The sequence below is a fragment of the Achromobacter sp. EB05 genome, assembly GCF_044232075.1.
In the GTDB taxonomy this organism is placed as follows: domain Bacteria; phylum Pseudomonadota; class Gammaproteobacteria; order Burkholderiales; family Burkholderiaceae_B; genus Achromobacter; species Achromobacter dolens.
In genome coordinates this window covers 904,497-962,167 of the sequence record NZ_CP155917.1, presented here as the reverse complement: position 1 = coordinate 962,167, position 57,671 = coordinate 904,497, and the positions used below count along the sequence as shown (strand labels likewise).

Here is a 57,671-nt window from a genome sequence, read left to right as displayed (position 1 = left end):
ACCAACCAGTCCGGCCTGGCGCGCGGCCTGTTCGACATGGACACGCTGACCGCCATCCACACCAAGATGCGGCGCGAGCTGGCCGCCGTCGGCGGCAGCGTGGACGCCGTCTTCATGTGCCCGCACGGCCCGGACGATGACTGCACCTGCCGCAAGCCGCGTCCCGGCATGTTCGAGCAGATCGGCCACCGCTATGACGTCGACCTGGCCGGCGTGCCGGCCGTGGGCGACTCGCTGCGCGACCTGCAGGCCTCCACCGCTGCCGGCTGCGCGCCGTGGCTGGTGCTGACCGGCAACGGCAAGAAGACGCTGGCCAAGGGCGGCCTGCCCGAGAACACGCGGGTCTGCGACGACCTGTCGGCCGTGGTCGACGCCTTGCTCCAGGACAACTGATGGCCCGGCTGCGCTCGCTCCTTTATTTCCTGTTCCTGGCCATCACGGTCATCCCCTATGCCTTCGCCTGCGTGCTGTGGGCGCCGCTGCCGCTGCACCTGCGCTACAAGCTCACGGTGGGCTGGCCGCGCCTGGCGATCTGGGGCGCCAAGGTGTTCTGCGGCATCCGCTGGCAGGTCAAGGGCTGGGAAAACCTGCCTGACGGCCCGGCGGTGCTGCTGTCCAAGCACCAGTCGGCCTGGGAAACGCTGTTCTTCCCGGCCTACATGCCGCGCGAAGTCTGCTTCGTCTACAAGAAGGAACTGCACATGGTGCCGTTCTTCGGCTGGGGCCTGGCGTTGCTGCGCATGATCGCCATCGACCGCTCCAAGGGCCGCGACGCCTTCGAGCAGGTGGTCAAGCAGGGACAGGTCCGGCTGGACGAAGGCCGCTGGCCGCTGCTGTTCCCGGAAGGCACCCGCGTGCCGCCCGGCAAGACCGCGCGCTTCAAGATGGGCGGCGCGTTGCTGGCCTCGCGCACCGGCGCGGTGGTCATCCCGGTGGCGCACAATGCCGGCGAATGCTGGCGCCGCAATGCCTTCGTCAAATATCCGGGCATGGTTACGCTGTCCATCGGACCCGCGATAGAATCGAAGGGAATCTCCCCCGAGGAACTGAACCAGAAAGTGCAGGACTGGATCGAAGGGGAAATGCGGCGTCTCAATCCAGAAAGGTATGCCCAGCACTGACCAGCTCGAACTCCTGTTCGACGTGCAAGACTCCGACGCGTCTGCTGACGCGTCGCCCTTGAGCGCGTCTCCCGCGCCGCCCAAGGCGCCGGTGGCCACGCCGCCCGCGCCGCTGTTCCCTCCTCCTGCCTCTTCCGCGCCCAAGCCGGCCGGCGAACCGCTGCTGACGCTGTCGCCCAACGCCGCCGCGCGCGTGCCCACCCCCTGCCCCGATCCGCTGCCGCCCGGCGCGCGCTGGCGCGAGGTGGACACCGATCCGCAACCCATCGGCTTCGTGCTGCTGCGCTCGCGCCGCCGCAGCATCGGCTTCGTCATCACCGACGACGGCCTGCGCGTCACGGCGCCCAACTGGGTCACGCTGGCGCAGATCGACGACGCGGTGCGCGAGAAATCCCGCTGGATCGTCGCCAAGCTGCGCGAATGGCACACCCGCAAGCAGCAGCTCGCCATGGCCCACACGCGCTGGCAGGCGGGCGGCGAGCTGCCCTACCTGGGCAAGCGCATCGTGCTGGGCGTGGGCGGCGACAGCCGCCAGACCCGCCTGTCCGGCGATGCCGACGCCCCGGCCGACGGCGACACGCTGTGGCTGGCGCTGCCGGCCGACGCCGACCAGGGCCGCATCCGCGACGCCGCCCAGGCCTGGCTGCAGCAGCGCGCCGGCGCCTGGTTCGGCGCCCGGCTGGCGCACTTCCTGCAGATCAGCGGCCTGAAGATCCGCCGCTGGCGCCTGTCGTCGGCGGCCACGCGCTGGGGTTCGTGCACCAGCGACGGCAACATCATGCTGAACTGGCGCCTGATCCATTTCGCGCCGGCCATCATCGACTACGTCATCGCGCACGAACTGGCGCACCTGCGCGAAATGAACCACAGCCAGGATTTCTGGCGCGAGGTCGGCCAGATCCTGCCCGACTTCGAGGAAGCCAAGAACGTGCTGCGGCGCCACGACCCCGCCTCGCTGCCGCAATTCTAGGGTCGGTGCGAGAGACGCCCGCGCAACCGGCCCAGGGGCGTGTTCCCACTAAAAGAAGCCTCGCATGAGCACCCACGGAGACACACCATGCTTCTGCTGATTCCCGGCCCGGTCACGACCGATGCGCGGGTGAAGGCCGCCATGGCGCAGGACTATGCGCCCTGGGACAACGAATTCCGCGCGCTGTACCGCCAGGTCTGCGCCGACGTGCTGCGCGTGGCCGAGGCCGACGCGGACACGCACGTGGCGCTGGCGCTGCCGGGCTGCGGCCACTTCGCGGTGGAAGCCGCCATCCGCACCCTGGTGCCGTCCGGCGGCCGCCTGCTGGTGCCGTCCACCGGCGCCTACGCGGGCCGCCTGCAGAAGCTGGCCGCCGAGGCCGGCCGCGTCGCCGTGCCGCTGTACGTGGGCGCGCGTGACCGCGTCGACCCGCAGGCCGTGGCACAGGCGCTGGAGCAGGACCCGAGCCTGACGCACGTTGCGCTGGTCTACAGCGAGACCGGCAGCGGCATCTGCCACGACGTGCCGGAACTGGCCCGCATCGCCCACGCGCTGGGTCGCCGCGTCATCGTCGACGCGGTCTCGGCGTTCGGCGCATTGCCGCTCGACATGCGCGCCCTGCCCGCCGTGGACGCCGTGGTGCTGACGGCCAACAAATGCCTGGAAGGCCTGCCCGGCGCCGCCTTCGTGGTGGGCCGCCGCGACAGCCTGGAGGCCGCGCGCGGCAACGCCGGCAGTTGGTCTCTGGACCTGGCCGACATCTACCAGCACACCCTGGCGCCCAACGCCGGCCCGCGCTTCACCCCGCCAGCGCCGACGCTGGCGGCGCTGGCCGTGGCGCTGGAGCTGTATCATCATGAAGGCCGCGAAGCCCGGCTGGCGCGCTACACCGCCAACATGCGCACCCTCTACGACGGCGTGGCCGGCCTGGGGCTCCGCCCCTACCTGCCGCCCGCGCTGCAGGGCCCGATCGTCGTCAACGTGCATGCGCCCGACGCGCCGACCTGGAACCTGCAACTGTTCGTGGACGCGCTCAAGCAGCGCGGCTTCGTGCTCAGCAATTTCACCAACACCGAACTGCCCACTTTCCGGGTCGGTTGCATCGGCGCCTTCGGGCCCGACCAGATGCGGCTTGCGGTCGACGCCATGGGCGGCGCGCTGCAAGACCTCGGCATAACCGGGGAACCCCACGTCCAGGGTTTCCCGCCACCTCTCATCGCTTAAGGAATTCCACCATGCGTATGCTCCACACCATGCTGCGAGTCGGCAATCTCGACAAGTCCATCGACTTCTACACCAACGTGCTCGGCATGCGCGTCCTGCGCCGCAACGACTACCCGGACGGCAAGTTCACGCTGGCCTTCGTCGGCTACCAGGATGAATCGGAAGGCGCGGTGATCGAGCTGACCCACAATTGGGACACCGACAAGTACGACCTGGGCAACGGCTATGGCCACATCGCCCTGGAAGTCGACAACGCCTACGAAGCCTGTGACAAGGTCAAGGAACGCGGCGGCAAGGTCACCCGCGAGGCCGGCCCGATGAAGCACGGCACCACCGTGATCGCCTTCGTCGAGGACCCGGACGGCTACAAGATCGAGTTCATCCAGAAGAAAGGACGAGTGGACTGAACCCACCCGCCATCGCCATGATCCACTCCATCCTCAAAATGGGCGATCCCCGGCTGCTGCGCGTCGCGCCGCCGGTCGAGCGCTTCGATACCCCCGAGCTGCACGCCCTGATCGAAGACATGTTCGAGACCATGGCGGCGGCGCAAGGGGTGGGCCTGGCCGCGCCGCAGATCGGCGTCGACCTGCAACTGGTCATCTTCGGCTTCGACCGCAACGAGCGCTATCCCGACGCGCCGGCGGTGCCGCAGACGATCCTGTGCAATCCGGTCATCACGCCGCTGTCCGACGACATGGAAGACGGCTGGGAAGGCTGCCTGTCGGTGCCGGGGCTGCGCGGCCTGGTGCCGCGCTACCGCCACATCCGCTACCAGGGCAAGGATCCCTACGGCCGCGACATCGACCGCGAGGCCGAGGGCTTCCACGCCCGCGTGGTGCAGCACGAATGCGACCACCTGATCGGCCGGCTCTATCCTTCCCGGATCCAGGATTTCTCGAAATTCGGCTTCACCGAAATCCTGTTCCCGGGCATGGATCCGAATCAGGACGACTGATCGTCCCGCGGCGCGGTGCGCGGATCCGCGCCCGCGTCCGGCTTTGGATCGGTCTCGCCGCGCGCCTCGGACACCGCCGCTGGACGCGGCGCCACGGCTGACGCGGATGCCATCCGCGTGCCATGCCCAGCGGCCTCAGCCGCGCCCGCCTCACCCGGCGACAATTCTTCCGGCGCGAAATCATCCACCTGCAGCACCCGCGCGACGATCGCCTCGGCCTCTTCCAACTGCGCCGCCTGCGTCGCCGTGATGGCGCCGTGCCGGTGCGCCTCGCGCCAATCGCGCACGCCCGACTGGCGCAGCCGGTCACGGATCGGTTGCACCGCGTCGACCAGGGCGAAGGCGCGGGTCAGCAGCGCCAGCGGATCCTCATCGCCCTGGGCGCCCGCTGAACGTTGCAGGTCGGCCGCCAGCCGCGCATGGGTCGGCGACGGCTTGAGCAGCAGCTCCGCGCATTCGCGGCTGAGCGCGTCGTCCGGCCCCTTGGCCAGCCGCAACGGCAGGATGGCGGCGCGCAATGCCCAGGCCAACGGCCGGCCAGGCAGGTTCGACAACACCTGGTCCATGCGTTTTTCGATCTCGGCATAGCCCTGCGCCATGCACCAACGCACCAGCGGCAGGTCGTCGTGCTTGCGCCCCTCGTCTTCCCAGCGCTTGAGCACCGCCGACAACAGATAGAGTTCGGCCAGGATGTCGCCCAGCCGCGCCGAGATCATCTCGCGGCGCTTGAGGCCGCCGCCCAGGCGCGCCAGCGCGGCGTCGGCCAGCAGCGCGAAGCCGGCCGCATAGCGGCCCAGCCGACGGTAGTGGCCGGCGGTGGGGCCGGATACCGGCGACGGCGCCAGCAGGCCGCCGGTCCAGGCGCGGCCGATGGCGCGCAGCGTGTTCATGCCGGTATGGCGCAGGTGGCGCCAGAACACGTCGTGGAACACTTCCATGCCGCGTTCTTCGTCGGGATTGCCCAGCGCCAGGATCTCCGGCATCAGGTAGGGGTGGGCGCGGATCGCGCCCTGGCCGAAGATGATCAGGTTGCGCGTCAGGATGTTGGCGCCCTCGACCGTGATGGCGATGGGCACCGCCCGGTACAGCGCGCCCAGGTAGTTGCTGGGTCCGTCGATCACCGCGCGGCCGGCATGCACGTCCATGGCGTCGTTGACCGACACCCGCATGCGCTCGGTGGCGTGGTATTTCATGATGCCCGACACCACCGCCGGCTTCACGCCCTGGTTCAGCGCGGCGCAGGTCAGGCGCCGGGCCGCTTCCACCAGGTAGGCGTTGGCCGCCAGGCTGGCCAGCTTTTCCTGCACGCCCTCGAACTTGCCAACGGGGATGCCGAACTGCTCGCGCACCCGGGCGTACATGCCGGTGGCGTGCGCGCTCATCACGCACGCCGCCGCCGACAGCGACGGCAAGGAAATGCCGCGCCCCGCCGCCAACGCGCTCATCAGCATCTGCCAGCCGTGCCCGGCGCGCTCGACGCCGCCGATCAGTGCGTCCAGCGGCACGAACACGTCGCGGCCGCGATTGGGTCCGTTCTGGAACACCTGCATCGCCGGCAGGTGGCGGCGGCCGATCTCGACGCCGGGCGCGTCGGTCGGCACCAGCGCCACCGAGATGCCGATGTCGCGCGCGCCGCCCAGGATGCCGTCGGGATCCGACATCTTGAACGCCAGCCCCAGCACCGTGGCCACCGGCCCCAGCGTGATGTAGCGCTTGTGCCAGTTCAGGCGCACGCCGATCAGCTCGCGACCGTCCACCACCTGGCGACAGACCACGCCGGTATCCACCATGGACGCGGCATCCGAGCCGGCCTCGGGGCTGGTGAGGCCGAAGCACGGCACCTCGCGGCCGTCAGCCAGCCGCGGCAGCCAGTAATCGCGCTGGGCCTGGGTGCCGAACTGCATCAGCAGCTCGCCCGGCCCCAGCGAATTGGGCACCATGACCGTCACGCCGGCGGTGATGGAATAGGCGGAAATGCGCCGCACGATCTCGGAGTGGGCGTAGGGCGAGAAGCCCAGGCCGCCGTGACGCTTGGGGATGATCATGCCGAAGAAGCGCTGCGCCTTCAGGAAGGCCCAGACCTCGGGCGGCAGGTCGCGCCGATGCCAGGTGATGTCCCATTCGTCCAGCATGGCGCACAACTGCGCCACCGGGCCGTCGATGAAGCGTTGCTCATCCGGCGTCAGGGCGGCGGCGGGCACGTCCAGCAGCTTGCGCCAGTCGGGATTGCCGGTGAACAGGTCGGCTTCCCACCAGGTGTCGCCGGCCTCGATGGCCTCGCGTTCGGTGGCCGAGAGCGGCGGCATCGCGTTGCGGGCCCAACGGTATGCGGGTTCGGAGATGCGGCGCCGGCGCCAGGCGTTGAAATCCATGTGCTCTCTCTCGTTCGATGCCACTGGGCATATCAGGGCAAAGTACCAGAATTGGGCCATCGGGGACAAACCCCATGGGTCCGACTCTGCGACAATGGGCCTCCCCGCGCTGGTGCGCATTCCCTTCGCTATCCGGGCACACACCGCATGCTGAACAAACTCTGGCTGGGCTTCTTCCTGACTGCCGCCGCGGCCGCGCTGTACCGCTGGCTGGCCATCGGCGACCCGGACGTGTTCCGCGCCATGGTCGCCAGCCTGTTCGACATGGCGCGGGTGTCGGTCGAGGTGATGGTGCTGCTGTTCGGCACGCTGACGCTGTGGCTGGGATTTCTGCGCATCGCCGAAAGCGCCGGTCTGGTGGAACGGCTGGCGCGGCTGCTGGGGCCGCTGTTCGCGCGCCTGATGCCCGAGGTGCCGCGCAACCACCCCGCGATCGGCTTGATCACGCTCAACTTCGCCGCCAACGGCTTGGGCCTGGACAATGCCGCCACGCCCATCGGCTTGCGCGCGATGCGCGAACTGCAAGCGCTCAATCCCAAGCCCGACACCGCCAGCAACGCCCAGATCCTGTTCCTGGTGCTCAACGCCTCGTCGCTGACGCTGCTGCCGGTGACGCTGTTCATGTTCCGCGCGCAACAGGGCGCGGCCGACCCGACCCTGGTGTTCCTGCCCATCCTGCTGGCCACCAGCGCCTCGACGCTGGCCGGCTTCCTGGCGGTGGCGGCGTGCCAGCGCCTGCGGCTGCTCGATCCGGTCGTGATGCTGTGGCTGGGCGGCGCGGCGCTGCTGCTGGGCGGCTTCATGGCGCTGCTGGCCAGCATGTCGGCCAGCGCCATCGCCGCGCTGTCGTCGCTGATGGGCAACCTGGCGCTGTTCGGCATCCTGCTGGCCTTTCTCATCGTCGGCGCCTGCAAGAAGGTGCCGGTCTACGAGGCCTTCATCGAAGGCGCCAAGGAAGGCTTCGACATCGCCAAGAGCCTGCTGCCCTACCTGGTGGCGATGCTGTGCGCGGTCGGCGTGTTGCGGGCCTCGGGCGCGCTCGACTTCCTGCTCGACGGCATCCGCTGGCTGGCCGCCAATGCCGGCTGGGACACGCGCTTCGTCGACGCGCTGCCGACCGCGCTGGTCAAGCCGTTCTCGGGCAGCGCGGCGCGCGCCATGATGCTCGAAACCATGACGCACTTCGGCGTGGACAGCTTCCCCGCGCTGCTGGCGGCGGTGGTGCAAGGCAGCACCGAAACCACCTTCTACGTGCTGGCGGTGTATTTCGGTTCGGTCGGCATCCTGCGCGCGCGCCATGCGGTGGGTTGCGCGCTGGTCGCCGATCTGGCCGGCGTGCTGGCGGCCATCGGCGTGTGCTACTGGTTCTTCGGCTGAACGGCGCCGGCCGCCAGCCACGCTGCCGCGACGGCGCGCCGGGCCTGCCTACAGGCGCCGCGCGCCGCGAGACCGCTCAATCCACCAGCAGGATCTTCATGCCGTTGGTGCCGCCGCTGTCGCGGTAGAAGTCGCCCTTGGTCAGGATCACCCAGTCACCCGCTTTCACCAGATTGCGCTTCTTCAGCTCGTCGATGGCGGCGTTGCTCAGATCCGCCGGCTCGTAGTCCGACGGCGCGAACGGGATGGTGTAGACGCCGCGGAACATGGTCACGCGGTTCTGCGTGATGCTGTGCGGGCTGTAGCAGTAGATCGGCACGCCCGAGCGGATGCGCGACATGATCAGCGGCGTGTGGCCGCTTTCGGTCAGCGCGATGATGGCCTTGACGCCCGGGAAATGGTTGGCCGCGTACATGGCCGCCAGCGCGATGGTTTCGTCGCAGCGCGTGAAGGTCTCGCCCAGGCGATGGTGCGACTGCGTGCTGGTGGGATGCTTTTCCGCGCCCAGGCAGACGCGCGCCATGGCCTGCACCGTCTCGACCGGATACGAACCCGAGGCGCTTTCGGCCGACAGCATCACCGCGTCGGTGTAGTCCAGCACCGCGTTGGCCACGTCCGAGACTTCGGCGCGCGTGGGCATCGGGCTGGAGATCATCGACTCCATCATCTGGGTCGCGGTGATCACCACCTTGTTCAGGGTGCGGGCATGCTGGATGATGCGCTTCTGGATGCCGACCAGTTCGGCGTCGCCCACTTCCACGCCCAGGTCGCCGCGCGCCACCATCACGCCGTCGCTGGCGCGGATCAGCGCGTCCAGCGCCTCGTCGTCGGCCACCGCTTCGGCGCGCTCGATCTTCGCGATGATCCAGGCTTCGCTGCCGGCGGCGCGCAGCAGTTCGCGCGCCTCGTCAATGTCGCTGCCATAGCGCGGGAACGACACCGCCACGTAGTCGAGCTGCATCTCGGCCGCCAGCTTGATATCGACGCGGTCCTTGTCGGTCAGGCTCGGCGCCGACAGGCCGCCGCCGCGCCGGTTGATGCCCTTGTTGTTGGACAGCGGGCCGCCCACCGTGACGGTGGTGTGGACTTCGTCGCCCTCGACGCGGTCGACCACCAGCACCACGCGGCCGTCATCGAGCAGCAGCTCGTCGCCGACGCGGCAGTCCGTCACCAGCTCGGGATAGTCGATGCCGACGATGCTGGCCGTGCCGGCGTCCTTCGGATGCACCCGCGACAGCGTGAACGGCTGGCCCACCTGCAACTGCACCAGCTTGTCGGTGAAACGCGCGATGCGGATCTTGGGGCCCTGCAGGTCGCCCATGATGGCGACGAAGCGGCCTTGCCGCGCGGCGCTCTCGCGCACCAGGCGGGCGCGCTCGCGGTGGTCGTCGGCGCTGCCGTGCGAGAAGTTCAGCCGCGCCACGTCCAGGCCGGCCTTGATCATGGCGTCGATGCGTTCCGGCGTCGACGTCGAGGGGCCCAGGGTGGCGACAATTTTGGTGCGGCGCAATACAGGCATGGCGATCCACTCTCACATGAACAACGAAAGCGCTATGGTACGACGGCGGCGGACACGCGGGTATCATGATCGACATCCCGCCCCTCAACGCACCGTGGCCGACCTCGTGAAAATCGTCATCGCACCCGACTCCTTCAAGGAAAGCGTCTCCGCCCCCGACGCGGCCGCGGCCATCGCGCGCGGCGTCAAGGCCGCCTGTCCCGGCGCGCAGACGGTCTGCATTCCGATGGCGGACGGCGGCGAGGGCACGGTCGAGGCGGTGCTGGCGGCGGCAGGCGGCCAGGCGCGCGAGCGCACGGTCAACGATGCCCTGGGTCACAAGGTCGACGCCGTATGGGGCCTGCTCGAGGACGGCACCGCCATCATCGAGATGGCCGCGGCCGCCGGCCTCGAACTGATCGCGCCGTCCAAGCGCGATCCGATGCGCGCCAGCAGCCATGGCGTGGGCGAATTGATCCTGGCGGCGCTGGATGCCGGCGCCGAACGCATCATCCTGGGCCTGGGCGGCTCCGCCACCAACGACGGCGGCGCCGGCATGCTGACCGCGCTGGGCCTGCGCCTGCTCGATCAGGACGGCCGCAGCCTGCCGCCGGGCGGCGGCGCGCTGGGTCAACTGGCCAGCATCGACATGCGCGGCCTCGATCCGCGGCTGGCGAAGACAAGCATCGTCATCGCCTCCGACGTCGACAATCCCTTGTGCGGCCCGCAGGGCGCCTCGCACGTCTTCGGTCCGCAGAAAGGCGCCACGCCCGAACAGGTGCAGACGCTGGACGCCATGCTCGGCCACTTCGCCGACATCTGCGCGCGCCAGTTGGGCAGCGACCGCCGCCACGATGCCGGCGCGGGCGCCGCGGGCGGCCTCGGCTTCGCCGCCAAGACGTTCCTGAACGCGCACTTCCGGCCCGGCGTCGAGATCGTCGCCGAACTCGGCGGCCTGGCGCAGGCCATGGAAGGCGCTACGCTCGCCTTCACTGGCGAAGGCCGCATGGACGCGCAGACCCTGCGCGGCAAGACGCCGGCGGGCGTGGCCCGCATTGCACACCAGGCCGGCGTGCCGGTGGTGGCGCTGGCCGGCTCCCTCGGTGAAGGCTACGAAGCGCTGCACGCCGGCGGCATCAGCGCCGCCTTCAGCCTGGCGCCCGGCCCCATCACTTTGCAGCAAGCCCTGGCCGATGCCGAACGCCTGCTGCATGACCGCGCCCGTGACGTGATGCAATTGTGGATGGCCGCGCAGAAGCGCATGCTGTAGCCGCGCGCCCGGCTTGCTGCCTCCTCTCAAGGGAGCGCTTTCATCCTGAGGCGGCTCAAGACGAAAAAAAGCCCGCTGTACGCGGGCTTTTGCTTGCCTGGCGGCGGTACGGCATCAACCGCCCTGCAGCACGCCGGCCTCGACCAGCGCATCCGACAGGCGGATGTAGCGATCCACCGAGATATCCTCGGCGCGCGCGGTGGGCGCGATGTCCAGCGCTTCCCAAGGCACCTGCGGCGCCCAGTCGGCCAGCACCCGGCGCAACATCTTGCGGCGCTGCGAGAAGGCGCGGGCCACCACGGTCTCGAAGGCGCGCGCGCTGACCGGGCGCAGGCGCTCGGCCGGCAACGGCACCATGCGCACGATGGCCGACACCACCTTGGGCGGCGGATCGAAGGCCTCGGGCGGCACGTCGAACAGCTTGTGCATGCGATAGCGCGACTGCAGCATCACCGACAGGCGGCTGAAATCGCCGCTGCCGGGCTGCGCGACCATGCGGTCGATCACTTCCCGCTGCAGCATGAAATGCTGGTCGCGGACATGGTCGGCCCAGGTCATCAGATGAAACAGCAGCGGACTGGAGATGTTGTAGGGCAGGTTGCCTACCACCCGCAGCCCCGCGCCGAACTGCGAGAAATCCACCGTCAGCGCGTCGGCCTCGACCACGGTCAGGCGACCTTCCTCGAACTGCTTGCGCAGGCGCGCCGCCAGGTCACGGTCGATCTCGACCGCGGTCAGGTGATCGAGCCGCTCGAGCAGCGGCCGCGTCAGCGCCGACAGGCCCGGCCCGATCTCGACCACGGTGTCGGTGCGAGCGGGACTGACCGCCCGCACGATCGACTCGACCACGCTCTCGTCGGTCAGGAAGTTCTGGCCAAAGCGCTTGCGCGCCTGGTGTTGAGACATGAAAAACCCGGGCTGCGATCAGCGGTTGTTCTGGTTGATACGGTCCTGCTTTTCCAGCCGGTTGTCGATGTACGCCTGGGCGCGCAACTGATCCAGCCAATCTTCGAAAGCGGGTTGGGCACGGCGCTCGAACAGCGTCTGGCGGGCGCGCATGCGGGCCAGGTCGTCGGTGGCGTCGTGCTGGCGGCGCTCTTCGACCTGGATCAGGTGCCAGCCGAACGGCGTCTGGATCGGTTGGCTGATCTCGCCCGGCTTCAGCGCATTCATCGCTGCCTCGAAGGTCGGCACGGTCTCGCCCGGATTGAGCCAGCCGAGGTCGCCGCCCTGCGGCGCGGTCGCGTCCTGTGAGTATTGACGCGCCATGTCCGAGAACTTGGCATCGCCCGCCACCAGGCGCTGGCGCACCTGTTCAAGGCGCTGGCGGGCCTGCTCGTCGCTCATGACGGTCGAGGTCTTGATCAGGATGTGGCGCGCATGCGTCTGCATCACCTCGACCGGACCTTGCGGCGCCTGGGCCTGGGGTTGCGGACGCGGCTGCGGTGCCGGCGCGGGAGCGGGGGCGCGGGCGGTGCGGCTGGGCGCCGGTTGCGCGGTGCCGCGGTCCATCACCTTGAGGATGTGGAAGCCGTTGCCGCTCTGGAGCAGCGTCGACACCTGGCCCTTCTGCAGATTGCCGAGGGCCTTGGCGAACAGGTCGGGCCAGCCGTCCAGCGGACGCACGCCCATCACGCCGCCTTGCAGGGCTTCGGGGCCGTCCGAATTGGCGGCCGCCAGGCTGGCGAAGTCATCGCCGCGCTTGGCGCGGGCCAGCAGGTCCTCGGCCTTCTTGCGCAACGCGGCGACCTGATCGGGCGACGAGCCTTCCGGCACGCGCACCAGGATCTGCGCCACGGCGTAGAGCATCGGACCGGCCGGCGCGGCGGCCTGCTCGGGCGCGGCTTCCGGCGCCGGTTGCGGCTGGGCCTGCTGCGCCGACGGGGGCGCGGCGCCGAACGCCGGATTGCGGCGCTGGTCCCTCAGGAACGCATCGACCTCGGCATCGGAAATGACGATGGTGGAGTCGACCGCGCGCTGGCGCAGGCGATCGGAGCGGATCTCGTCCTTCAGGGACTTGCGATAACTGTCCCAGGAGGTGCCGGACTTCTCGATTTCCTGGCGCAACTGGGCCGGGCTGATCTTGTTGCGGTCGGCAATGGTCTTGATGGCCTGGTCGACCTGGGCATCATCGACGCGGATGCCGAGACGGTCGGCCTCGTGGCGCTGCACCCGTTCCATGATAAGGCGCTGCAATACCTGGTGCTGCAAGGTCTTGTCGTCGGGCACCTGGATGCCGCGGGCCTTCAGTTCGCCGGCAATGCGCAGCGACGCATCGCGCAATTCGCGCAGGGTGATCACGTCCTTGTCGACCACGGCGGCGATGCCGTCGACGAACTGCTCCCCGGCGGGCGGCGCGCTTTTCTGCGTGGTCGGCGCATTCTTGGCGCCCTTGGCGTTCGGCTCGGCCGCGTGCGCGGCGGAGAAAGCGGCGCAAACGGCCAGCAACAGCGCGTTGCCGGAGAAGCGACGCAAAGAGTGCAACCTACGCATCATTCATACCTTTCAAATGTGGTCCCGGTGGGCGCAGGCGGGGTGATGCGCGAGTAACCGGGGATACTTCTGTTCAGCAGGTTCATCGGATCGGTTCCCAGGGAACCCAGTCCGGTCAACTCCAACTGGAAAAACAGCGCCGTGTTGGCGTCGGTGGCGGACACGGCGTAGCGTTGGAACACCATCCGGCCAACCCAGCAGCAATCGCCCTTGTATTCGAGGCCGGCGATGGCCTGCGTGATACGCGGGGAGTCGTTGGTACCGCTGACCGTGCTGGACGGACCGTCGCGCAGCGAATAGTCCACGCGGCCCACGCCGTACCAGCGCTTGGTGAACGGCCATTGCACTGCCAGGCTGATCTGGTTCTGCCCTTGCGGCTGATAAGCCACGCCCGGCTGCGGATCACGCTGATAACGATAGGCCAAGGCCACCGTCGTCAGGCGCTGCGGCGACCAACGGCCGCTGAGCAATCCGCGCGACCAGCGGTTGTCGTAGGGGTTGTACTGCGCCGCCACGTCAGTCGAGAACGTGTCGGTCAAAGCGGCGCTGGCGCCCACCAGGAAGTCGGAGCGCACGTTCTCGCGCGGCGTCTCGCCGGGCAACGTCACTTGCTGGTCGGCGAAATACAGTCGCTGCGCCACGGCCAGCGACGCGCGTTCGAAACCGGTGGAGGCATCGAGCCAGCGCGTGGTCAGCGCGGCGGTCAACTGATTGGCGTTGGAAATGCGATCCCAGCCACCGGTGTAGATATTCTCCTCGAAGGCCTGCGAAAAGCTGAAGTCGGACAGCGATGTGTCGTAGACCGGAATCTTGGATTGGTCGCGGTACGGCACACGCAGGTAGTACAACCGCGGCTCCAGGGTCTGGATCGAATCCTTGCCGAACAACGTGGTGTCGCGCTCGAAGATCAGGCCGGCGTCCAGCGACATGATGGGCACCGTGCGCGACTGCGAGCGCGGGTAGCCGAACGAGGTGCCGGCATTGGCCGTGCCCGAGTTCAAACCGAGCCAGTCACCGTGATACCAATCCGTCTGGTACTGGGTGTAATTGACCCCGGCCTTGGGAATCACGAACCAGCCCGGACGGACGATCGGATATGACACAGTCGGGTAGGTCTGCAGGCGGTCGCCGTTGGGACCGTTGCGATTGCCCAGGAACAGCGGCTTGCTGAAACGCACCGCGGTCGAGGTCCAGTCCACGTCGAAGCCGCCCCAGTCGTAGCGGGCGCCGCGCAGGTACAGCTCGGGCTGCTTGTCATAGGGCGGCGTCAACAGCGCATCCGGATCCTGCAGGGTCTGGTACTTGTAGACCTGCGCATAGGCGCTCCAGTATGTCGAGGACCAGCCCACCCGCGCGCGCTGCGGCAGGTAGGTGGTGGACGCCTGGTTCAGGCCCAGTTGCGAAATATCGCGGAAGTAGTCGTTATCCGAGACCTTGGCCACGTCCCAGTCGGCGTAGAAACCGTTGCCCAGCAACTGCTGATGGCGCCACCAGTACATCCAGCGGTCTTCGCCACTGACGTTGTCGTTCGGCAAATAAGCGCCGTAGAAGCTGCCAGCGTAGCTCGCGCCGAGGTAGCGGAACTCGCCGCCCAACTGCAAACCGCGCTTGGAAAAGTAGCGCGGCTGGATCGTCGCGTCATAGTTCGGCGCGATGTTCAGGTAGTACGGCAGAGAAAAGTCGAAACCGCCCTTGCTGGTGGTGCCATAAGTCGGCATCAGGAAACCCGACTTGCGTTCCTTCTTGACCGGGAAGGTCATGTAGGGCGACGCCAGGATCGGCACGTCCTTGAAGTACAGCACGCCATTGCGGGCCACGCCTTCGTTTTCATCGAAGTCGATGTCGACCGTCTTGGCCTTGATGTACCACGACGGCGTCTCGCACGAGCAGCCGCTGTAGGTGACCGTATGCAGCCGCATCTGCGACTTGCTGAAGATGTCGGCGTGTTCCGCCACGGCGAAGCCGCCGGTGGCGCCCAGCCAGAAATTCGGTTTCTCGACTTCGCCGGAGTACTTGTCGACGTTGAACTTGGCGTTGGGCCCCGTCACCAGGGTGCCGTCGCGCATCATGCGCGCGTTGCCCTGCACGTCCACCTCACCGGTATCCTTGCGGTAGTTGATCCGATCGCCCTTGATGACGCCGTCGATGCGGCGGACCTGGGCCGCGCCGGTCAGGGTCAGGTCGGAATCCGGATCACCCTCGATGGTGTCCGCTTCCATATAGGCCGGGATGTTCCCGTCCGGCAGGCGGTGCACCCGCAGCCCGGGGGAAGTGCGCAGCTCAGGAGCCGCCGTGATCGACGTCGACGCGGGAGCCGAGCCTTGGCTGCCCTGGGCCTGAACGGCCCCGGCGACGCTGATAGCAGATAGGATCAACCACCGAACCTTGCGCACGAGTGAAAACAGCCCTTTTTGACGATGGGGGAACCAGGCGATGGCGCCCGGCAGGGGCCCATGCTAACGGAAACGAGCCGGTATTATAGAGAAGCCGCGCCAGACGCCCAGCCTTATGTGCGCGCAACCCAATTTTCCGCAATATTGCCCTTCTGACACGGATCTTCCTTGAAAAACGATCATGACCCCCGCCTGGAGCAGATCCGCGCCTGGCTGCAAGGCCTGCCCGCCGCCCTGGGACTGGCGGTGGACAGCCTGCGCCCCGCCTCCGCCGACGCCAGTTTCCGCCGCTATTTCCGCCTGGACGCCGCCGGCCGCACCCTGATCGTGATGGACGCGCCGCCCCAGCATGAGGACTGCCGCCCGTTCCTGCACGTGGACCAGTTGCTGCGCGACGCCGGCCTGAACGTGCCCGACGTGATCGCGCAGGACCTCGACCAGGGCCTGCTGCTGCTGTCCGACCTGGGCGAGCAGACCTATTACCAGCGCATCCAGGACGGCGTGGACGACGCCCGCCTGCAATCGATGTACCGCGACGCCCTGGCGGCGCTGGTGCGCCTGCAGCAGGCCCAAACCACCGGCCTGGCCCGTTACGATACCGGGCGGCTGGCCGACGAACTCAAGCTGTTCCCCGAGTGGTACGTGCAGAAGCACCACGGCGCCACGCTCGACGACAAGACCGCGCAGGCCCTGGAAAAAATCTTCGCCCTGCTCTCGGCCAGCAACGGCAACCAGCCCACCGTCCTGGTGCACCGCGATTACCACTCGCCCAACCTGATGCTCTGCGACCAGCCGCAATACGGCCCCAACCCGGGGGTCATCGACTTCCAGGACGCCCTGGCCGGCCCCATCACCTACGACCTGGCGTCGCTGGTGACCGACGCCCGCACCACCTGGGAAGAGCCGCAGCAGCTCGACTGGGCCATCCGCTACTGGGAAATGGCGCGCGCCGCCGGCCTGCCGGTCGACGCCGACTTCGCCGAATTCCACCGCGCCTATGAATGGATGGGCCTGCAGCGCAACCTGCGGATCCTGGGCGTCTTCGCCCGCCTGAACCACCGCGACGGCAAGGCCCACTACCTGGCCCACATGCCGCGGGTGAACGGCTACGTGCGCCAGGTGGCACAGCGCTACGGCGTCTTCACGCCCCTGCTGCGCCTGCTGGACAAGCTCGACGACCGCCAGGTCAGCGTCGGATACACCTTCTGATGCGCGCCATGATCCTTGCCGCCGGCCGCGGCGAACGCATGCGCCCGCTGACCGACCGCCTGCCCAAGCCGCTGCTGCCGGTCGGCGGCAAGCCCCTGATCGCCTGGCACCTCGAACGGCTGGCCGCGGCCGGCTTACAGGACGTGGTCATCAACCACGCCTGGCTCGGCCACGAGATCGAACGCGCGCTGGGCGACGGCGTAGCCTTCGGCCTGCGGATCCGCTACTCGCCCGAGGCCAGCGCCCTGGAAACCGCCGGCGGCATCGCCCAGGCCCTGCCGCTGCTGGGGCCGGACCCGTTCCTGGTGATCAACGGCGACATCTGGTGCGACTGGGACCCCGCCGCCGCGCCGGCCCTGGCGACCGCGCTCCCGCCCGCCGGCGCCTGGCTGCTGATGGCCGACAATCCGCCGCAACACCCGGCCGGCGATTTCACCCTCACGGCCGACGGCCGGGTCGAGGACGGCGGCGAGGCCCGTTTGACCTTTTCCGGCATCGGCGTCTACCATCCCATGCTATTCGCGGGGATTGCCCGCGGCACGGCCGCGCGGCTCGCGCCCCTGCTCCGGCAAGCCATGGAACAGGGCCGCGTCCGTGGCGCCCGCCACGCCGGCCGATGGGCCGACATCGGCACCCCCCAGCGGCTGGCCGACCTGGACGCCGAACTCCGCCGCGACGCGCCGTGAGTCCGGCCAATGCCCACATATTTCACAATATCAAGGTGCGCAACGAGGCTTGTCCGCGCGCCCATCGCCCCGGCTTAACCGGGTATTCTCTGACGCTTTGACTGGTGCGCGCGGCGCAGGGTCAGGCAACACACAGGACGTTTTCTAGGAATGGGGATGTTTGGAAGATCGCAACGGGCCGTATTCAAGCCCTCCGTTTACCAACCGGGCCAACGCACGCGCCGCATGCCGCGCTGGCTGGTCCTGCTGCTGGTGGGCATTGCCCTGGGCGCGGGCGGCGTGCTCTTCCTGCAGACCAACTACGGCCCGCAGCGGCTGACCGTCGAGCAATCCGAACAACTGCACAGCGAACTGAGCGCCTCCAAGCTCGAGAACCAGCGCCTGCAAAGCCAACTCGAAGAGGCCACGCAGCAACGCGACGCCAACAAGTCCGGCCATGACAAACTCACCGCCGACCTGGCCGACGCCCGCGCCAGGCTGGAAACGCTGAACAAGGAACTGGTGCTGTTCCAGGACGCCATGCCGCCCGACCCCCGCGGCGGCAACCTGGGCATCCGCTCGGCCACTTTCAAGCGCCAGCCCGGCCAGCTCGACTACCAGGTGCTGGTGATGCGCGAAGAGCGCAATGGCGCGCCATTCAAGGGGACGCTCACCTTCTCCATCGACGGCAGCTACCCCAACGGCCGCGCCGCCACCATCACGCCGGAAGGCCCCACGCTCAACGTTGACCGCTACGACTACGCGCTGGGCCAGTTGAAGCTGCCCGACGGCTTCACTCCCAAGGTCGTGGTGCTGCGCGTCATGGACGGCAGCCAGAAGCAACAGGCCATGCGCATCTACTACGTGCGCAACTGAGCGCTGTCGCGCGCCGACAAGACCCGCCCGCCCCGGCGGGTTTTTTTTGCCGCGGCCAAATGGTTGCGCACACAACCAATCCGACGATATAGTTGCGCAAACAACTAATATCCTGGAGACAGCATGGCACTCCCAGCCCGCGTCCCCGTCCTGATCGTCGGCGGCGGTCCGGTCGGGCTCACCCTGGCCGCGCTGCTGGCGCATTACGGCATCGCCTCGCTCACGCTCGAGGCCGACGACGGCTATTGCAGCGGCAGCCGCGCCATCTGCATCTCGCGGCGTTCGCAGGAAATCCTGGGCTGGGCTGGCGCCGACGCGGCGCTGACAGCCACCGGCCTGCCCTGGAGCGGCGGGCGCAGCTACTACCGCGACCGCGAAGTGCTGCACTTCGAAATGCCGCACGACCCGACACAGCGCTTCGCGCCGATGGTCAACATCCAGCAGTACTTCGTCGAGGAATACGCGCACCAGGCCATGCTGCGCCAGCCCGGCCAGGCCGTGCTGCAGTGGTCGGCCCGGGCCGTCACGGTGCGTCCGGGCCCGGACGGCGTCGACGTCGAGGCCGAGATCGACGGCCAGCATCACACCGTGCGCGCCAACTGGCTGGTGGCCTGCGACGGCGGCCGCAGCAGCGTGCGCGACGCGCTGGGCCTGAAGCTGAAGGGCATGCAGTACGACGGCCGCTACGTCATTGTCGATATCGAACAGGCGTCCGACCGCCCCGTCGAACGACTGGCCTGGTTCGATCCGCCGTCCAATCCCGGCGCCACCCTGTTGATGCACCGCCAGCCCGGCAACGTCTGGCGCGTCGACTATCAGATCCGCGACGACGAGGATGCCGCCGAGGCGGTCAAGCCGGAGAACGTGCTGCCGCGGGTGCAGAGCCATCTGGACATGATCGGCGAGACCGCGCCATGGAAGCCGCTCTGGATCTCGCTCTACAACGCCAAATGCCTGACGCTGGAACGCTACCGTCACGGCCGCGTGCTGTTCGCCGGCGACGCCGCCCACCTGGTGCCGATCTTCGGCGTGCGCGGCCTGAACTCCGGCCTGGACGATGCCGGCAATCTTGCCTGGAAGCTGGCCTGGGTGCTGCGCGGCCAGGCTTGCGAGGACCTGCTCGACAGCTACAGCGGCGAGCGCGTCCACGCCACCCGCCAGAATCTGGCCTACGGCGCCAAGAGCACCGAGTTCATGGCGCCGCCGGATTTCGGCTTCCGCCTGATGCGTGAGGCCGCTTTGCGGCTGGCCCTGACCGACGAACGCGCCCGGCCGCTGATCAATCCGCGTCAATCCGCCCCCATCTCGTATGACGGCTCGCCGCTGAACCTGCCTGACGGCGCGCAAGGCCAGCCACTCGCCGCAGCCCCCGGCCAGCCCGCGCCCGACCTGCTGCTGGCCGACGCCGACGCGTCGCCGCGCTACCTCAGCGCCTGTTTCGGCCAGGGTTTCGTGCTGCTGGCCTGCGCCGCGGACGCCCGCGCCGCCCAGACCCTGCGCACGCTCGCGGCCATCACCCGGCACAGCGCCAGTCCGTTGCAGGCCATCGTCGTCGACGGACCGGCGCCTGACGCCTGGCGCGACCCGCACCGCCACCTGCGCGAGCGCTTCGGCGCGCAGCCCGGCACGGTCTGGCTGCTGCGGCCGGACGGCTATGTGCTCGGCCGCTGGGCCATGGCGGACGAGCGCGTCCTGCGCGCCGCGCTGGCCCCCTACTATCCGATGATCGCCCCCTCGCCCCGGGAGCCACAAGCATGAGCAATGATGAACTGGACCGGGTGTACACCCTGATGGCGCAGGCCCTGACTCGCGTCGGCCCCACGCAGGCGCCGCTGTTCCTGTCGATCCTCGGCCTGTCGGCGCTGGCGCGCCTGCCGGATGCCGAGGCCGCAACCACCCTGCTGGCGCAGGCCGAGGCGGCCAGCGCCGCCCCTGTGGCACACTATCCCGCCGCCACCGCCGATCGCCCGACGTGACCACGCCCGCCCTCGAACGATTCCTGACCTACCGCCTGCACGTGATCAACAAGATCACCGACCGCGACACGAATCGTGCCTATCTGGAAGACTGCGGCATCCCGCTGGGCGAGGCGCGCTGCCTGGCCGCGATCGGCCGCTACGCGCCGCTCTCGGTCAACGACCTGGCGCTGGCCGCCAACCTGAACAAGGGCCAGGCGAGCCGTTCGGCGCAGGCCCTGGTCGAACGCGGACTGATCAGGAAAAAGGACTCGGCGGCCGACGGCCGCGGCGTGGTGCTGTCGCTGACGGCCGCGGGCGATACCCACTACCGGCGCATCATCGATCTGATCGCGCGCCGCAACCAGGAGATCTTCGGCTGCCTCAGCGCCGACGAACAGCGCCAGCTCGGCGACATGCTCGACCGCCTGATCGCGCATCAGCGCGACCCCTCCGGCACGCGCGAAGGCTGATCCGTCTAGGCGGCCGCTTTCGGCGCGGTCGCGCCCATCTGCGCGGCGGCCTCGTCCATGAACTGCGCCATGCGCACGTCCAGCTCGGTCACGCCGCCGGCATCGTGCGTGGTCAGCATCACGTCGACCCGGTTGTAGACGTTGGTCCATTCGGGGTGGTGGTTCAGCTTCTCGGCGAACATCGCCACTCGCGCCATGAAACCGAAGGCGGCGTTGAAATTGGCGAAACGGAAGCGCTTTTCGATCGCGTCGCGCATCGCGACGGCCTGCCAACCGGACAGGGCCGCGATCGCGATATCGGTGCCGATGCGGGCAGGGGGAAACATGCTCATGGCGAACTCCAGGAAAAGCCAGGGAAGAGCGCCGCGCCGTTCGCGTCGGCGACGGCCCGGCGCCATCACGGCCGTCGGCATGCCGTCGGCGCATGATGGGCGCGGCGCCCGCATGCTACTACTGCTTGACTGCGTACAGGTAGATCTCGACCCGGCGGTTCAGCGCCCGGCCGTCGGCGGTGGCGTTGTCGCCGATCGGGTCGTTGGGCCCGCGCCCTTCGATCGTCAGCCGCGTCGCCGCCACGCCCTGCCGCGACAGATACTCCGTGACGCTGCGCGCCCGGTTCACGGACAAGGTCTGGTTGTGCGCCAGCGCGCCCGTGCTATCCGTATGGCCCACCACCTTGGCGCGCAATTCGGGATGCTGGTTGAGCGAGCGCGCCACGCTGTCCAGCACCGGCAGCAACGCCGGCTTGAGGTCGGTCTTGTCGGTATCGAACGACACGTTGCTCGGGATGTTGACCTTCAGGCTGCCATCCGGCATCTCGACCACGTCGATGCCCAGCGAGGTCGCGCCGGACTTCTGCACGTCTTCCTTCACCACCTTCCAGTTGTAGCCGATCAGGCCGCCGGCCACGGCGCCGATGCCGGCCCCGACCGCCGCGCCGGTGCCATGGCCGATCAGGGCGCCGATGCCGGCCCCCACGGCCGCGCCCGCCCCGGTCCCCACCGCGGTGTTGGTCTGCTGTTGCGTGGCACACCCCGCCACCAGCACACCCATTGCCGCGACTACAGCGATACGCTTGAGCATTGTTCTTGATTGCATGACAACCTCCACGATCCTGTCGGTGCGCCGGCGGATGCCGGCAGGGACCATGTTAAGGCCTGTCCCGCCCGCTGCGGGAATCGCGAGCGCGCAACAGTTTGTACCGCCCCCGGCTAGCGCACCGCCGCGCCCGCGCCGAACCCGGCCAGCCACGGCAACGCGTCATCCAGTCGCGGCGACTGCGCCTCGGGCGCCGGCGCGCCTTCGGGCAAGGCCAGGCCCACGCGGTTGTGCCAATAGGTGCGCAGCCCCACCTTGCTGGTGCCGAACAGGTCGTAGCCTGAGCCGGCCACGAACGCCGCCTGCGCGGCCGGCACCTCCAGCCGTGCCAGCGCCAGTTCGTAGGGCCGGGGATCCGGCTTGTAAAAGCCCGCTTCTTCCGAGGTCACCACCACGTCCCAGTCCACTCCGAGCAGACCCGCCGCGCGATGTCCCAGGCGTCGCGAACAGTTGGTGACCACGCCCAATCGGCAGTGCGGACGCAGCGCCCGCAGCAGCTCGCGCGCGCCGTCCCAGACCGGCAGCCGGTCCCACTCCGCCTCCAGCGCCGCCGGCGCGCTGGCCGGCAGCCCCACCGCCGCGGCGGCGGTCTCGACCAATTGCTCATAGGGCTGGTAGGCGCCACAGCCATACGTCAGGCGCAGATACTCTGCGCGCCAGGCGCGGCCGCGCGCCTCGGAGCCGGCCGCGGCATTCCACACCGTCCAGGAATCCAGCAGCGCGGTCAACAGATCGAACAGCACCGCGCGGGGATAGGCGGCGGACGGGGCAATTACAGGCATGGGGGCACTCCTTGGATTCGATGCCCTCACTATAGAGAGGACATCGCTCGCGGTGATTTAGCCAGGATGCAATCACCATTCAGTCCAGGCTTAATCCTGTCTGCCCGCCGATGGCGTACTTCGCGGCGCCCGGACCCGGCGGCGCGCCGTGATACCGCCCCACAGGCCGTCCCGCGATGGCGTTTGCAATTCCATCGGGCAACGATACAATTGCCCGCCTAACGATTGCATTTGCAATCGTATTTCCCCTGGCGGGCCGACTGGCAACCAAACTTACGACGCTCGCCCCATCCGGACTTTGCAGCATGCGTCTCTTGAACATCGAATCTTCCCCCCGTGGCGCCCGCTCGGCGTCGATCGCCATCGCCCAGTCGTTCCTGGCCGCCTGTCGCCAGGCTCACCCCGAACTCGAGGTCGACACCCTGAACGTGTGGGAAGAAGACCTGCCCGACTTCGACAGCCGGGCGATCGGCGCCAAGTACAAGGGCGTCGCCAAAGCCCCGCTGGACGATGCCGAGGCCACGATCTGGGCCCGCATCACCGAACTCGCCCGGCGCTTTCAGCAGGCCGACCGGATCGTGCTTGGCGTGCCGATGTGGAATTTCGACTATCCGTACAAGCTCAAGCAACTGATCGACCTGGTCAGCCAGCGCGGCATGCTGTTCAGCTTCGATGGGCGGGCATACGGCCCGATGCTGAGCATCCCGCGCGCCCTGGTCATCCACGTCCGCGGCCAGGGCCACGACCCCATCGCCTATCCCGCCAGCCCCGGCTTCGCGCACCAGGCCGACTACCTCGACTTCTGGCTGAAGTTCATCGGCGTCAAGGAAGTGCGGCGCCTGATGGTCGAACACACCTGGGACGCCCTGGCCACGGACACCATCGCGCAGGCCAGGATCAGCGCGAGCGCGATCGCGCAGGATTTCTAGCGCGACGCCAGCGGCAGCGGCCGGCCCCGAGCCATGGGGGGCAAGCCCGCAGGCGCCCACAGGCCTGGAAAGTCACCGGCGCGCGGAAAATGAAAAAGGCCGTCGACGTGAAAAAGGCCGTCGACGATTAACGTCGACGGCCTTCGAAATTTTGGTGGGCTGTGAGTGGCTCGAACACTCGACCTACGGATTAAGAGTCCGCTGCTCTACCAACTGAGCTAACAGCCCTGCATGTTCAATCACAACCACTACTCGGTAAACGCCGCTTTCGCGTTGTCGCCGCTGCGTTTGTTGTGTTTGACCAGCGAAGAAGCGAGATTATAGGGACCTTTTTTTAATTGTGCAAGTCCATTGCAGATAGACCCCAAAAAAAGACGCGGGCCCTTCGACGCGGGCGCCCTCGCCCTGGCCTCATGCCGCGCAGGGAGCGCCGGATCAGGCTGCGTACCCGCCGTCCACCGCCAGGCTCGCGCCCGTCACGTAGCGCCCGTCGGGGCCGGCCAGGAACGCCACCATGCCGGCGATGTCGCGCACTTCGCCATAGTGCGGCAACGACAACACCGCCACCAGGTCGCCCGCACGCTCGCCATCGGCCGGATTCATATCGGTGTCGATCGGACCCGGATGCACCACGTTGGCGGTGATGCCGCGCGCGCCCAGGTCTCGCGCCAGGCCGCGCGTCATGCCCAGCAGCGCCGACTTGCTGGCCGAGTACAGTGTCACGCCGGCGCGGCCCGAGCGTTCGGCCAGGCAACTGCCGATGTTGATGATGCGGCCGCCGTCCGGCATCGAGGCCTGCGCCGCCTGAATCGCGACAAACGGCGCGCGCACGTTGATGTTCATCGTGCGGTCATAGTCCTCCAGCGTGACCTCGTCCAGCGGGCCGGCCAGGAAGATGCCGGCGTTGTTCACCAGCACATCCACCGGGCCCAGTTCGCCGATGGCCTGCTCCACCGCCCGCCGCACTTGCGCCGGATCGGCCGAGTCGGCCTGGATGGCTCGCGCGCGTCGTCCCTCTGCCTCGAGTTCGCGCGCCAGCGCCTGCGCCGTGTCGCGCGACGAGGCGCTGACGTAGGTAAAAGCCACGTCCGCGCCTTCCGACGCCAGGCGGCGCACGATTGCCGCGCCGATGCCACGGCTGCCGCCGCTCACGAAAGCCACTTTTCCGATCAGGTTCTGCATGGGTTCACCATAATTTGTAGTGTTCAGTACAAATATCATCGACTGCCGCCAACCGGCCGTCAACGATTTTTTTATCAATCAACACAAAATAACTCTCGCGGGTAAAATCCGGGTCATGGCAGAACGTGGGCGCCCCAGGAACTTCGACCGGGCCCAGGCCTTGCGCAAGGCCATGGAAGTCTTCTGGTCGAAGGGATATGAAGGAGCATCGCTAACCGATCTGACGGCCGCGATGGGCATCAACTCGCCCAGTCTCTATGGCGCATTCGGCTCAAAAGAGGGACTATTTCGCGAAGCGGTGCAGCTTTACCGCGACACCGACGGCGCCGCATCGCGCCGCGCGCTGACCGACGCCCCCACCGCCCGCGCGGGCATCTGCGGCATGCTGCTGGCGGCTGCCGAACGCTTCACCACCCCCGGCGCTCCGCCGGGCTGCCTGATCGTGCTGGGCGCGCCGGCCGGCGCCGACACCGACGCCGGCGTGGGCGTGTTCCTGGGCGACAATCGGCGCGAAATGCAAGGCCGCATCCTGGCCCGCCTGACCGCCGGCGCCGCCGCCGGCGAATTGCCCGCCGGCACCGACCTGAAAGGCTTGGCCGCGTTCTACACCACCATCCTGCACGGAATGTCGATCCAGGCGCGCGACGGCGCCAGCCGCAAGACCTTGCAAGCGGTCGCGCGCCAGGCGATGTGCGCCTGGGATGCGCTCGCCGGCCCGCCCCCAGGCCGCGCCCACGCCTGACGGTCCTACCTTCCATGCTCCGCCTCGACCTCCGGCGTCTCATCCTATGGATCAGCCTGCTGTCGATCTTCCTGGTGCTGGCCGCGGGTCTGCATGCCAGCTACCTGGTGCAACGCGACCTGCTGTTGCACAACGCGCTCGAAAGCAACCGTGTCTATGCCGCCAAGCTCGCCGCCACCACGGAATATTTCCTTGCTGACCTGCGGCGTCACCTGGCCTACAGCGCCGACATGCTGGCCGACATGGATACCCACCCGGAACTGATGTCGTCGGAGACGCGGCGCCAGGAAGAGCAACTGGGCCATTTCAATTCCAGTTTCGTGGTGTCGGCGCAGGGCAAAGTGCTGGCGGTGTCGACCTCCTACCCGCAACTGATGGGCCAGCAGATGACCAGCGACGCCGCCCGGACCGCCCTGAGCACGCGCCGGCCGTTCATCAGCGAACCCTTCCGCGCCAGCACCGGCCGCTGGCTGATCCTGTACACCCATCCGATCTTCTCGCGCGACTACCGCTATCTCGGCTATATCGCCGGCACGCTCTACCTGCACGAAGACAACGTGCTGGATCGCCTGCTCGGCCAGCATTTCAACCGCGACGACTCGCTGCTGTATGTGCTGGCGCGTGACGGCACCCTGATCTATCACCCCGACCGCAGCCGCCTGGGCAGCATGTCCGCGAACAAGACCGCCTTGGCCGCGGCGCTGCGCGGCGAAACCGGCGAAGCGCGCTTCACCGACGCGACGGGCACCGAGATCCTGGCCGGCTTCGCGCCGGTGCCCAGCACCGGCTGGACCATCGTCGCGCAGCGGCCGGTGGCCAGCACCCTGCTGCCCCTGAACGACCTGCTGATGGCGACCGCGCGCAACACCCTGCCGCTGCTGCTGATCTCGATCCTGCTGATCTGGCTGCTGTCGCGCTGGATCGCCCGCCCGCTCGGGGAACTGGCCAGCATCGCCAAGCACATGCAGGACCCCGACTCGGCCGAGCGCATCCGCAAAGTGCGTTCGTGGTATTTCGAAGCCTCGCAGCTCAAGCGCGCGCTGCTGATGGGATTGAACTCGATCCAGCACAAGATCCGCGACCTGCGCCGCGCCTCCACCACAGACACCCTGACGTCGCTGCTGAACCGCCGCGGCCTGAACGAAGCCATGGCGCTGCTGCAGGCCGCCGAGACGCCGCTGGCCATCGTGGCGCTGGACATCGATCACTTCAAGAACGTCAACGATCTGTACGGCCACGCCGCCGGCGACCGCGCGCTGCAGGTGCTGGCGGCGTTGCTGATCGAGGGGTCGCGCAGCGGCGACACGGTCGCGCGCAGCGGCGGCGAGGAGTTCGTGATGCTGATGCCGGGTGCGCCGCTGGCGGCCGCGGTGGCCACGGCCGAGCGACTGCGCCAGAAGCTGGAGGCGCTCGGCACCGAAACCGGCCTGCCCGCGCCGATCACGCTGTCGGCCGGCGTGGCCTGCTACCCGGAGCACGGCGCCACGCTGGACGAGGTGATCCAGCGCGCCGACCGCGCCCTCTACTACGCCAAGAACCACGGCCGCAACGCGGTCTGCGTCGCCGACAACCAGGCGCGCGACGGCGCCCGCATGGCGTTGCCGCGCTGACGCCGCCTACTTGCCCTTGGGCGCCGGCGCCTTGGGCGGGGTGCGCATCTGCTTGAGCAGCGTGCCGCAGGAGTTGTCGTCGGAGGTGCTGGGCGCGATCAGCGCCAGCAGACCCGCCGCCGGCGTCAGGATCACGCCCAGCGCCACCATGCCCGCGCCGCGCGCCGCCAGCGGCCCCACGTGCACGCCCACGTCCGGCTTGCCGAAGGTGCCGCGCACATACAGCGGCGAACGCAGCGAGAAAATGCGGAAGCCCTTGCTGTCGGGCGTGATGTCCAGGTCGAGCTTCTCGTTCTTGAAGTCGGTGGTGCCGGTGATGTTGATCAGCGCGTTCTCGGTGTCGAACACGAACACGCGCGGCGTCATCACGCCGCTCTTCATCTCCAGGTCGGCCGCGCCGCAGTTGATCTTGACCTCGTCGTCGCCGAACAGCTTCGAGACGACGTAGTTGCCGACGTTCAGGCCGGCAATCTCCATCAGGCTGCGGCTGATGACGCCATCGTTGACCAGCATCTTCACATCGCCGCTGGCCGAGCCGAGCAACGCGGCCACGGAATTGCCCGTGCCCGACAGCGCCAGGTCGCCGTTCAATTCGCCCAGCGCGCTCTGCATCGACTCCGCCGACGGGAACAGTTGCTTGAGCCGCAATCTCCGCGCGTGCATCTCGACTCGCCCCGTCAGCGGCGCCTTGGATCCGTCCAGCCGCACGGTCGCCGCCATGTTGCCGCCGGCCATGCCGAAGCGCAGCGGATCGAGCGTGAGCTGGCCGTCCTGCAGGATCAAGTGCACCGTCAGGTCCGTCAACGGCAGCTTGGCATCGTGCACGATGCGGCCGGCCTCCAGCGCCACATCGGCGTCCATGTCGCGCCAACGGTCGGTGCGGAACGCCTGGGTCGGCAGCACCTTGCCGTTGGGCGGCTTGGCGGGGGCGTCCTTGGCTTTGTCCTGGGCCGGGGCGGGCTTGCCGGACTGCACGCCGATCAGCGGCCCCAGGTCGGCCATGCGCAACTGCTTGGACGACAGCTTGCCGGTCAGTTTCGGACGCGGGGCCGCCAGCGAGAACGTCACGTCGCCATGCAGGTCGCTGTTGCCGACGCGGCCATTGAAATCACGGTATTCGAACACCGCGCCGCCGGCGTGGCGCAGCCTGGCCACCAGGTGGCCATCGGTGGAATACGGCGGGGTGTCGGGCAGCGTCACGCCGGTCAGCGGATACAGTTGCGCCATCGAGCCGCCCGACAGCTTCAGACGCAGGTCCAGCGCGCCCAGGTTGGCCGGGTCGGTCAGGGTGCCGGTGATGGCCGCCTTGGTGCCGCCGATCGACACGTCGGCCTGCACCGGGAACGGTTGCTTGGGATCCTGCAACGCCAGCATGCCGCCGACCTTGCCTTCGCCCTTGGTGGGAAGGTTCTTGAATTTACCGTCGACCTTCCAGCCGAAGACATAGTCGCGCGGCGCCGCGGCGGCGGCGTCTTCGGGCACGAAGGCCGCGCCGGCCACGTCGGCGAACGGCACGGGCTTGCCCAGCGGATCGACCAGCACGGTCAGGTCCGCCTGCAGGATCGCATCGGACAGGCCGACGCTGCCTTTGTCGAAGCCGATTTCATTGATATCCAGCACCCACGGCGAAGGCTCGCCGGTCTCGGGCAGGGTGAAGACCCAGTTCGCGCGACCGTCGGCCAGGCGCTCGAGGTCGGCGGCGGGCTCGGTCAACTGGATGCGCCGGATCACGACCCGGTGGGCCAGCAGCGGCAGCGGCGACAGGCTGAACTCACCGCGCTTGAGGGTCGCGAACTCCGGCACCCTGGCCCATTCGGTATTGGCGACGCTGATGTCGTTGGCCACGATGTGCGGCCATGGCACCCATGCGCGCCAACCGCTCTCGTCCGATTCACGCGACCATATCACGGTCAGGTCGCCATTGATGGCGAACGGCCGTCCGATGGCCGCGCTGACGCGTTCGTTGATCATCGGCCGGGCGCGGTTCCAGTCGAAGGTGGCGACCAGCACGACCAGCACCGCCACCAGGACGACGAGGCTGCCCACAATCCCGACCGCTATTTTTGTTTTGCGCGTCATCGTTATTATCCTTGCCGTTGCCGCCGGAGCGCCGATGCACCGGCCCTATTTACCCTAAAGGGTAGCGCGCCGCGCGCGGCGGGTTAAGCTTGCGGGCCCCATAATGTGTACGGATTTTTCCGTGTCATAGAGCGCGGTCGGCAAAAGTTACAAAGCCGCCCCCGCGGGATCCCGCCGTTTGCCCCCGCACGGAAGGATTTCCACCGTTTTTTTGACGCCCGCCCTGTTCAAATGCGCGGCGATCGACCGGCAACCGTCCTGGCGGCGGCGCAGTAGTATTACCTGGAGGCCCGATGCGGCATTCGAGCTTGATTTTCGTGGTGGCGGCCTTCGCGCTACTGACCCTCAGCCGCCTGGCCCTGGCCGCCTGGCAATGGCAGCGCGTGCGCAACGCCGGCGGCCTGGCTCCCCTGCTGCTGGGCGGGCTGCGCATCGACGCGCACCAGATCGGCGTGCTGGGCGCGCTGCCGATCGTGCTGTCGCCGTGGCTCGGCCACCTGCCGTTCGCCGCCACCGCCGCCGGCATCTGGTATCTGGTCGCGTTCATCCTGCTGGCGTTCCTGGAAGTCGCCACGCCGCCCTTCATTCTCGAATACGACACCCGTCCCAACCGGTTGTTCGTCGAATACCTGAAGCACCCGCGCGAAGTCTCGGGCATGCTGTGGCGCGGCTACAAGGGCGCGCTGCTGGGCGGCTTTGGCGCCCTCGGGCTGATCGGCTGGGGCGGCTATGCGCTGTTCGGCCACGCCGAGCCCGACGCGCAACTGGCCTGGTGGCAGATGCCGCTGGCCAGCCTGGCGCTCCTGGCGGTGGTGATCCTGGCGATCCGCGGCACCCTCGGCCACCGGCCGATCAACCCGTCGTCGGTGGCCTACAGTTCCGACGGCATGCTCAACACCCTGGCCCTGAACTCGCTCTATAACGTGTTCTACGCCGTCTACAGCATGAAAAACGAAAAGTCGGCCTCGGCTGTGTACGGCGGCATGGACGACGATGACATGCAGCGCCGCGTACTGACGCGGGCTGGCCTGCCCTATCCGCCGGCCAACGCGGAATACCCCAGCCTGCATCGCCAGCCCGCCAGCCGCAAGACCGCGCGGCCGCTCAACCTGGTCATCATTCTGGAAGAGAGCCTGGGCGCGCAGTACAGCGCCGGCCTGGGCGGCATGGATCTGACGCCCGAACTGGACGCGCTGGCGCGCGACGCCTGGACCTTCACCCGCGCCTACGCCACCGGCACGCGCTCGGTGCGCGGCCTGGAGGCGGTGGTGACCGGCTTCCTGCCCACGCCGGCGCAGGCCGTGCTCAAGCTGCCGCGCTCGCAACGCGGCTTCTTCTCGCTGGCCGACCTGCTGGGCCGCCACGACTACCACTCGCGCTTCATCTACGGCGGCGAATCGCACTTCGACAACATGAAGGGCTTCTTCCTGGGCAACGGCTTTCGCCAGATCGTCGACCGCGAGGACTTTGTCGATCCCGCCTTCGTCGGCACCTGGGGCGCGTCCGATGAGGACATGTTCAACCAGCTCGACCGGCTGCTGCGCGAGGACGGCGACCAGCCCACCTTCACGCTGGCCTTCAGCGTCTCGAACCATTCGCCCTGGGAATACCCGGCGGGCCGCATTCAGACCGAAGGCAACCCGGCCACGGTGGAGAACACCGTGCGCTACGCCGACTGGGCCCTGGGCCGCTTCTTTGAACGCGCCAAGGCGGCACCGTACTGGGAAAACACGGTCTTCCTGATCGCCGCCGACCACGACTCGCGCGTGTTCGGCGCCAGCCTGGTGCCGGTGCGCCACTTCCATATTCCCGCCGTGATCCTGGGCGCCGGCATCGAACCGCGGCGCGACGACCGCCTGATCAGCCAGATCGACCTGGCGCCGACGCTGCTGTCGCTGATCGGCGTCGATACCGAACACCCGATGCTCGGCCATGACCTGACCCGCAGCACGCCGGGCCGCGCCATCATGCAGTACGACAACACCTATGGCTACCTGAAGGAAAACGACCTGCTGGTGCTGGCGCCGAACAAGACCCCGGTGCAGTACCGCTACACCGCGCCGGAAGACTATGCCCCGGCGCCGCTGGACCCGGCGCTGGCCGACGAGGCGCTGGCGCACGCGCTTTGGCCCAGTTGGGCCTACCGCGAAGGGCGCTACTGCATCCCGGGCGCGGCCGCCGTGGCGCAGGATGCAAAGGCGCCGGCCGCTGCCGGATAGGCGCCGCAGGAGACCGGCGATGCGTGCCGGCCCGCCGCCACGTTATGCACAGGCGCCTAGCCAACGGGCCGCCTCGTGCCAGCCCCCCTTGTGTCGGCCGCCTTGGACCAGCCACCTTACGCCAGCCACCTTACGCCGGCCGCCGGTTCGCCGGCCGCCGGAACGCCTTGCGCGCCTGCTCGCTGAGACCGTGGCAGTGGCAGTCGGGATGATGGTCGTTGACCATGCCGACCGACTGCATGAAGGCATACACCGTGGTCGGGCCAACGAACTTCCACCCCAGCTTCTTGAGGGCCTTGGACAAGGCCTCGGATTGCGCCGAGGTCGACGCGCCGCGCGTGGACGGGGATCCCGGCGGCGCCTCGAAACGCCAGAAGAACGCCCCCAGCGACCCTTCGCGCTGGATCATCTCCAGCGCCCGCTGGGCGTTGTTGATGACGGCTTCGATCTTGCCGCGATGGCGCACGATGCCGGCGTCGGCCAGCAGCGCCAGCACCTGCTTTTCGCCAAACCGCGCGACCTTGGCCGGCTCGAACGCGGCAAAGCCGCGCCGGAAGGCCTCGCGCTTGTTCAGGATGGTGCGCCAGCTCAGGCCCGACTGGAATCCTTCCAGGCACAATTGCTCGAACAGGGCGCGGTCGTCGCCTTGCGGGCGGCCCCATTCGTTGTCGTGGTACGCCATGTATTCGGCGGACGTGTCGACCCAGGCGCAACGGGCGAGGCCGTCGGAAAAGTCGGAGTTGGCGGTCATGGGAAAGGGTCCTGGCGGCTATCGGGTTTCCGATGCTACCGCAGCAACGTCCCCAAAAAAAGTCGTAGCGGCCGCAAGCCGAATCCAGCTACTATTTCCCACCCTGATCCCGCGCCGGCCGTGCCCGAGCGCGTCCCGGATCGGCCAGGCGGGCTTGCGGCATGCAAGCCCGTTTTGCGTCATGCCGGGACCGGACAGGCTTTCGGATCCCCGCCATGTCCCTGCTCGAGACAGCCGCCCTGACCCTGGTGTCGCCCGCCCTGCTGGCCGGCGACAGCAACCCCGCCACCAATCCCTGTCTGGACTGCGGCGCCTGTTGCTCGCATTTCCGGGTGTCGTTCTATATCGGCGAGCTGGCCGGCGAAAACGGCGGCCAGGTGCCGCTCGACCTCGTGACGCAGATGAGCCCGCTGCGCGCCTGCATGAAGGGCACTGAAATGGGCGGCGGCCGCTGCATCTCGCTGCGCGGCGAACTGGGCCGACCCGGCATCCACTGCGCCATCTACGAGAACCGCCCGACGCCCTGCCGCGAGTTCGACATCTGGATGCCCGACGGCTCGCCCAATCCCGACTGCCAGCGACTGCGGCTGGCGCTGGGCCTGCCCGCGGTGCCGCCGCGGCCCGACGCGGAAAACGATCCCCAAGGCCCGTCGCACCCCAACCAGCCCGACCAGCCGGCCGCGGCCTGATTCGCCTGCCGCCCTAGCGGGCGGCGACCAGCATGCCCTCTGCGCCCGCCTGCGCCTCCTGCCCCCGCGCGAGCCGCGGCGCATTGTCGCGACGCCGCACGCGCACGATGCCCGGGTCCTTGCCCAGGAAACTCAGGACGTTCTGCATCACGCGCTCGCGCTCGTGATCGACGCAGATCATGTGATAGCTGTCCTGCAGCAGCACCACCGACGCGCCGGGAATGCGCGCCCCCAGCAGCCGCGCCGACCGCGGGCTGGTCAGCTCATCCTCGACTGCGTGCATCACCAGCGTCGGGCAGCGCATCCGCTCCAGGCCGCGCTTGACCATGCCGCGCAGGCGATCGACCTGGCGCACGCAGGCCAGCGGCACCCATTGGTAGTGAAAGCCGTCGCCGCGCGCAAAGCCCGCCTTGATGAAGGCCCGCACCAGTTCGCTCTTGACGCCGTAGGGGTCTTCTTCCTCGACCCGGATGCGTCGCGGCACACCCGGCACGTGATACAGCAGATAGCGCAGGCCGCGGTACCAGGGCGTGCTCCAGCCATCCAGGAAAACCGGCGCCGACAGCGACACCAGCGCGCCGCGGGTGTGCGACTCGCGCTTGCACAGTTCGACCGCCAGCAGGGCGCCCAGGCACATGCCGATGACGTGCACCACCTCGTACTGCTCGCACAGCTCGCGATAGCGCCGGGTGACGACGTCCATCCAGTCCTCGACCCGCACGTCCAGCAGGTCCTCGGGCCGCCCCGCGTGCCCAGGCAGCGTGACGCCATGGGTTTGCACCCCGGCGCGCGCCAGCACCTTGTGAAGCGAGCCCATGTCGAATTCCGTGCCGCCCAGGCCGTGGATCAGCAGCGCGCCGGTACGCGGGGTCGTCACGGCGTGCTCCCGGCGGCGGCGTCGAGCTGCCAGGCGGCGCGCGTGGCCGCCAGCAGGCGCGCCAGGACGTGGGCGAAGGCGAGGACAGCCGTCGGAGCCGCGACGGCGCCGGCGCTCCCGGCCGGCGGGAAAGCGAGGAAAGGTTGGCAAGTCATGGAACACCCTTGATGCATGGCGGGCAGGACGAGAAGACCTGTCCTACCCTGCCGCCATGGTAGGCAAAGGGCATCCGCGAAGATCCGCAAATCTGTCGGGAAAAAGTGAAGATCCGTAAAGGCTGGCCAGGGCTGGACGGCAGCCAGCGGCGCGACGGCTCCCCCTGCCTGGCGGCTTACTCCCGGCCGGCGAGGTAGCGCGTGGGCGTCATGCCGAAGGCGGCGCGGAAGCTGCCGATGAAGGCGCTGGTGCTCTCGTAGCCGACCGACAGCGCGGCTTCGGTGACCGAGCCGCCGCGGCACAGCATTTCCAGCCCGCGCAACAGGCGCGCCTGCTGGCGCCACTGGCCCAGCGTGACGCCGGTTTCCTGGCGGAAGCGGCGCATCAGGGTGCGCGTCGACATGTTCAGCCGCTGCGCCCATTCGTCGATGCCGGAGGGGTCTTCGGGCGTGCCCAGCAGGGTGTGGGCCAGGTCCTGCAGGCGCGGATCGTCCGGCATCGGCAGCAGCACCGGGGCATGCTCGCGCTGCTTGACCTCGACCAGCAACACCTCGAACAGTTGTTCGAGATAGGCCTCGGACAGCTCGCCGGGCGCACTGGTGGTAAAGCGCTCCATCAGCGCGTCGATCAGGCGCGAAGACGGCCACGAGCGGCAATGATCCGGCAGCCGGGCGCAGGCGTCGGGCCGCACGTACAGGAACGAACCGCGCGCCTCGCCGAACCAGCGCGCCGCGTGCGAGACCCCGGGCGGAATCCAGCCCAGGCTGCCCGGCAGCACCGTCCAGACCTCGGCGCCCGACTGCACCATCACCAGACCCTCATGCACCAGCACCAGCATGCCCTCGTTGTGCACGTGGTCGGGCACCGACAGCCCCTTGGATGCGCGCGGATGCCGCATGCTGAACGGGGTCAGCAGGACATCGGGCAAGGCGTTGTGGACCACGGTCACGCGCATGGTTGGCAGATTTGAGCTACAGGTTGACGGAATTCCGTTAGCGGGGCCACTTGAAAATGTACATCATTCTCATCATTCGGGCATCGCCCCCGGCATGGAGAATCTACATGGACCATACCCGCCTGCGCGTGGCCGGCATCAAAGCCACCTTCCCGCGCCTGAAGATCCTGGACATCTTCCACCAGCACGCGGACCAGCACATGAGCGCGGCGGACATCTACCGCAACCTCATCTCGGAACACAGCAGCATCGGCCTGGCCACGGTTTATCGCGTCATCACGCAACTCGAAGACGCCGGACTGCTCAAACGAACTCAGCTCGACTCGCACTGCACCGTGTACGAGTTGAATGACAAGGGACACCACGACCACCTGGTCTGCCGCCATTGCGGCCGGATCCTGGAGTCCAGCGACCCCGAAATGGCGCAACTGGTGCGTGATATCGCCAGGCAACGCGGTTTCGCGCTGGACTCCTACAGCCTGGTGCTTTACGGCGGCTGCGGCTGCCGCAAGGCCGCGCCCGCCCTTTCCATCGGAGAATTCGAATGAACCGCGACCAGTTTTTCTTCCACGACCTATCCCACTTCCCCATCGTCACCGCCAAGCACGGCGGCGCCCCGGCCGGCTATTCCGCCAGTTGGATCCGCGAGATGGAGATGCTGGTCGACAACCCCGAGACCTTCGTCATGGTGGTGCCCGACATGCGCACCGAGGCCAGCCACGGCGACCGCAAGGCGATGATCGACTGGCAGACCGCCAACATGCCGCGGCTGAAGGCCCGCTGCCGCGCGTTCATCGCCGTCGAACGCGACGCCGACGCGCTCGACAAGATCCGCAAACGCGGCGAAAAGATGGCGCGCGCCTTCGGCATGCCGTTCCTGGCCGTGGCCACGCCGCATGAAGCGGTGCAGTGCGCGCGCGAATTGCTCGGCCAGGCCGGCCCCGGCGGCTTCGTGATCGACTGACGCGCCACAACGCTTGCACGCTGCTTTCAAGCGCGCCTTCGGGCGCGCTTTTTTTGCGTCTGGGGCCTGCGCAGGGCCGTAAATCGCTGTGCCAGGGCTTATTGCCGAAATTAGAATGCAATATTGATAAATTTGCGATTGTGGCAAAAGGTGTTGCTGGAATAAATTCCACCACTGGCCCAATCGCCTGGCCCACAGGCCCCGGGGCTGGCATTGCAGCGCGCCGGGCTCCCGGAAAGCGCTCTTTCCGCGGCGCAACCCACCCTCGCTTGCGTGGTCCGACGCCGTTGGCCGTGGCGTTCACAAGACGGCACGGCGCGCGGCCATCCCAAGGACCGCCGCCTCCCGCGCCGTTCATAGCGGTTGCCAGCCGCCCGGACTCGACATTGAGATTTACGGCACGCACATCAATGAAGCGATTCCAATTCGACAGCACCGCGCTTCGTTACTTTCTCACTGTCGTCGACACAGGGTCCGTCAATGGCGCCGCCGCGCGGCTCAATGTCGTCAGCTCGGCCGTCAGCCGCCAGATCGCCGGCCTGGAGCAACGCCTGCACAACCAATTGTTCGAACGCCACCCGAAGGGCATGCGGGTCACCGAAGTCGGCCGCATCCTGGCCGACCACGCGCGCCGCGTCGAGGCGGATGCCGCCCGCACCTATGCCGAAATCGATGGCCAGAACGGCCGCTACACCCAGACCGTGAAGATCGCCGGCGCGCCCGGCTTCGCCGCCTACGCCCTGCCGCGCAAGTTCGCCGCCTTCCAGGCCGAACACCCGACCATCCGCTTCAAGCTGCACATCCTCGACGCCGGCCTGGTGTCCGAGCGGGTCCGCTCGGCGCAGGCCGACATCGGCGTCACCTACAGCCACACGGCGGAAAAGGACATCGCCGTGATCTATTCGCATCCCGCCGAGATCGTCGCGGTGATGCGCCCCGGCCACCCGCTGGCCGCCTGCGAATCGCTGCACATCACGCAGCTTTCGGCCTATCCGCTGGCGCTGCCGGATGGCGGCAGCGCCTTGCGGCAGGTGCTGGACATGGCCTGCAGCCTGTACAACGTCACGCTGTCACCGGCCTTCACTTCGAATCTGCCGGGCGCGGCCTACCACTACGTCCTGGCCAGCGACGCGGTCACCCTGTGCGCCCGCCTGACCGCCGTCGAGCACCTCGAAAGCGGGCGGCTGATCTGCCGGCCCATCAACGACGCGCTGCTCAACGCCGGCCAACTGCAGTTCCAGACGCACGCCTCGCGCCCCCTGTCGGACGCCGCGCACCGCTTCCTGCGCTTCATCCGCAGCGACGCCCCTCAACTGTTCTGACCCTGCCGCGACGCCCGCCAACGCGCGGGAAAGCCAGGCCGTACCGCAGCGTTGCCAAAAGCAGAATGCCGGGATGAAAAATGATCAATTGTTAAATTTGTAATTCAAATTTACAGTCTGCCGGATTTTCCGCGACCACGCTTTGACGGGTCAGCCCCAAGACAGACACAGGAGCCCCCCACCATGCTTAAGAACCTGAAGATACGCACCGGCCTGCTGGCCGTGATGGCCATCTTCCTCCTGGCGCTGACAACGGCCACAAGCATGGGCTGGATCTATGCGCGGGACGCCGACGTCGCGGTGGACGACCTGAACTCGGTCGCCGCCGAGCAGACCCGGCCGCTGTACGAAACGCAGACGCTGCTGCTGCGCAGCCGGCTGATGCTGGTCGCCGCCTACCTGGACATCGTGTCCGGCAAGGGCAGCCAGGCCCAGGGCAGCGTCGACCAGGCCACGCAGTACCTGCAGGAAGCGCGCAAGCACTTCGCCATCTACCAGCGCGTGCCCAAGAGCACCGAGGCCGGCCTGAAGCTGGCCAGCGAACTGGACACCGTCTTCACCGCCTATGTGCGCAGCATCGAAGCGCTGGAGCAGGCGCTGCAGAAACAATCCGCCGATGGCTATGCCGCCGCCGTGGTGGACACCCGCGGCGCCGACGCCCGCTTCGCCGAACGCGTGACCGCCTTCCTGGCGCACACCGAACGCCGCAGCGCCGAGATCAATACCGCGTCCGACCTGCGCTACGAACGGGCCGAGCTGTCCACCATCATCATGCTGGCGCTGGCCGCCGCGCTGGCGCTGGGCTGCTGGCGCTTCATCGGCCGCCAGGTGCTGCAACCGCTCAGGGACGCCGCGGTGCATTTCGACCGCATCGCCTCCGGCGACCTGACCCAGCGCGTCACGGTCAATTCCAAGAATGAGATCGGCGTGCTGTTCACGGCGCTCAAGCGCATGCAGGAGAGCCTGACCCGCACCGTCAGCGAAGTGCGCCGCAGCGTCACCGAGATCAACACCGGCGCGGCCGAAATCGCCTCGGGCAACACCAACCTGTCGGCCCGCACCGAGGAACAGGCCGCGTCGCTGGAAGAGACCGCCGCGTCCATGGAAGAATTGGCCACGGCCGTCAAGCAGAACACCGAGCACGCGCACCAGGCCAACACCCTGGCGGCCGAGAGCCGCGCCATCGCCCTGCGCGGCGGCGAGGCGGTCGGCCAGGTGGTCCAGACCATGGCCCGCATCTCGGAAAGCTCGCGCCGCATCTCGGAGATCGTGTCGGTGATCGACGGCATCGCCTTCCAGACCAACATCCTGGCCCTGAACGCGGCGGTCGAGGCCGCCCGCGCCGGCGAGCAGGGCAAGGGCTTCGCGGTGGTCGCCGGCGAGGTGCGCACGCTGGCCCAGCGCAGCGCCCAGGCCGCCCGCGAAGTGAAGGACCTGATCGAACAGTCCTCCAGCAACGTCGAAAGCGGCGCCGACCAGGTCCGCGCCGCCGGCGACACCATGCAGGAAATCGTGGCGTCGGTGCAGCGCGTCACCCAGATCATGGCGGAAATCACCGAGGCCTCGACCGAGCAGTCCGTCGGCATCGACCAGATCAACGGCGCCGTGACGCAGATGGACGACGTCACCCAGCAGAACGCCGCCCTGGTCGAGGAAGCGGCGGCGGCGGCCTCGTCACTGGAGGAACAGGCCAAGCGCCTGGCGGCCACCGCCGCATTCTTCAAGCTGCCGGCCGGGACGGTGATCGACGTCACGCCCCAGGCCATCTCCGCGCCATTGAGCCCCGCCTACGTGAACTGAAAGGGTCGGTAACGCGGACGCGCCGATTTAAGACTGCGCCCGATCGGCCGTTGTCCAGAAGGTCAGGCCCCGCTCCCCCTGCGGCCGGCCTTCCCCCGACCACGAGCCCCCCCGCATGAGCCGCGCCCTCGCCTGTCATTTTTGCCTCTCGACGCTGGCGCAAGGCGCCCCGCTGCTGGAACGGAACGGCACGGCCATCTGCAAGGCCTGTGTCGACGCCTTCTCCGTCGAATTCACCGAGCGGGCCTGGGCCATGGCGTCATCGCTGGACGAACAGCTCGACGTGCTGCTGCTCGAAAGCAAGCGGGCGCTGGAACAAAGCGCCACCCTGGCCGAGCGCGCCCGGGGCTGCGGCCTGAGCCTGGCCGACCTGTCGGCGATGCCGCCGCGCACCTTGTCCTGATCCGTCGGCCCGGCCGACAAGTGATGGCGGCGGCCGCCGCCTTGACCTCAACCACGGTTGAGGTTTGATACTGCGGCTTCGTCAATACGCTTGTCCACGGAGCCTTCGCATGTCGTCCCGCATCACCCCAGCCCTGTCCTCGCTCGCCTTCATCAACCCGCCCGGCCTGTACGACCCCCGCCCCAATGGCTACTCGCACGTCGCCGTGGCCGACACGCCCGCCCGGCTGGTGTTCGCCGCCGGCCAGGGCGGCGAAAACACCCGGGGCGAGCTGTCGCCCGACTTCCTGGCCCAGGTGCGCCAGGCGCTGGACAACGTCCAGACCGCCCTGCAGGCGGCTGGCGCCACCCTGTTCGACGTCGCCAAGCTGACCGTGCTGGTGGTCGACCACAGCCAGGAGCGCCTGGCGCTCTTCTCAAACGAGATCAAGTCACGCTGGGGCGTGCACCTGGCGCCTGCCTGCACCCTGATCCCGGTGCCGCGGCTGGCGTTGGATGGCATGCTGGTGGAAATCGAGGCAACGGCGCTGCTGCCGCTCTGATCCACGCCGCCCCAGGCGGCGTGGACGCGCCGGCAATCAGGCGCCGCCGACCGGGCTGCGCTCCAGCAACGCCCGGATCATCTGCAACTGCGTCTCGAACCCCTGCAGGCGCGCATCCTGGTGCGCATTCACCGCCTGATTCCAGGCCTGCAGCGTTTCCAGTATCCGCGGCGCCTGGGCCAGCCCCTGCGCGCATTGATCCAGCACCTGGCTCTGCGCCTTCTGGGCGTCGCCCAGCTCCGCCAGCACGCCGGCGGCGCGGCGCAGCTCGGCCGACTCCTCGGTTGACGCATCCGCCAACGCCCGTACCGCGCCGACCACGGCGCCACCGCGCTCGATCAGCAGCGTCAGCGCCTCGTCGATCGAGTCCGAGCGCGCCTTGACGGTGTTCACCTGCGCGATCGCCGCGTCCTGCCAGTCGCCGATCTGCTCGAAGCGCGCCTCGATCTGCGCCTGCACACGCTCGTCGCGTTCGCGCGCCTGCGCCAATTGCCGCTGCAAGGCCTCGTGCGACTGCAGCGTCTCGGCCTGGCGCTGCGCCAGCCGCTCGACCAGTTCGCCCAGGTGGTGCACCTGGCGCGCCAGCATCTGCTCGTTCACCACGTCGCCAGGCATGATGCTCAGGCGCTGGTTGCGAACGTCCAGGCACTCCAGCATGAACTTGCGGACGGCGCGGATGTAATCCTCGATCTGCCCCCGCAGCAGCACCATCATCAGGCCCAGCAGGATCGAGCCCACCAGGCCGAAGAGCGATGCCGCGAAGGCCGTGCCCATGGCGGTCAGCGGACTCTGCAACTGCGCCACCAGGCGCCCGAAGACCTGCTCGACCTGGGACCCATCGACGGAGTTCGTGTTGAGTTCCGCCAGCATCCCGCCGACATCGCCCAGCGTATAGATCAGGCCGATGAACGTGCCGACCAGGCCCAGCGCCACCATCAGGCCGACCAGGAAATCCGGCAATATCTGGGCCTGATAGACGCGCACCCGCAGGTCCTGTACGTCCTTTTCCAGGGCCTCCTGCCCCAGCGCCAGCGTTTCCTGGCGCAGCAGCACCTTGCCCAGGGTGGTCTTGACATAAGGCAGCGTGCGCCAGTCCTTGCCCTGGCCCTCGACCTCGGCGATGAATCGCCTCAGGGCATCCCATCGCGTGTTGATCCGCAGGCTCTGGTTGACGATGAGCAGGGTGCCCACCGCGATACCCGTCAGGATCACGAAGGTGATGGCATGGCCTGATCCCAGCGCCAGCTTGATCAGGTCCGGCCAGATGGCTGACGCAACCGCCGCGCAGATCAGCGGCGACAGCACCTTCGCCACTTGCCAGCGTATTGATCGGAAACGAATCATGATCGGCTCCTCAAGGCTCGACGGACATGGAGACCGTCATGTCTTTCTGCCCGGCGGGCGCCGGGGTCATGTGCATCCGGATCTGCCCGGGCGCCACTTTCCGCTTCATCAAATAGTCCTTGATAGAAATGAGATAGAACAAAGCCGTGCGCTTGTTTTCGGTGAGCGCGTAATTCGGCACATAGATCACCACGTCGATGCTGGCGCCGCTGTCGCGCCGCGCCTCGAACTCCTTGAGCGTGCGTTGCAGGTCGTCCTCGATCTGCTGGCGGAAACGGCGGTCTTCCTGCGGCATCGTCGGCCCGAACTTGTCGACCGGTTTCTGTTTGCCCGCTCCCGCCTCGTTGCGACCCGCCCCGTTCCCCGCCCCATGTTCCAGCGCAGCCTGCTTCTTGCGCAAGGCAGCCAGTTCCTGCCGCAGGGCATCGTTCTCGCGGCGCAAGGTCGCATGCTCCAGGGCATCCTCCTCCCTGGCGGCGGCAGCGCTTGCCTGCGCCTCCCGCCTGGGGGAGGCATCGTCCCGCGCCGCGCCTTCGCGCCCACCGGACACGGCTCCGACATCGGCGCTGGAAGCGGGCTCGGCGTGAACGGCGGCCGGCATGCCCGGCGCGTCACCGCCTGCCTCCGCCGTCTGTTCAGGCCGCGGGTCGTTGCCAGGCGGCGCCGATGCCGGCTGCGCGGGCGGCGAGGCCTGCGCCTTTACATCGTCGGCGCTATCGGAGGCATCCATCGCCTCCTCCGCATGTGCGTCCTGCGCCTGATCGCCCCCGTCGCGCGCCTGCGGCTGCGCGACAGCCCGCGCGGCGGGATCCTTGCCGCCCGCCGACGCTCCGCCCGTGCCATCCCCCGCCAGCGAGGCCGAGGCCGCCCGCGATTCATCCAGGCGCTGCTCGACCAGCGCCCGCTGGATCGCCATCTTGGCCATGATGCCGCTGAACATCCCCAGCGACATGGCCAGGATCACGATCACGAAGACCAGCGCCAGCACCAGGTTGGAGAAGGCGTCCACGAAGCCCGGCCAGTAGTTGATGTTTGACGAAGATTGACTTTGCATCACAACCCTCTCAGATGACCGGATGGGCGCTGGAATGCAGCGCGCTGTCCAGCGCAAGCGCGACGTGGGTGTCCACGATCACCTGCAGCGCCAGTGAGGATTCGGTGAACACCGTGTAATCGGCTCCGTCGTTCCCTTTGATCTGGCCGCTTTCCGTCCAGAACCGCGCGCCACCCAGTTGGCCGAACTGCAGCACATCGTGCTCGCCTCCCTGTACCACCAACTGGCGGAACGCGCCGTTCAACAAGCCGTCGTTGCTCAGGGACATGGCCGACCCGACATCCGACATCAGCCGCACATCGGTAGAGTCCATGACCAGGGTGTTGCCCTGCTCATGGGCCGCCTTGTCGGCGTCCAGATCCACCGCGTTGATCGTGCCGTGGCTGCGCGCGAAATCGACCAACTGCCCGTCGCCCGTGACCTCGACTTTCTTGTCGACGATGCCGAAGGCGCCATTGGCCAGGAACACCATGCCGGGCTCGCCATGCGTCATCGGGTCGGACACCGGCCCGTCCGCGCCGGCCGGGGTCACGGTCGCCAACAAGGTATGACTCTGGCCATCGTCGACCTGGGCCTGGAAGGAGAAGGCGGTGGGGTCCCCGGCCTCGTTGACCGCGTTGCCCAACACGGCGGACTCGAACTGCGCGAATCCGGTCAGCGGCGCGAAGGCGGTCTCTCCAGGCTTGATGACGCTGACGTGCCAGTCATCTCTCAGGACCCCCTGCTGGAACAGCGTGGAATCCAGGTAGTGCCATCCCGCCTCCAGGTGCAGGGAGGCATACTGCCCGTGGGGCATTCCCCTGTCGGGCGACAGCAGGGTGTAGCCGTCGATTTTGAGCTGAACCTGATCGTCCCGGGTCGTGCTGCGGATCAGCCAGGTGCCGGCCTCCGCCTGTGCGACATGGAACCAACCCGTCGCCCGCCCGATCAGCGAAGCGTCGGACATGGTCACGCCGCTGTCGAACGCGTGCCGCCAATCGTAGGGCAGGTTGTCGGCCATGCGGGACACCACCGGCGCCACGGTCGCGGTCAACGCCAATGCGTCCGGGAAGCTGCGGTTGGCATCTTGGGGCAGGTTCCAGAACTGCACGCGCAGCCCCTCTGCCGTTCGATGCGCCGTCAAGTCCACCACCTGCAACGTCTCGTCCTTGCCCAGGGGCGCGCTCAACGTATAGTCCAGCTTCACGTGGTGCGCCGTGTCCTTCGCCCCCAGGGCCACGCCCTGCTCGGTCGGACCGGTTTGCACGTCGCGGATCACGCTGAACTCGGATTCGCCTGGGCGGCGCCATTGCATCACCCAAGACCCCACCCCGCCGGTATTGCCGGTATCGACCCGCAGGTAGTGCCAGCCCGCATCCAGGCTGACGTCGCCTTGGATGCCATTTCGCAGATACTCGCGGCCGACCATCACCCGGTCGCCATCGACGCTGACGATCTCGAAATCGTCCACCACCGGCGATCGGAATGTCCAGATGCCGGCCTGTTCGGGGCTGACGTGGAACCAGCCGCTGCCAACGTAGTTGGCGATGGTGGCATACGGCACACCCGGCAGCAGCGCGCTGTTGTACCCCCTGAAGTTAAGCTCCGGCAACTGCCCCTGGCCAGCGGGATTGGCCGTGGAAGTCGCCCAGATGTTGTTGATATTGGTCGCCTGCGCACTCCCCATATTCCACGCGAATACCGAGAACCCGCCGGTATCGAGCTGCACCGCGCTGCCCAGCGCCGCGTCGCCGTTCTGAACGCTGACCGGCGTGACGACCTGGCCCGGCGCAGGGGCGGCGATGGTCAACGCGAACGGCTGCGAGGTTGCCCCCTTGACGCCCGGTTCGTTCTCCACCGCCACGGTCAACGTGTGCGAGCCATTGTTCAGCCCTGGCGACACGTAGGTCCAGTTGCGGCCATTGGCATGGACGCTGGCGTAGCCCATCCGGGTATCGCCGTCATACAGGACGACCCGCTCGCTGCCCAGCAGACCGCGGTCCAGCGCCCCGCTCACCACCAGCGCGGCGCTGGCGATCGTCGCGCCAGACTCCACGCCGGACAATCCGCTGGCTTGGGGCGTCGACACGGACAATATCGTCGCCGCTGTCGCAATGGCAGCCTCGTCGATGAGCACGGGCAGCGCCTGCGCCGCGGCAACGCGCGTGTGCGTCGGCCCCTCGACCTGCACGGTCAGGGTCTGTGCGCCCACGCCCAGCCCCATGCCCGCGGCAGGGGTGAACGACCACGCGAAGCGGCCGTCCTTGTCCGCGGCGCCCTGTACCGTGGCATCGCCCAGCCGCACGGTTTCGCCGTTCAGCGTGCGGTACACGCCCAGGACCTCGTCCCGTCCCAAGCCGTGAGACAACGATCCGTTCAAGGCTTGCGCCGGATCCACGCGGCTGGCGAGCGCATCGATGCGGATGGCGTCGTCACCCAGCACCACGACCGGATAGGCTGCGGCATGCACCGGATCCGGCGCGGGCACCGGCTGCTCGTTGATGCGCAGCGAGAACGTGTGTTCGCCCTCGGACAAGGGCGGCGCGTTGAAACGCCAGCGCGTGCCGACAACCGCGGCTGCGCCCAGCAGCACGTCGTTGTCGAAGACCTGCACCAGGTCGCCGGCGCGCGGCTCCCGCGCCAGCGTGCCGAAGATCCCGACCCGCTTGCCATCCAGGCTCTGGCCAGGCCGGACACTTTGCGCCGCAAGCGTGTCGAAACGGCTGTCGGCCGACAGCACCTGCCCGGTCGACAGGGCGATCACGGCCTCGATCAACCCCGCCTGCAAGGGGTCCGGCGCGGCGTCATGCACGTTGACGGCCAGCGTCTCGAACACCAACGGCGTCGTGGGGCTGTTGCCGGCGCCGCCGATCGAGATCTTGAAGTCGTGCTGGCCATTGCCCAGCGGCACCTCGATGTCGAAATGCCACTGCTGCTCTTGAACACTGGCGCGTCCCAGGAGCTGGGCGCCGTCGCGGACTTCCACGTACTCGCCATCGGCCAGCGGCGCGGCCAGCGCTCCGCTGATCGTGAACTGCCGCTCGCTGGTGTTCTGCCCCACCACGACGCCCTTGGCGTCCTTGACCTCGATGCCCTCCAGCCCTTGCAGGTGGAAGCTGAAGGTGGGCGAAGGCCTGCCATGGATCGCGCTATCCTGCGCGGTATAGGTGGTACCCGCCCGCGCCGCGTTGTCCACTGTCGCGAACAGATTGACGGTGCCGAGCGCCATGTCCACGTCGCTGCGCCATTGCCAATTGGTTCCGGTGACCGTGGCCTCACCCAGGTAACTGACGTTGCCCTGGCCGTCATCCTGCCAGAGGCGCAACACCTGCGCGTTCGACAACGCCGCGCTGAGCCTGCCGGAAACCAGCGGACGCCGGAAGTCGATGTCCCCACCCATCGGCACATTGCCCACGACCGGGCCGTCATCGTCGCGCACGGTCACGATCGACACGGTCTGGGCGGGCGTGCTGCTGTCCTTGCGGAAGGACACGCTGTCCCCGGTCTCGGCAATGGCGGTGGTGGCCCCCACCACTTCCACCGACAGGACGTGCCGGCCGTCCAGCAGCGGCGCATCCGGCCGGAAGGACCATTTCAGCGGGTCGGCCCTGTCGATCACGGCCTGGCCCAGCTCGGAGGTGGCGCCATTGAAGGTATCCGACACGCGCAGGCGTTGCCCGAACTCGGCCAGCGGCGCGCTCAATGTGCCTTTGATGAGCGGAGTGGCCTCGTCGGTCAGGCGCGAGCCTGGATCTTGATCCAGCAGGTTGCCCTGCAAGGCCCCCGTCTGGTCGTTCAGCTCGGTGATGGTGAGATGCTGGACCTGGAAATTGGCTATCGCCGCGGCGATGTCGTTGCCGATCCCCGTCAACCGGTTCTCGGGAATCGCGCTCAGCGTGTAGGAGCCCGACGGCAGGGCCTCGCCTATCCGGAACTCCCAGGTCGTGTCGGTCAACATCCGGGCCACGCCCAGCCGCTGCCGCTCGCCGTCCTGCGGTTGTCCGTAGACCACGATCTGATCCTGTCCACCCAAAGCGGTGCTGACGGTGCCGCGCAATGTCGCGATCTGGCCCTCGATGGTGGAATTGGCGCTCAACTGGCCCGGCCGCTGGCCGTCGATCAGCCCCGTGATCGACGCGAACAGATCCGGACTCGGCCCGCTTCCGGCCGCCACCAGCGTCAACGCCGTCTGCGCCGACAACGCGGGCGCCACGCTGGCATCCCCGGCATCCACGCCCGCTGGCAGCGCCACCACGCTGTACTGATGATCCCCCGCCAACTGATCGGAAGACGTCAGCGCATAGCTCCATTTCTTGCCTTCCAGCGTCGCGCTTCCCAATGCCACGCCATCGCGCCGTACCTGCAGCGTGGTCCCGGCCGGCAACTCGCTCGCCAGGTGGCCGGACAACATCAGGTCGCCGCTGCCGATCAACGCCACCAGTCCGCCGTCCGCCAGGAGCTGCGCGTTGTCAGGCGCGTCGATCGTGATCGCATTCTGGTAGACGGTGGTCCGCGCCTCGCTGTCCGGGGCCGGCGCCAGCGTCGCCAGATTGACCGGTCTGACAGCCACCTGGTGGGCGCCCGGCGACTGCGCCCACAGCGTGTAGGACCAATTGGTACCCGAGGCATCGAACCCGGCCAACCCCACGTCCTTGCCGTCGATGGACACCATGACGCCCATGCCCGGCGTCACCGCCTCGGTGGTGGTGCCGGTCAGCATCGTCAAGCCGCGGTCGGTGAAGATGGGCTCGGCGCCTGTCGTCAAGGTGACGCCGAACGCGGGCGCGTCGGCGCCGCTCACCATGACATTAACGGGCGCCAGGCTCCGTACCGCCTCGACCGGCACGCCGCCATCGAGCAACACGTATTCGACCCGGTGCATGCCCGTCGCCAGGTCCGCGCGCAGTTGGAACGTCCACGCGCCGTCCGCGCCGACGGACGCCTCGCCTGCCGCGTCACCATCGACCAGCACGCGCACCGACAGTCCCTGCGTTCTATCCGTATTCACCCTGGCCCGCAGGATCGGACGCAGCGTTTCGACAGCGCCCTGCGCCGACAGGTCCTGCACCGATATCGGCGAGAGCGACAGCACGTTGACATCGACCGTATCCGACCGCACCGCGCCGAAGCTATCCCCTCTGTTCTCGATGGCCGCGTAAATATGGCTTGCGCCGGCCGGCAGCGATACCGGCGGCCGCAACGACCAGGTCAGGCCGTCGGTATTGGCCGTGCCCAGCAGTTGGACAACACCGTCATGCTCGGCGTAGACCCGCAGCACCTCGAAGGCGTTCAGCGCCTGCCCCAAAGTGCCCGACAAGCGCGGACGCGTATCGTCGAGCACCGCCGTCGTCACCACCTCGCGCCGCGGCACCTCCTGCCCGCGCGCGGTCCGGTCCCACGTACCCAGCAGATTGTTCGAATCCAGCACCGACGTGATGGCCACCGCATGACCCGGCCGCAGCGTCGACACCGTGATTTCCGGGGTTTGCGCCGACATGCGCGACACCCCGTCGGACGTCAGCAGCACGGCGCTGAAGCGCTGGCTGCCCGCCTCCACGTCCGCCTGCGGCGTGAAGGACCACGACACTCCGTCGGCGTCCATCTGGGCCTCGCCGAGCCTGTTGCTGCCTCGGAAGATCGCCAGCACCTCGCCACTGCCGAGCGGCTGGGCCAGATGGCCCTTCAAGGTCGGACGCGCGTCGTCGGTGCGCATGAGGACCGGGCGTCCGTTTGCCCCGAGGGATTCAAGCGCGAACAGATCTCCGCGGACATCCCCCTGGTCATCGATCAGCGCCGTGATGCTCACGGACTGCTGGTGCACGACGAAGTCCGACGAAAGCGGGCCTTGCAGGGCCTGAGGATCCGCCCGGTTGACCACGCGGGCATTGAATACCGTGTCGCCAAAGGGAAGCTCCCGGTCGACCTGGAACGTCCATTCGGCATTCGCATCCACGGTGGCATAGCCCAGGAGGACCTGATCGGCCTGCCCGGGCAAGCGGCCGTACACCGCCACGCTCAGCCCCCCGGCCAGCCGCGCGGAAACACTGCCCTTGAGCTGTGGCAGCGCGTCGTCGGACGGCACCCCGGTGGCGTTGGCGCCCGTGAATGAGGATCCCGCCCCGTATATGTCGCGGGCCTGGCTGATCGTCGCGGTCTCGGTGGGCGCGCCACCGTCGATGTAGACCGTATGCGATGCCGACACCGCCCGCAGTTCGGCGCCGTCATGGTCCGTGACCTGGACCGCGATGACATGGGCGCCATCCCCGAGGACTTCGTCATCGGCCAGCGTGCCCGACCACGTCAGGCTGGCCTGATCGAACGTGACATGGCCATCGCGAGGCGCATCGTCGATAACCAGCTTGAGGACTTCGCCCTCTCCCAGCGGCGCGCCCAGGTGACCGCCAAAAACGAACTTCCCCTGTTTCGAGGCGCCATCGACCCCGGGCAGCAGGATGTTCTGGTCCAGGTGCGCCGGATCCGCGATGGAGTCCAGGGTTACCTGTTGCACATGGATGGTGAATTCCGACGAGGCATCGCCCTCCTTGCCCAGTACGATATTCTCGACTCGCGCCAGGAACGTATGGACACCAGCCCCAAGCGGTTCCCGGTTCTGGAAAGTCCACTCGGTGTCCGTGGCCAAGGCTTCTCCCAGCCGCACCATCTGACCGTCGATACGGTCATACAACACCACGCGGCGGGTATCGGCGTTGATCGGTTTGTCGAGCTTGCCGCGCACGATGCCGCGAGTGTCATCGGTGCTGACGCCCGCCTGGGTCAACAGGGCCTGCAGCGGCCCGGCGTGGTCTTCGTAGCCGACGATTTCCGCGTGTTCCTGGGGAACCTGGGTGTCGACCGTGAAGCCCACCTTCGTCACCGCCCGCACCGCGCGCGTGGAGGCATCCTCGATACGCGCCGACACCTCGTAGCGTCCCTCCTGCCAGACTCGCGGCGCGCCATTGCTTTGCGGCAGGCTGAAAGTCCAGTCGGTGCCGTTCGCCTCGAACTTCGCCACGCCAACCGGCGTGAACAGGGCGGCGCCCTCGCCCTTCACGTAGATCGTCACCCGCTCCGACGGCAGCAGCAGCGGCGCCCCGAGCTGGCCACGCAGCGTCACTTGGTTGTCGGCGGTGCCATGGCCATCCCGGCCCAGCACATTGACACCCGTGGTCGGTTCGACCACTTCGGACACCTGGATGCTGTTCACGTTCACCGAGGTCGCCAGCGTATTGCTGGTCAGCCCCGAATTGACCGCCACCACTCGCGCGTGAAGCGTCGCGAGCCCATCCGGCAATGCTTCGGTCAGGGTGTAGGTCCAGTTGACGCCGTTCAGGGTTGCCGCGCCCAGGCGGCGCATGGCGCCGTCCTCGCGCGACAGGAACACCTGCACTTGCTGGCTCGCCCCCACCGCCTCGCTCAGAGTGCCGCTGACGACCGGCCTCCGGTCGTCGGTGCTGGCGCGAAAGCCGACCGGCCCCACCTGCGAGCCATCGGCGCCCACGCGATCGGTTACGTTCACCGTCAGCACCACCGCCGTCACCGGCTGGGCGACGGCGTCGATCGTGATGGGAACCGTCGAATCCGACAGCAGGACCTGAGGCCTTGCACCGGCGACGATCCGCTCCACCCTGACCTGGAACCCGTGCGCGCCGTTGCTCAAACCCGCGGTTGGCTGGAAGCTCCAGGTGGTGTCCGCCACGGTCGCCACGCCCAGCAGGACCGCAGCGGTGCCATCGACCGAATCATAGACCGCGACGCGCTCATTCGGCCCCAGCGGCATGCCCAGCCTGCCCGACAACTGCGGGCGCACGTCGTCGGTGAAGGGCGGCTGGGCGAACAGCTTCGCATCCAGCAGATTGCCCTGCAGCGCACCGACACTGTCCTGGACCGCGTTGATGGTCAGTTGGCTTTCCCTGGCGGTGAATGTCTGGCCCACCGGTCCCAATTGCCCGTTGGCCCGGTTGACGATCCGGGCCGAGAACGTATGGTCACCCAGTTCCAGGCCTCCGGGCGGCGTGAAGCGCCAACTGCCGTCGGCGGCGTCGGCATTGAGCGTGGCCAGGCCCAGTACGTTCTCGACCACCCTGCCATCGGGCTGTCTCACGGAGTCTACGATCTGCACCGCGCGCGATGCCGGCAGCGTATTCCCCTCCAGCAGCACGCCCGAGATCAGCGGCCGGCGATCATCGGTGCTCTGACCGGGAGCCAGCGCGCCGACGAAGCCGCTGTTGCCGGGAATCTGGTCACGAACCTCAGTGATGTTGACGACCCCCGTGGGCGTGCCATCATCGAAGTCAATTTCCCGGTCCACCGCCAGACGAATCTGCCCGCTGGCCGTGTCCAGCACTCGCACCGACAAGGTGGAATGCCCTTCCGGCAACTCACCCGCGCCGCCTTGCGACCCGCCCAGCTCCAGTTGCCAGGTGAATCCGCCCTGCGGGCGCTCGATCAGCGAAGCTTGGCCCAGCACCGTCTCCTTCCCTGCTTGCGCCGCCACGATCTGCAACGCCTCGCCCTCTCCCAGCGCGGTGCCCAGTTGGCCGCGCAGCACCGGCGCATGGTCGTCGGTCAGGAACGGACCGTCGCCGTCGAACACATTGCCCCTGATGGGGCCGGCGGCGTCATCCAGCTCGCTGAAGGTCAGGCTGTTGATACGCAGATCGAATTCGGCATGCCGCGGTCCCATGGCGTCGCCGCCGTTCACCACGCCCGCCATCAGGCGATAGTTGCCCTCGGCCAGCGGGGGATCGATCCGCAGCGACCAGGCCAGGCCCGTTTCATCGATCTGCGGCTGGTAGGAGAAGGACCGGCCGGGATTGTTGACGTCCTCCACGCGGACTTGCAGGCGTTGTCCGGCGAGCAACGGGCCTGACAGCGTCCCGGACAGCGAAGGTTGCGTGTCGTCGGTGGAAGCGCCGCTGACGATCAGGCCCGTGTAGACGCCCACGTCATCCATGACCTGGTCGATCACCACCTGCTGCTCGGGCAGCTCGGTGCTTACGATGACGGCAGGCGGAGCCGCGCTGAGCAGGGCCTGTGGCGCCCCATCCTCCGGCCCGGCGCGCTCGACCACGGCGCGCAGCCGGTGGACGCCATCCCTCAGTTCGCCGTCAGCGGGGAATTCGTAGCGCCACGTCGCTCCCGAGCCTTCGCTGGCAGGCGTGACGTCCGCCTTGCCCACCAGTGTCGGCGCGCCGCCATTGAGGGCGTCGTAGATGGCCACGTACTCGCCTGGCGCGGGCAGGCTGCCCAGCGCGCCCGTCAGGATAGGCTGGGTGTAGTCCGTCACGGGACTCGTGGTCTCCAACAGGTTGACTTCGGTCACGCCCGGAACGATCACGCCGTCGAACGACAGCGACTGCACGTTGACGTCCCAGGAGCCCCAGTTGGACGTTGCGTCCGGCGCATCGGCATCGACGCCCTCGGGATAGACCGGCGCGTACGCATCCAGGCCCGGCGAGAACACCTTGACCACGACGTGATGGCTGCCAAACGCCATGTCCGACACCGGCGTGAAGGACCATTGCGGCAATTGCCCCTCGCCGGCCGGCGCCACGTTGGCGTAACCCAGCAAGCGTTCGGCTCCGCCGTTCAGGCTATCGGCCAGCACCAGCACCTGGTCGCCTTCCAGCGCCGCGCTGAGCGTGCCGCTGAAGGAAGGCCGCCGATCGTCGGTGCTCATGTTGGAACTGAGCGCGCCCACGAAATCGTAGGGATCGGTGGATGGATCGCCGACGTCGTCGGCCACCATGACGATCTGCGCGGCCTGGGTCGGCTGTATGCCGACCAGCGTGGGCTCGGTGTACTGGTACGGGTGCGACACGGTTTCCGTCGTGTTGCCGGCCACGTCGCTGATGCGCGCCAGGATGTCGCCCGCGCCGTACCTGGAGAATCCCACCGCGACGCTCCATGACGCGCCGTCGGCCGACAGCTCGCCCACGGTCCACGTGGCGCCGCCGTCGATCGACACCATGATCCGGTCGTCACTGGTCACCGTGCCAAGCACCTTGCCGCGGATCGTCTGCGCCGGCTGCGTGAACAGGAAGCCGCCCGGCAGCACCGCGCCCGCGAACGGCGTGCTGATGCTGTCGATGGAAGCCACGCGGGCGTCCGGCGGCGTGACGTCCAGCACGAATGCATGCGAGGCGCCGGGCAGCGTCAACGGCTGCTCGCCGTCGACACCAGACACCGCCACACGCGTCAGCAGCCGCGCGTCCTCGCCTTCGCCGTCCAGCCGCAGGAAGCCGGAGACCCAGGTGCCGCCGCTCGCGCCATCAGCGGCGGGCGTCGCCTCGGCCTCCACCCAGGTCTTGCCGCCATCGGCCGACACCTCGATATGGGTGTTGGGCCCCAACGTGCCGAGATAGTGGCCGGACACGGCCTGCACCGGCTGATTGGTGATGAAGTCGCTGGGCGAAACGCCGGTATCGGCGCTCAGGCCGGTGATCTCATCGACCTCCACGCTGACCAACCCATAGGTCCGCAGGTCGGATCCGGCGATCAACTCGCCCTGGTCGTCGACGATTGCAGCGAACAAGCGCTTGGCGCCGTCCTCGCCCAATGTGTTCTCGCCGTAGTCCCCGGCCCGCAGCACCACGCTGCCGGCGGCCACGTCCTCCGCCGTCAACACGCGCGACAGGATGGTGCGGCCATCGAGCAGATGCAGCTCGACGCGCTGGCCGGCGCTGATGCGGTCGGCGCTGCCGGTCCATGACACCGTCACCGACGGCTGCGCATCCTTGCCCAGCGCATCGAGCGCGGGGAGGGGCGACGCCTCCGCGTCCGTGAACGTCGCCGCCACGGACGCCCAGGGCATCTGCGGCAACGTGAAGGTATCGAACAGGGCGGGATCGACCAGCCTGCCGAGCAGCACATTGGCTTCCTGCATGGCCGCCAGCAGGACCGCGCCCTCGATCGTCGGCGCGATCCGCAAGGCGCCATCGGCATCCGGCGCCAGGCCGCCGGCCAGAAGCTGCAGGGTGTTGCCCAGCGCGCCCGACACCGAATCCATGCCGGCCAGGGCCGCCAGCACCTTGCCATAAGCCTGCGCCGCGACCGACGCCTGCGCGAACGTGTCGGCATTGATGGCCACCACCGGCCCCAGGATGTCGACGAGCTGCGCATCGCTGGTGAACTGCGACATGAGCTTGGTCACCGCGGCCGCCATCGCGTTGACCTGCTCGGCCGACACCCCGTCCAGCGGCGCGGAGGGATCGGCCGGCGCGCCCACCAGGCGCGTGACGAGTTCGGTCAGCGGCGTCACCGAGATCGACAGTTCGGTCTGCCCCTCGGCGCGGTAGCCGATTGCGCTCAGCGTGGGGAAATCCGTCGCGGCGAATTGCGCCGCCTGCTCCGCCGTCATCCCCTGGGCCAGCGCCAAGGCCTGGCGATATTCATCGATATAGCCCTGGCCGTCGCGCGCCTTGTCGGACACCACCACGCGCACCAGGCCGACATAGTCGGATGGCAGTTCGGCGCGGTAGGACAGCACCTGGCCGCCGGGTCCCAGCACCAGGTCGCCCTCGCCCAGCGACTGCCCCTGGCCGTCGTACAGCGAAATCGACAGCGTCTGCGCATGGTTGAACACCCCGGCCGCGAGGCCCCCCGTGACCGTGACGGCCGGCTTTGCCGGCGTGTCGCCGTCAGGGTCCGGCGTCGGCGACGGCGTGCTCCCGCCAGCCTCCGGCTGCTCCCCGGCGTCTGGCGCGGGCGCCGGCGCGGCCGGCCTGTCTTCTTCCTTGCCCTTGCTCTTGCCCTTCTGGCTGGACAGCCCCAGCGCCAGGCCAACGAGGCCGACCACGCCGAACATCCAGCCGTACTCCTGGTACCAGGCCAAGGGTTCCCCCGTGCCTTTGCCATCCTCCTTGGGCGCGCCCTGCGCGCTGTCCGACGGCACGGCCGCCGCCTCCTCGGCGAAGCCGAGCGTCTCTTGCGTCGTGGGTTCGGAGATCGGCACCTGCAGCGCCTCGGCGGCGTCCTTGAGCGCGGTGCTGTCGATATCCACCTTGGAGAACAGCTCCGCACCCGACAGCGATTGGTCATCGAACTGCAATTCGGGCGAGGGGCGCTCCAGGATCTTCACTGCCAGGCCGGGCAACAGCACTCGGCTGCCATCCTTCATCAGCGCGACCACGTCGACACCGACGATCGCCATGGCCTTGACGTCGGAGAGCTTGAAGTTCAGCGGAATGCGGCCGTCTTTGGCAAAGGTGGAGAGCGTCCTGAATCGATTTTTCATGGCGGTGGTTTCACAAAAGGAGAATCAAAATCCCGGGCCTGTCACGCCCGGCAAGACAAGGCAGGTCAGCGTTCACCCAGCGATTGCTGCAACCCCTTGGTGATGGGCTTTGCGAGGTACTGAAGCACCGTGCGCTCGCGCGCCTTGATGTCCACGGTGGCGGTCATGCCCGCCCGCAGTTGGATCTGTTCGGAGGAATGGCGCTTGAACTCCGCTTCCCGGATCAGGATGCGGACGCGGTAGTAATGCGAAGGCCCCTGGCGCGTCTCTTCCTGGAGCACGTCGGGGCTGATGTAGCTCACCTCGCCCGACATGACGCCGAAGATGGAGGAGTCATAGGCATCGATGCGCACGTTGGCGCTCTGGCCCACCTGGACAAAGGCAATGTCGGCGGGTCCGACCCGCGCCTCGGCCAGCAGGTCGCCGCCGGTCGGCAGGATTTCCATGACCGTCTCGCCGGGACGCACCACGCCCCCTATCGTGTTGACGCGGATGTTGTTGACGATGCCATCGGCCGTGGCGATCAGCCGCGTCTGTTCCAGCACCTGGTTGCGGTCGCGCAACTGCTCAGTCTGGCTGGTCAGGTCTTCCTGCGCCTTGGTCATTTCCGCCTGCGCGTCCTGGAAATACTTGTTGCGCCGGCTGGTCATCTGCGCCTCGATGTCGGCGACCGCGCGTTGCAGCCGCAGGATCTCCGCCTGGCTGACGTCGCCCGTGGCCACCAGCTTGCGGTTGATCGACAGTTCCTGGCGCGCGAGCGACAGCATGTTGCGCAGCGCCGCCAGGTCTTCCTTGATCGCGGTGCGGCGCTTCTGGTACAGGTCGCGCTGATTGCGCATGTAGTCCTTGTAATCCTGCAGATCCGAGGGGAACGCCAGCGGGGTGCCATAGACCTCGGCATGCAGGCGCGCCAGCGTGATCCGCAGCGCCGCCACCTTGGCGTTGCTGTCGCTGACGGCGGCGCGGGCCCGCTCTTCCTGCAGCGTCGCCAGCACGTCGCCGGCATGGACCACGTCGCCCTCGCTGACATGCAGTTGGGTGATGATGCCGCCATCGGGCGACTGGATCACCTGGGTGCGCGCGGCGGCGATGATCTGGGCGGGCGCCCGCGTGACCTGGTCGATCTTGCCCACCGCGGCCCAGGCCAGCAACGCGCACAGGCCGGCGAACATGGCGCGCATGCACCAGCGCGCCCGGCGCGGCGGCGTGGCCAGCGAGACCCCATCCGATCCGTCCGCGGGCAACATCGGCGCCAGGGCATTCCCCTTGCCGCGCGAGCGGGAATCAATGATCAGCCGGCTCATGCCTGCGCTCCCGCCACGCCCAGCGAGGCTCCGGCGGCGCGCCGGGCATCATCATCGCGCCGGGCGGCCTCCAGGTCTTTCAATACCGCATCGCGCGGGCCGTCCCTGACGATGCCGTTGCCGATCATGACCACGACGCGCTCGACCAACGGCAGCACATTGGGCTTGTGGGTCACGACCACCAGCGTCGCGCCGGCCCGCGCCTCTTCGGCCAACACGCCGAGGCAACGGCGCTCCTGGTCGTCGTCCATCGACGCGGTGGGCTCGTCCAGCAGGATGATCCGCGGCCGGCACAGCACCAGGCGGGTGAACGCCACCAGTTGCCGCTGCCCGCCGCTCAATCCCCGCCCGCCTTCGACGATGGGCCGGTCCAGGCCCTTCGGATGCGCGGCCACGATGCGATCCATGCCGGTGCGGCGCATGGCGCGCAGGATCTCTTCGTCGCCGGGATCGGGCAGCCCGATCAGGAGGTTCTCGCGCAGGGTGCCCTGGAACAGGCGATGGTCCTGCTGCAGGTAGCCGATCTGCCGGCTCAACGCCAGCCGGCTGATGTGCGACAGATCCAGGTCGTCCAGCAGTACGCGCCCGGATTGCGGCACGTACATGCCGGTCAGTACGCGCAGCAGTGTCGACTTGCCCGACCCGATCGGCCCGACCACCGCGATTCTTTCACCCGGCTGGATACGCAGGTTCGGCACGCGCAGGGCCACGGGATTGTCGCCATAGGCGAACGACACGTCTTCGAGCGCAAAGCGTCCTTCGATCCGCTCCGGCGCCAGCGGACGCCGCACGCCGTGGTTGTCGGTCTTGAGTTGATAGAGTTTTTCCAGGCCGTCCTCGGCGGCCAGCGCATGCGCGCGCTGGATCATCAAGCCCGGCACCGCCAGGATCGGATTCAGGATCCGGCCGCTCAGGATGGAGCAGGCGATCAGGGCGCCGGTGGTCATCTCGCCGTGCATCACCGTCAGGGCGCCCACGACGATCAACGAGGCATAGCTGAGTTGCTGGATGGAGCCGCCCAGATACCCCACGTTTTCGCTCAAGTGGCGCATCTTGAGATCGTTGGCGATGGTCCGCGCGCTGACATCGAGCCAGCGCGACAGGAAGCGCCACCCGCCCGCGCCGGCCTTGATGGTCTCGGCCCCTTCGACGGCCTCCACCAGCAGGCCCGTCTTGAGATTGGCATACGCCGCGCCCTCCTTGGCCTGGCGCGCGATCCGGCGCTGCGATGCCAGGCCGATGAACAGCGCGACCAGCGCGAACCCCAGCAACACCAGGCCCACCGCCGGCGTAGCCAGCGCCATCACGATCGCCACGAACACCAAGGCCATCGGCAAGTCGACCAGCGCGAACAACGAAGACGCGGTGTAGAACGCGCGCACCTGTTCGTAGCCGCGGATCTGCGCCGCCAGCGAACCGACGGAAGCCGGCACCTGATCGATGCGCAGCGACATCAGGCGATGGAAGATGTCGCGCGAAAGCATGCCGTCGACCCCGACCACCACGTGATCCATCACGCGGGCCCGGGCGATCTTGACGGCGAGTTCGATCAGGACGCTGATCAATACCCCGGTCGCCAGCACGAACAGGGTGTACTCGCCACGCGTGGGTATGACACGGTCATACACCTGCATCGAGAACATGGAGGTGGCCAGCGCCAGCAGGCCGACCATCACGGAGCCCACGCACGCTTCGATCAACGCGCCGCGGTACGGCCGGATGGCCGCGTTGCGACGCGAGCGGAAGGTCTCGGCCGGAGCCGGCCCGACCGGATGGCCGCTGACCGCGGAAGAACCCGCCGG

Annotated in this window: 44 protein-coding genes and 1 tRNA gene (2 of these 45 cut by a window edge); 25 read left to right on the top strand and 20 right to left on the bottom strand. The window is 68.1% G+C overall.

What is annotated here, in order from left to right; translation table 11 throughout:
• The 6 genes from gmhB to def all read left to right on the top strand — a co-directional run.
• A protein-coding gene (gene gmhB / locus AAID08_RS04450; protein WP_116792237.1) for a D-glycero-beta-D-manno-heptose 1,7-bisphosphate 7-phosphatase crosses the window boundary here: on the top strand, positions 1 to 393 show its 3' portion. It extends 147 nt beyond the left edge of the window; the window shows 393 of its 540 coding nt (coding positions 148-540); its start codon lies beyond the left edge, outside the window; it ends in the stop codon at positions 391 to 393.
• Positions 393 to 1,121, top strand: a complete 729-nt coding sequence (locus AAID08_RS04445; RefSeq protein WP_049071494.1) for a 1-acyl-sn-glycerol-3-phosphate acyltransferase — start codon at positions 393 to 395, stop codon at positions 1,119 to 1,121. Before gmhB ends, AAID08_RS04445 begins: the two co-directional genes overlap by 1 nt.
• Positions 1,108 to 2,091: a M48 family metallopeptidase gene (locus AAID08_RS04440; protein WP_175168166.1), complete on the top strand. Its 984-nt coding sequence runs from the start codon at positions 1,108 to 1,110 to the stop codon at positions 2,089 to 2,091. Before AAID08_RS04445 ends, AAID08_RS04440 begins: the two co-directional genes overlap by 14 nt.
• A gap of 87 nt (positions 2,092 to 2,178) precedes the next feature.
• Positions 2,179 to 3,315 (top strand): 2-aminoethylphosphonate--pyruvate transaminase, encoded by a 1,137-nt coding sequence (locus AAID08_RS04435; protein WP_175168165.1) that lies wholly within the window; start codon positions 2,179 to 2,181, stop codon positions 3,313 to 3,315.
• 11 nt (positions 3,316 to 3,326) lie between these two features.
• Positions 3,327 to 3,722: a lactoylglutathione lyase gene (gene gloA / locus AAID08_RS04430; RefSeq protein WP_049071490.1), complete on the top strand. Its 396-nt coding sequence runs from the start codon at positions 3,327 to 3,329 to the stop codon at positions 3,720 to 3,722.
• A gap of 17 nt (positions 3,723 to 3,739) precedes the next feature.
• A complete protein-coding gene (gene def, locus AAID08_RS04425) occupies positions 3,740 to 4,273 on the top strand; it encodes a peptide deformylase (RefSeq protein WP_006388854.1) in 534 nt (177 codons plus the stop codon).
• Here the strand turns inward: def and AAID08_RS04420 are convergent.
• Entirely contained in the window at positions 4,261 to 6,645 is a 2,385-nt protein-coding gene (locus AAID08_RS04420; RefSeq protein WP_395757388.1) for an acyl-CoA dehydrogenase, read from the bottom strand. The genes def and AAID08_RS04420 overlap by 13 nt on opposite strands.
• Before the next feature lie 147 nt (positions 6,646 to 6,792).
• Between AAID08_RS04420 and AAID08_RS04415 the strand changes: the two genes are divergently transcribed.
• Positions 6,793 to 8,022, top strand: coding sequence for a nucleoside recognition domain-containing protein (locus AAID08_RS04415; RefSeq protein WP_063583964.1), 1,230 nt, complete (start codon positions 6,793 to 6,795; stop codon positions 8,020 to 8,022).
• Positions 8,023 to 8,098: 76 nt separating this feature from the next.
• Here the strand turns inward: AAID08_RS04415 and pyk are convergent, their stop codons facing one another.
• A complete protein-coding gene (gene pyk, locus AAID08_RS04410; RefSeq protein WP_049071484.1) occupies positions 8,099 to 9,541 on the bottom strand; it encodes a pyruvate kinase in 1,443 nt (480 codons plus the stop codon).
• A gap of 106 nt (positions 9,542 to 9,647) precedes the next feature.
• Here pyk and AAID08_RS04405 point away from each other — a divergent pair, with 106 nt between their 5' ends.
• Positions 9,648 to 10,790: a glycerate kinase gene (locus AAID08_RS04405; RefSeq protein ID WP_116792255.1), complete on the top strand. Its 1,143-nt coding sequence runs from the start codon at positions 9,648 to 9,650 to the stop codon at positions 10,788 to 10,790.
• A 114-nt stretch (positions 10,791 to 10,904) separates the two neighbouring features.
• On the opposite strand, the gene rsmA is transcribed toward AAID08_RS04405, so the two are convergent.
• From rsmA to AAID08_RS04390, 3 genes are read right to left on the bottom strand one after another with little or no spacing between them, the layout of a single operon-like run.
• Entirely contained in the window at positions 10,905 to 11,696 is a 792-nt protein-coding gene (rsmA, locus tag AAID08_RS04400) for a 16S rRNA (adenine(1518)-N(6)/adenine(1519)-N(6))-dimethyltransferase RsmA (protein WP_054501863.1), read from the bottom strand.
• A gap of 18 nt (positions 11,697 to 11,714) precedes the next feature.
• On the bottom strand, positions 11,715 to 13,286 hold the full coding sequence (locus AAID08_RS04395) for a peptidylprolyl isomerase (RefSeq protein ID WP_054501864.1): 1,572 nt from the start codon (positions 13,284 to 13,286) through the stop codon (positions 11,715 to 11,717).
• Positions 13,283 to 15,676, bottom strand: coding sequence for an LPS-assembly protein LptD (locus tag AAID08_RS04390; RefSeq protein WP_064526482.1), 2,394 nt, complete (start codon positions 15,674 to 15,676; stop codon positions 13,283 to 13,285). Before AAID08_RS04390 ends, AAID08_RS04395 begins: the two co-directional genes overlap by 4 nt.
• Before the next feature lie 168 nt (positions 15,677 to 15,844).
• On the opposite strand from AAID08_RS04390, the gene AAID08_RS04385 reads away from it, so the two are divergent.
• The 6 genes from AAID08_RS04385 (at position 15,845) to AAID08_RS04360 (ending at position 20,854) form a co-directional block, all read left to right on the top strand.
• A complete protein-coding gene (locus tag AAID08_RS04385; protein ID WP_064526485.1) occupies positions 15,845 to 16,885 on the top strand; it encodes an aminoglycoside phosphotransferase family protein in 1,041 nt (346 codons plus the stop codon).
• A complete protein-coding gene (murU, locus tag AAID08_RS04380; protein ID WP_395757387.1) occupies positions 16,885 to 17,571 on the top strand; it encodes an N-acetylmuramate alpha-1-phosphate uridylyltransferase MurU in 687 nt (228 codons plus the stop codon). The genes AAID08_RS04385 and murU overlap by 1 nt, the downstream gene beginning before the upstream one ends.
• Before the next feature lie 156 nt (positions 17,572 to 17,727).
• Positions 17,728 to 18,426, top strand: a complete 699-nt coding sequence (locus AAID08_RS04375; RefSeq protein ID WP_395757386.1) for a DUF6776 family protein — start codon at positions 17,728 to 17,730, stop codon at positions 18,424 to 18,426.
• A gap of 123 nt (positions 18,427 to 18,549) precedes the next feature.
• Positions 18,550 to 20,184, top strand: coding sequence for an FAD-dependent monooxygenase (locus AAID08_RS04370; RefSeq protein WP_395757385.1), 1,635 nt, complete (start codon positions 18,550 to 18,552; stop codon positions 20,182 to 20,184).
• Positions 20,181 to 20,402 carry a hypothetical protein gene (locus AAID08_RS04365; RefSeq protein WP_144657145.1) on the top strand — a complete coding sequence of 74 codons (222 nt, stop codon included), beginning with the start codon at positions 20,181 to 20,183 and terminating at the stop codon, positions 20,400 to 20,402. Before AAID08_RS04370 ends, AAID08_RS04365 begins: the two co-directional genes overlap by 4 nt.
• A complete protein-coding gene (locus AAID08_RS04360) occupies positions 20,399 to 20,854 on the top strand; it encodes a MarR family winged helix-turn-helix transcriptional regulator (protein WP_054501871.1) in 456 nt (151 codons plus the stop codon). Before AAID08_RS04365 ends, AAID08_RS04360 begins: the two co-directional genes overlap by 4 nt.
• Before the next feature lie 5 nt (positions 20,855 to 20,859).
• On the opposite strand, the gene AAID08_RS04355 is transcribed toward AAID08_RS04360, so the two are convergent.
• The 3 genes from AAID08_RS04355 to AAID08_RS04345 all read right to left on the bottom strand — a co-directional run bounded on the left by AAID08_RS04355 (position 20,860) and on the right by AAID08_RS04345 (position 22,734).
• Complete coding sequence (locus AAID08_RS04355; RefSeq protein ID WP_054501979.1) at positions 20,860 to 21,186, bottom strand: 4a-hydroxytetrahydrobiopterin dehydratase; 327 nt, start codon at positions 21,184 to 21,186, stop codon at positions 20,860 to 20,862.
• 118 nt (positions 21,187 to 21,304) lie between these two features.
• Positions 21,305 to 21,952 (bottom strand): OmpA family protein, encoded by a 648-nt coding sequence (locus AAID08_RS04350; RefSeq protein ID WP_054501872.1) that lies wholly within the window; start codon positions 21,950 to 21,952, stop codon positions 21,305 to 21,307.
• Between the two features lie 113 nt (positions 21,953 to 22,065).
• Positions 22,066 to 22,734 carry an HAD family hydrolase gene (locus AAID08_RS04345; RefSeq protein ID WP_395757384.1) on the bottom strand — a complete coding sequence of 223 codons (669 nt, stop codon included), beginning with the start codon at positions 22,732 to 22,734 and terminating at the stop codon, positions 22,066 to 22,068.
• A gap of 305 nt (positions 22,735 to 23,039) precedes the next feature.
• Between AAID08_RS04345 and AAID08_RS04340 the strand changes: the two genes are divergently transcribed.
• Positions 23,040 to 23,663: an FMN-dependent NADH-azoreductase gene (locus AAID08_RS04340; protein WP_054501874.1), complete on the top strand. Its 624-nt coding sequence runs from the start codon at positions 23,040 to 23,042 to the stop codon at positions 23,661 to 23,663.
• A 152-nt stretch (positions 23,664 to 23,815) separates the two neighbouring features.
• On the opposite strand, the gene AAID08_RS04335 is transcribed toward AAID08_RS04340, so the two are convergent.
• Both AAID08_RS04335 and AAID08_RS04330 read right to left on the bottom strand, forming a co-directional pair.
• A tRNA-Lys gene (locus AAID08_RS04335) sits at positions 23,816 to 23,891 on the bottom strand.
• A 207-nt stretch (positions 23,892 to 24,098) separates the two neighbouring features.
• Positions 24,099 to 24,845, bottom strand: a complete 747-nt coding sequence (locus AAID08_RS04330; protein WP_144657139.1) for an SDR family NAD(P)-dependent oxidoreductase — start codon at positions 24,843 to 24,845, stop codon at positions 24,099 to 24,101.
• 115 nt (positions 24,846 to 24,960) lie between these two features.
• Here AAID08_RS04330 and AAID08_RS04325 point away from each other — a divergent pair, with 115 nt between their 5' ends.
• On the top strand, positions 24,961 to 25,587 hold the full coding sequence (locus AAID08_RS04325; RefSeq protein WP_395757798.1) for a TetR/AcrR family transcriptional regulator: 627 nt from the start codon (positions 24,961 to 24,963) through the stop codon (positions 25,585 to 25,587).
• A 14-nt stretch (positions 25,588 to 25,601) separates the two neighbouring features.
• The gene (locus AAID08_RS04320; RefSeq protein ID WP_144657137.1) at positions 25,602 to 27,197 is read left to right on the top strand and encodes a diguanylate cyclase; all 1,596 of its coding nucleotides are present in this window, start codon (positions 25,602 to 25,604) and stop codon (positions 27,195 to 27,197) included.
• A gap of 6 nt (positions 27,198 to 27,203) precedes the next feature.
• On the opposite strand, the gene AAID08_RS04315 is transcribed toward AAID08_RS04320, so the two are convergent.
• Positions 27,204 to 29,276 carry an AsmA family protein gene (locus tag AAID08_RS04315; RefSeq protein WP_395757383.1) on the bottom strand — a complete coding sequence of 691 codons (2,073 nt, stop codon included), beginning with the start codon at positions 29,274 to 29,276 and terminating at the stop codon, positions 27,204 to 27,206.
• Between the two features lie 293 nt (positions 29,277 to 29,569).
• Between AAID08_RS04315 and AAID08_RS04310 the strand changes: the two genes are divergently transcribed.
• Positions 29,570 to 31,495: an LTA synthase family protein gene (locus tag AAID08_RS04310; RefSeq protein ID WP_054501879.1), complete on the top strand. Its 1,926-nt coding sequence runs from the start codon at positions 29,570 to 29,572 to the stop codon at positions 31,493 to 31,495.
• A gap of 130 nt (positions 31,496 to 31,625) precedes the next feature.
• Here the strand turns inward: AAID08_RS04310 and AAID08_RS04305 are convergent, their stop codons facing one another.
• Positions 31,626 to 32,246 (bottom strand): DNA-3-methyladenine glycosylase I, encoded by a 621-nt coding sequence (locus AAID08_RS04305; RefSeq protein ID WP_064526507.1) that lies wholly within the window; start codon positions 32,244 to 32,246, stop codon positions 31,626 to 31,628.
• A gap of 215 nt (positions 32,247 to 32,461) precedes the next feature.
• Here AAID08_RS04305 and AAID08_RS04300 point away from each other — a divergent pair, with 215 nt between their 5' ends.
• Positions 32,462 to 32,935, top strand: a complete 474-nt coding sequence (locus AAID08_RS04300; RefSeq protein WP_054501881.1) for a YkgJ family cysteine cluster protein — start codon at positions 32,462 to 32,464, stop codon at positions 32,933 to 32,935.
• Positions 32,936 to 32,948: 13 nt separating this feature from the next.
• On the opposite strand, the gene AAID08_RS04295 is transcribed toward AAID08_RS04300, so the two are convergent.
• The 3 genes from AAID08_RS04295 to AAID08_RS04285 form a co-directional block, all read right to left on the bottom strand.
• The gene (locus tag AAID08_RS04295; RefSeq protein WP_054501882.1) at positions 32,949 to 33,812 is read right to left on the bottom strand and encodes a carboxylesterase; all 864 of its coding nucleotides are present in this window, start codon (positions 33,810 to 33,812) and stop codon (positions 32,949 to 32,951) included.
• Entirely contained in the window at positions 33,809 to 33,967 is a 159-nt protein-coding gene (locus AAID08_RS04290) for a hypothetical protein (RefSeq protein ID WP_395757382.1), read from the bottom strand. The genes AAID08_RS04295 and AAID08_RS04290 overlap by 4 nt, the downstream gene beginning before the upstream one ends.
• Before the next feature lie 176 nt (positions 33,968 to 34,143).
• The gene (locus AAID08_RS04285) at positions 34,144 to 34,923 is read right to left on the bottom strand and encodes an AraC family transcriptional regulator (RefSeq protein WP_395757381.1); all 780 of its coding nucleotides are present in this window, start codon (positions 34,921 to 34,923) and stop codon (positions 34,144 to 34,146) included.
• A 107-nt stretch (positions 34,924 to 35,030) separates the two neighbouring features.
• Between AAID08_RS04285 and AAID08_RS04280 the strand changes: the two genes are divergently transcribed.
• The 6 genes from AAID08_RS04280 to AAID08_RS04255 all read left to right on the top strand — a co-directional run bounded on the left by AAID08_RS04280 (position 35,031) and on the right by AAID08_RS04255 (position 39,953).
• Positions 35,031 to 35,471, top strand: a complete 441-nt coding sequence (locus tag AAID08_RS04280) for a Fur family transcriptional regulator (protein ID WP_054501883.1) — start codon at positions 35,031 to 35,033, stop codon at positions 35,469 to 35,471.
• Positions 35,468 to 35,887, top strand: coding sequence for a hypothetical protein (locus AAID08_RS04275; RefSeq protein ID WP_054501884.1), 420 nt, complete (start codon positions 35,468 to 35,470; stop codon positions 35,885 to 35,887). Before AAID08_RS04280 ends, AAID08_RS04275 begins: the two co-directional genes overlap by 4 nt.
• A gap of 410 nt (positions 35,888 to 36,297) precedes the next feature.
• Complete coding sequence (locus AAID08_RS04270) at positions 36,298 to 37,209, top strand: LysR family transcriptional regulator (RefSeq protein WP_064526510.1); 912 nt, start codon at positions 36,298 to 36,300, stop codon at positions 37,207 to 37,209.
• A 183-nt stretch (positions 37,210 to 37,392) separates the two neighbouring features.
• Positions 37,393 to 39,009 carry a methyl-accepting chemotaxis protein gene (locus AAID08_RS04265; RefSeq protein ID WP_116792249.1) on the top strand — a complete coding sequence of 539 codons (1,617 nt, stop codon included), beginning with the start codon at positions 37,393 to 37,395 and terminating at the stop codon, positions 39,007 to 39,009.
• Between the two features lie 115 nt (positions 39,010 to 39,124).
• Entirely contained in the window at positions 39,125 to 39,412 is a 288-nt protein-coding gene (locus AAID08_RS04260) for a hypothetical protein (RefSeq protein WP_054501887.1), read from the top strand.
• A gap of 109 nt (positions 39,413 to 39,521) precedes the next feature.
• A complete protein-coding gene (locus AAID08_RS04255; RefSeq protein ID WP_054501888.1) occupies positions 39,522 to 39,953 on the top strand; it encodes a RidA family protein in 432 nt (143 codons plus the stop codon).
• A 36-nt stretch (positions 39,954 to 39,989) separates the two neighbouring features.
• Here the strand turns inward: AAID08_RS04255 and AAID08_RS04250 are convergent, their stop codons facing one another.
• From AAID08_RS04250 to AAID08_RS04230, 5 genes are all read right to left on the bottom strand, one after another.
• Positions 39,990 to 41,297, bottom strand: coding sequence for a hypothetical protein (locus AAID08_RS04250; RefSeq protein WP_054501889.1), 1,308 nt, complete (start codon positions 41,295 to 41,297; stop codon positions 39,990 to 39,992).
• A gap of 10 nt (positions 41,298 to 41,307) precedes the next feature.
• The gene (locus tag AAID08_RS04245; RefSeq protein WP_175142028.1) at positions 41,308 to 42,351 is read right to left on the bottom strand and encodes a hypothetical protein; all 1,044 of its coding nucleotides are present in this window, start codon (positions 42,349 to 42,351) and stop codon (positions 41,308 to 41,310) included.
• Positions 42,352 to 42,361: 10 nt separating this feature from the next.
• On the bottom strand, positions 42,362 to 54,565 hold the full coding sequence (locus tag AAID08_RS04240) for a hypothetical protein (RefSeq protein WP_395757380.1): 12,204 nt from the start codon (positions 54,563 to 54,565) through the stop codon (positions 42,362 to 42,364).
• 65 nt (positions 54,566 to 54,630) lie between these two features.
• The gene (locus AAID08_RS04235; RefSeq protein ID WP_175142026.1) at positions 54,631 to 55,869 is read right to left on the bottom strand and encodes an HlyD family efflux transporter periplasmic adaptor subunit; all 1,239 of its coding nucleotides are present in this window, start codon (positions 55,867 to 55,869) and stop codon (positions 54,631 to 54,633) included.
• Positions 55,866 to 57,671: the 3' portion of an ATP-binding cassette domain-containing protein gene (locus AAID08_RS04230; protein WP_240317333.1), read on the bottom strand. Its footprint extends 366 nt past the window's final position; the window shows 1,806 of its 2,172 coding nt (coding positions 367-2,172); the start codon falls outside the window, past its right edge; its stop codon occupies positions 55,866 to 55,868. The genes AAID08_RS04235 and AAID08_RS04230 overlap by 4 nt, the downstream gene beginning before the upstream one ends.

Bases quoted from the DNA above. Each gene is read 5' to 3' on its own strand.
- AAID08_RS04415 (WP_063583964.1), top strand. From the start codon at position 6,793: ATGCTGAACAAACTCTGGCTGGGCTTCTTCCTGACTGCCGCCGCGGCC.
- AAID08_RS04240 (WP_395757380.1), bottom strand. From the start codon at position 54,565: ATGAAAAATCGATTCAGGACGCTCTCCACCTTTGCCAAAGACGGCCGC.
- AAID08_RS04265 (WP_116792249.1), top strand. From the start codon at position 37,393: ATGCTTAAGAACCTGAAGATACGCACCGGCCTGCTGGCCGTGATGGCC.
- AAID08_RS04330 (WP_144657139.1), bottom strand. From the start codon at position 24,845: ATGCAGAACCTGATCGGAAAAGTGGCTTTCGTGAGCGGCGGCAGCCGT.
- AAID08_RS04445 (WP_049071494.1), top strand. From the start codon at position 393: ATGGCCCGGCTGCGCTCGCTCCTTTATTTCCTGTTCCTGGCCATCACG.
- AAID08_RS04365 (WP_144657145.1), top strand. From the start codon at position 20,181: ATGAGCAATGATGAACTGGACCGGGTGTACACCCTGATGGCGCAGGCC.
- AAID08_RS04290 (WP_395757382.1), bottom strand. From the start codon at position 33,967: ATGACTTGCCAACCTTTCCTCGCTTTCCCGCCGGCCGGGAGCGCCGGC.
- gloA (WP_049071490.1), top strand. From the start codon at position 3,327: ATGCGTATGCTCCACACCATGCTGCGAGTCGGCAATCTCGACAAGTCC.
- AAID08_RS04345 (WP_395757384.1), bottom strand. From the start codon at position 22,734: ATGCCTGTAATTGCCCCGTCCGCCGCCTATCCCCGCGCGGTGCTGTTC.
- AAID08_RS04325 (WP_395757798.1), top strand. From the start codon at position 24,961: ATGGCAGAACGTGGGCGCCCCAGGAACTTCGACCGGGCCCAGGCCTTG.
- AAID08_RS04305 (WP_064526507.1), bottom strand. From the start codon at position 32,246: ATGACCGCCAACTCCGACTTTTCCGACGGCCTCGCCCGTTGCGCCTGG.
- AAID08_RS04235 (WP_175142026.1), bottom strand. From the start codon at position 55,869: ATGAGCCGGCTGATCATTGATTCCCGCTCGCGCGGCAAGGGGAATGCC.
- AAID08_RS04320 (WP_144657137.1), top strand. From the start codon at position 25,602: ATGCTCCGCCTCGACCTCCGGCGTCTCATCCTATGGATCAGCCTGCTG.
- AAID08_RS04285 (WP_395757381.1), bottom strand. From the start codon at position 34,923: ATGCGCGTGACCGTGGTCCACAACGCCTTGCCCGATGTCCTGCTGACC.
- AAID08_RS04355 (WP_054501979.1), bottom strand. From the start codon at position 21,186: ATGAGCATGTTTCCCCCTGCCCGCATCGGCACCGATATCGCGATCGCG.
- AAID08_RS04440 (WP_175168166.1), top strand. From the start codon at position 1,108: ATGCCCAGCACTGACCAGCTCGAACTCCTGTTCGACGTGCAAGACTCC.
- AAID08_RS04260 (WP_054501887.1), top strand. From the start codon at position 39,125: ATGAGCCGCGCCCTCGCCTGTCATTTTTGCCTCTCGACGCTGGCGCAA.
- AAID08_RS04340 (WP_054501874.1), top strand. From the start codon at position 23,040: ATGCGTCTCTTGAACATCGAATCTTCCCCCCGTGGCGCCCGCTCGGCG.
- AAID08_RS04300 (WP_054501881.1), top strand. From the start codon at position 32,462: ATGTCCCTGCTCGAGACAGCCGCCCTGACCCTGGTGTCGCCCGCCCTG.
- AAID08_RS04270 (WP_064526510.1), top strand. From the start codon at position 36,298: ATGAAGCGATTCCAATTCGACAGCACCGCGCTTCGTTACTTTCTCACT.
- AAID08_RS04250 (WP_054501889.1), bottom strand. From the start codon at position 41,297: ATGATTCGTTTCCGATCAATACGCTGGCAAGTGGCGAAGGTGCTGTCG.
- pyk (WP_049071484.1), bottom strand. From the start codon at position 9,541: ATGCCTGTATTGCGCCGCACCAAAATTGTCGCCACCCTGGGCCCCTCG.
- AAID08_RS04310 (WP_054501879.1), top strand. From the start codon at position 29,570: ATGCGGCATTCGAGCTTGATTTTCGTGGTGGCGGCCTTCGCGCTACTG.
- AAID08_RS04245 (WP_175142028.1), bottom strand. From the start codon at position 42,351: ATGCAAAGTCAATCTTCGTCAAACATCAACTACTGGCCGGGCTTCGTG.
- AAID08_RS04275 (WP_054501884.1), top strand. From the start codon at position 35,468: ATGAACCGCGACCAGTTTTTCTTCCACGACCTATCCCACTTCCCCATC.
- AAID08_RS04350 (WP_054501872.1), bottom strand. From the start codon at position 21,952: ATGCAATCAAGAACAATGCTCAAGCGTATCGCTGTAGTCGCGGCAATG.
- AAID08_RS04395 (WP_054501864.1), bottom strand. From the start codon at position 13,286: ATGATGCGTAGGTTGCACTCTTTGCGTCGCTTCTCCGGCAACGCGCTG.
- AAID08_RS04370 (WP_395757385.1), top strand. From the start codon at position 18,550: ATGGCACTCCCAGCCCGCGTCCCCGTCCTGATCGTCGGCGGCGGTCCG.
- rsmA (WP_054501863.1), bottom strand. From the start codon at position 11,696: ATGTCTCAACACCAGGCGCGCAAGCGCTTTGGCCAGAACTTCCTGACC.
- AAID08_RS04435 (WP_175168165.1), top strand. From the start codon at position 2,179: ATGCTTCTGCTGATTCCCGGCCCGGTCACGACCGATGCGCGGGTGAAG.
- AAID08_RS04280 (WP_054501883.1), top strand. From the start codon at position 35,031: ATGGACCATACCCGCCTGCGCGTGGCCGGCATCAAAGCCACCTTCCCG.
- murU (WP_395757387.1), top strand. From the start codon at position 16,885: ATGCGCGCCATGATCCTTGCCGCCGGCCGCGGCGAACGCATGCGCCCG.
- AAID08_RS04315 (WP_395757383.1), bottom strand. From the start codon at position 29,276: ATGACGCGCAAAACAAAAATAGCGGTCGGGATTGTGGGCAGCCTCGTC.
- def (WP_006388854.1), top strand. From the start codon at position 3,740: ATGATCCACTCCATCCTCAAAATGGGCGATCCCCGGCTGCTGCGCGTC.
- AAID08_RS04420 (WP_395757388.1), bottom strand. From the start codon at position 6,645: ATGGATTTCAACGCCTGGCGCCGGCGCCGCATCTCCGAACCCGCATAC.
- AAID08_RS04255 (WP_054501888.1), top strand. From the start codon at position 39,522: ATGTCGTCCCGCATCACCCCAGCCCTGTCCTCGCTCGCCTTCATCAAC.
- AAID08_RS04375 (WP_395757386.1), top strand. From the start codon at position 17,728: ATGTTTGGAAGATCGCAACGGGCCGTATTCAAGCCCTCCGTTTACCAA.